At 70.4% G+C, this 56,684-nt stretch carries 49 protein-coding genes and 1 pseudogene (1 of these 50 running past the window's edge); 24 read left to right on the top strand and 26 right to left on the bottom strand.

Features of this window, described 5'->3' with window-relative positions; translation table 11 throughout:
- Together A4X16_RS18275 and A4X16_RS18270 are read left to right on the top strand one after the other, a co-directional pair.
- Positions 1–1,200 (top strand): annotated as a pseudogene (locus tag A4X16_RS18275) (HPr family phosphocarrier protein); its annotated part reaches 291 nt to the left of the window's first position; the annotation flags it as partial.
- Positions 1,113–2,246, top strand: a complete 1,134-nt coding sequence (locus A4X16_RS18270) for a putative PEP-binding protein (protein ID WP_331709749.1) — start codon at positions 1,113–1,115, stop codon at positions 2,244–2,246. The pseudogene A4X16_RS18275 and the gene A4X16_RS18270, both read left to right, overlap by 88 nt.
- Before the next feature lie 252 nt (positions 2,247–2,498).
- On the opposite strand, the gene A4X16_RS08850 is transcribed toward A4X16_RS18270, so the two are convergent.
- The 3 genes from A4X16_RS08850 to A4X16_RS08840 are packed head-to-tail and all read right to left on the bottom strand — an operon-like array spanning position 2,499 to position 6,060.
- Positions 2,499–3,911: a dihydrolipoamide acetyltransferase family protein gene (locus tag A4X16_RS08850; RefSeq protein ID WP_331709748.1), complete on the bottom strand. Its 1,413-nt coding sequence runs from the start codon at positions 3,909–3,911 to the stop codon at positions 2,499–2,501.
- Positions 3,908–4,936: an alpha-ketoacid dehydrogenase subunit beta gene (locus A4X16_RS08845; RefSeq protein ID WP_067119503.1), complete on the bottom strand. Its 1,029-nt coding sequence runs from the start codon at positions 4,934–4,936 to the stop codon at positions 3,908–3,910. Before A4X16_RS08845 ends, A4X16_RS08850 begins: the two co-directional genes overlap by 4 nt.
- Positions 4,933–6,060 (bottom strand): thiamine pyrophosphate-dependent enzyme, encoded by a 1,128-nt coding sequence (locus A4X16_RS08840; RefSeq protein ID WP_067119500.1) that lies wholly within the window; start codon positions 6,058–6,060, stop codon positions 4,933–4,935. The genes A4X16_RS08845 and A4X16_RS08840 overlap by 4 nt, the downstream gene beginning before the upstream one ends.
- Positions 6,061–6,212: 152 nt before the next feature.
- On the opposite strand from A4X16_RS08840, the gene A4X16_RS08835 reads away from it, so the two are divergent.
- The 3 genes from A4X16_RS08835 (at position 6,213) to A4X16_RS08825 (ending at position 9,675) form a co-directional block, all read left to right on the top strand.
- Positions 6,213–6,650: an Lrp/AsnC family transcriptional regulator gene (locus A4X16_RS08835; protein WP_197491804.1), complete on the top strand. Its 438-nt coding sequence runs from the start codon at positions 6,213–6,215 to the stop codon at positions 6,648–6,650.
- 131 nt (positions 6,651–6,781) lie between these two features.
- A complete protein-coding gene (locus tag A4X16_RS08830) occupies positions 6,782–8,224 on the top strand; it encodes an aldehyde dehydrogenase family protein (RefSeq protein ID WP_067119497.1) in 1,443 nt (480 codons plus the stop codon).
- Positions 8,221–9,675, top strand: a complete 1,455-nt coding sequence (locus tag A4X16_RS08825; RefSeq protein WP_067119494.1) for a GMC family oxidoreductase — start codon at positions 8,221–8,223, stop codon at positions 9,673–9,675. The genes A4X16_RS08830 and A4X16_RS08825 overlap by 4 nt, the downstream gene beginning before the upstream one ends.
- Before the next feature lie 150 nt (positions 9,676–9,825).
- Here the strand turns inward: A4X16_RS08825 and A4X16_RS08820 are convergent, their stop codons facing one another.
- The 3 genes from A4X16_RS08820 to A4X16_RS08810 are packed head-to-tail and all read right to left on the bottom strand — an operon-like array spanning position 9,826 to position 13,795.
- Positions 9,826–11,466 (bottom strand): amidohydrolase, encoded by a 1,641-nt coding sequence (locus tag A4X16_RS08820; RefSeq protein ID WP_067119489.1) that lies wholly within the window; start codon positions 11,464–11,466, stop codon positions 9,826–9,828.
- Positions 11,466–12,305 (bottom strand): molybdenum cofactor biosynthesis F family protein, encoded by an 840-nt coding sequence (locus tag A4X16_RS08815; protein ID WP_067119486.1) that lies wholly within the window; start codon positions 12,303–12,305, stop codon positions 11,466–11,468. The genes A4X16_RS08820 and A4X16_RS08815 overlap by 1 nt, the downstream gene beginning before the upstream one ends.
- 35 nt (positions 12,306–12,340) lie before the next feature.
- On the bottom strand, positions 12,341–13,795 hold the full coding sequence (locus tag A4X16_RS08810; RefSeq protein WP_067119482.1) for an APC family permease: 1,455 nt from the start codon (positions 13,793–13,795) through the stop codon (positions 12,341–12,343).
- A 245-nt stretch (positions 13,796–14,040) separates the two neighbouring features.
- Here A4X16_RS08810 and A4X16_RS08805 point away from each other — a divergent pair, with 245 nt between their 5' ends.
- From A4X16_RS08805 to A4X16_RS08795, 3 genes are all read left to right on the top strand, one after another.
- Positions 14,041–14,859, top strand: coding sequence for an SDR family NAD(P)-dependent oxidoreductase (locus A4X16_RS08805; protein WP_067119479.1), 819 nt, complete (start codon positions 14,041–14,043; stop codon positions 14,857–14,859).
- Between the two features lie 32 nt (positions 14,860–14,891).
- Positions 14,892–15,707 (top strand): SDR family NAD(P)-dependent oxidoreductase, encoded by an 816-nt coding sequence (locus A4X16_RS08800; RefSeq protein WP_067119475.1) that lies wholly within the window; start codon positions 14,892–14,894, stop codon positions 15,705–15,707.
- 216 nt (positions 15,708–15,923) lie between these two features.
- A complete protein-coding gene (locus tag A4X16_RS08795) occupies positions 15,924–17,582 on the top strand; it encodes an HNH endonuclease signature motif containing protein (RefSeq protein WP_067119473.1) in 1,659 nt (552 codons plus the stop codon).
- 176 nt (positions 17,583–17,758) lie between these two features.
- Here A4X16_RS08795 and A4X16_RS08790 read toward each other — a convergent pair whose 3' ends face one another.
- The 7 genes from A4X16_RS08790 to A4X16_RS08760 form a co-directional block, all read right to left on the bottom strand.
- Positions 17,759–18,409 (bottom strand): HAD-IA family hydrolase, encoded by a 651-nt coding sequence (locus A4X16_RS08790; RefSeq protein ID WP_082914372.1) that lies wholly within the window; start codon positions 18,407–18,409, stop codon positions 17,759–17,761.
- 27 nt (positions 18,410–18,436) lie between these two features.
- Positions 18,437–19,129 carry an ABC transporter ATP-binding protein gene (locus tag A4X16_RS08785; protein WP_067119470.1) on the bottom strand — a complete coding sequence of 231 codons (693 nt, stop codon included), beginning with the start codon at positions 19,127–19,129 and terminating at the stop codon, positions 18,437–18,439.
- Positions 19,126–20,898 carry a branched-chain amino acid ABC transporter ATP-binding protein/permease gene (locus A4X16_RS08780; RefSeq protein ID WP_067119468.1) on the bottom strand — a complete coding sequence of 591 codons (1,773 nt, stop codon included), beginning with the start codon at positions 20,896–20,898 and terminating at the stop codon, positions 19,126–19,128. Before A4X16_RS08780 ends, A4X16_RS08785 begins: the two co-directional genes overlap by 4 nt.
- Positions 20,885–21,745 (bottom strand): branched-chain amino acid ABC transporter permease, encoded by an 861-nt coding sequence (locus A4X16_RS08775; protein ID WP_067119466.1) that lies wholly within the window; start codon positions 21,743–21,745, stop codon positions 20,885–20,887. The genes A4X16_RS08780 and A4X16_RS08775 overlap by 14 nt, the downstream gene beginning before the upstream one ends.
- Before the next feature lie 96 nt (positions 21,746–21,841).
- Positions 21,842–23,005, bottom strand: a complete 1,164-nt coding sequence (locus tag A4X16_RS08770; protein ID WP_067119464.1) for an ABC transporter substrate-binding protein — start codon at positions 23,003–23,005, stop codon at positions 21,842–21,844.
- A 137-nt stretch (positions 23,006–23,142) separates the two neighbouring features.
- Positions 23,143–23,532, bottom strand: coding sequence for a nuclear transport factor 2 family protein (locus A4X16_RS08765; protein ID WP_067119461.1), 390 nt, complete (start codon positions 23,530–23,532; stop codon positions 23,143–23,145).
- Positions 23,533–23,549: 17 nt separating this feature from the next.
- Positions 23,550–24,341 carry a MoaF C-terminal domain-containing protein gene (locus A4X16_RS08760; protein ID WP_067119459.1) on the bottom strand — a complete coding sequence of 264 codons (792 nt, stop codon included), beginning with the start codon at positions 24,339–24,341 and terminating at the stop codon, positions 23,550–23,552.
- Positions 24,342–24,580: 239 nt separating this feature from the next.
- On the opposite strand from A4X16_RS08760, the gene A4X16_RS08755 reads away from it, so the two are divergent.
- Entirely contained in the window at positions 24,581–24,973 is a 393-nt protein-coding gene (locus A4X16_RS08755; protein ID WP_067119458.1) for a hypothetical protein, read from the top strand.
- Between the two features lie 28 nt (positions 24,974–25,001).
- Here A4X16_RS08755 and A4X16_RS08750 read toward each other — a convergent pair whose 3' ends face one another.
- Positions 25,002–25,958: a helix-turn-helix domain-containing protein gene (locus A4X16_RS08750; RefSeq protein ID WP_067119455.1), complete on the bottom strand. Its 957-nt coding sequence runs from the start codon at positions 25,956–25,958 to the stop codon at positions 25,002–25,004.
- Positions 25,959–26,092: 134 nt separating this feature from the next.
- On the opposite strand from A4X16_RS08750, the gene A4X16_RS08745 reads away from it, so the two are divergent.
- Complete coding sequence (locus A4X16_RS08745; RefSeq protein WP_231880314.1) at positions 26,093–27,205, top strand: DUF998 domain-containing protein; 1,113 nt, start codon at positions 26,093–26,095, stop codon at positions 27,203–27,205.
- A 19-nt stretch (positions 27,206–27,224) separates the two neighbouring features.
- Here the strand turns inward: A4X16_RS08745 and A4X16_RS08740 are convergent, their stop codons facing one another.
- On the bottom strand, positions 27,225–28,079 hold the full coding sequence (locus A4X16_RS08740) for a MurR/RpiR family transcriptional regulator (protein WP_067119453.1): 855 nt from the start codon (positions 28,077–28,079) through the stop codon (positions 27,225–27,227).
- A gap of 81 nt (positions 28,080–28,160) precedes the next feature.
- Here A4X16_RS08740 and A4X16_RS08735 point away from each other — a divergent pair, with 81 nt between their 5' ends.
- Positions 28,161–29,249 (top strand): BadF/BadG/BcrA/BcrD ATPase family protein, encoded by a 1,089-nt coding sequence (locus tag A4X16_RS08735; protein ID WP_082914371.1) that lies wholly within the window; start codon positions 28,161–28,163, stop codon positions 29,247–29,249.
- Entirely contained in the window at positions 29,239–30,177 is a 939-nt protein-coding gene (murQ, locus tag A4X16_RS08730; RefSeq protein WP_067119444.1) for an N-acetylmuramic acid 6-phosphate etherase, read from the top strand. The genes A4X16_RS08735 and murQ overlap by 11 nt, the downstream gene beginning before the upstream one ends.
- 61 nt (positions 30,178–30,238) lie before the next feature.
- On the opposite strand, the gene A4X16_RS08725 is transcribed toward murQ, so the two are convergent.
- Positions 30,239–32,218 carry a primary-amine oxidase gene (locus A4X16_RS08725; protein WP_067119442.1) on the bottom strand — a complete coding sequence of 660 codons (1,980 nt, stop codon included), beginning with the start codon at positions 32,216–32,218 and terminating at the stop codon, positions 30,239–30,241.
- 134 nt (positions 32,219–32,352) lie between these two features.
- Positions 32,353–32,937 carry a TetR/AcrR family transcriptional regulator gene (locus A4X16_RS08720; RefSeq protein ID WP_067119439.1) on the bottom strand — a complete coding sequence of 195 codons (585 nt, stop codon included), beginning with the start codon at positions 32,935–32,937 and terminating at the stop codon, positions 32,353–32,355.
- A 66-nt stretch (positions 32,938–33,003) separates the two neighbouring features.
- On the opposite strand from A4X16_RS08720, the gene A4X16_RS08715 reads away from it, so the two are divergent.
- The 3 genes from A4X16_RS08715 (at position 33,004) to A4X16_RS08705 (ending at position 36,170) form a co-directional block, all read left to right on the top strand.
- Positions 33,004–33,537 carry a hypothetical protein gene (locus tag A4X16_RS08715; protein ID WP_067119436.1) on the top strand — a complete coding sequence of 178 codons (534 nt, stop codon included), beginning with the start codon at positions 33,004–33,006 and terminating at the stop codon, positions 33,535–33,537.
- 100 nt (positions 33,538–33,637) lie between these two features.
- Positions 33,638–35,086 carry a glyceraldehyde-3-phosphate dehydrogenase gene (locus tag A4X16_RS08710; RefSeq protein ID WP_067119433.1) on the top strand — a complete coding sequence of 483 codons (1,449 nt, stop codon included), beginning with the start codon at positions 33,638–33,640 and terminating at the stop codon, positions 35,084–35,086.
- A gap of 37 nt (positions 35,087–35,123) precedes the next feature.
- A complete protein-coding gene (locus A4X16_RS08705) occupies positions 35,124–36,170 on the top strand; it encodes a winged helix DNA-binding domain-containing protein (protein WP_067119430.1) in 1,047 nt (348 codons plus the stop codon).
- Positions 36,171–36,179: 9 nt separating this feature from the next.
- Here A4X16_RS08705 and A4X16_RS08700 read toward each other — a convergent pair whose 3' ends face one another.
- Positions 36,180–37,622: an XRE family transcriptional regulator gene (locus tag A4X16_RS08700; protein ID WP_067119428.1), complete on the bottom strand. Its 1,443-nt coding sequence runs from the start codon at positions 37,620–37,622 to the stop codon at positions 36,180–36,182.
- 112 nt (positions 37,623–37,734) lie between these two features.
- On the opposite strand from A4X16_RS08700, the gene A4X16_RS08695 reads away from it, so the two are divergent.
- The gene (locus A4X16_RS08695) at positions 37,735–39,597 is read left to right on the top strand and encodes a phosphoenolpyruvate carboxykinase (GTP) (RefSeq protein WP_067119425.1); all 1,863 of its coding nucleotides are present in this window, start codon (positions 37,735–37,737) and stop codon (positions 39,595–39,597) included.
- A gap of 143 nt (positions 39,598–39,740) precedes the next feature.
- On the opposite strand, the gene A4X16_RS08690 is transcribed toward A4X16_RS08695, so the two are convergent.
- Entirely contained in the window at positions 39,741–41,639 is a 1,899-nt protein-coding gene (locus A4X16_RS08690; protein ID WP_067119424.1) for an ABC transporter ATP-binding protein, read from the bottom strand.
- Between the two features lie 75 nt (positions 41,640–41,714).
- A complete protein-coding gene (locus A4X16_RS08685) occupies positions 41,715–41,921 on the bottom strand; it encodes a transcriptional regulator (RefSeq protein ID WP_067119422.1) in 207 nt (68 codons plus the stop codon).
- A gap of 169 nt (positions 41,922–42,090) precedes the next feature.
- On the opposite strand from A4X16_RS08685, the gene A4X16_RS08680 reads away from it, so the two are divergent.
- On the top strand, positions 42,091–43,122 hold the full coding sequence (locus A4X16_RS08680) for an LD-carboxypeptidase (RefSeq protein WP_067119419.1): 1,032 nt from the start codon (positions 42,091–42,093) through the stop codon (positions 43,120–43,122).
- Between the two features lie 166 nt (positions 43,123–43,288).
- Here the strand turns inward: A4X16_RS08680 and A4X16_RS08675 are convergent, their stop codons facing one another.
- Positions 43,289–44,749: an MFS transporter gene (locus A4X16_RS08675; protein WP_067119417.1), complete on the bottom strand. Its 1,461-nt coding sequence runs from the start codon at positions 44,747–44,749 to the stop codon at positions 43,289–43,291.
- Between the two features lie 139 nt (positions 44,750–44,888).
- On the opposite strand from A4X16_RS08675, the gene A4X16_RS08670 reads away from it, so the two are divergent.
- Positions 44,889–45,386, top strand: a complete 498-nt coding sequence (locus tag A4X16_RS08670) for a metallophosphoesterase family protein (RefSeq protein WP_067119414.1) — start codon at positions 44,889–44,891, stop codon at positions 45,384–45,386.
- Positions 45,387–45,438: 52 nt separating this feature from the next.
- Here the strand turns inward: A4X16_RS08670 and A4X16_RS08665 are convergent, their stop codons facing one another.
- From A4X16_RS08665 to A4X16_RS08650, 4 genes are all read right to left on the bottom strand, one after another.
- The gene (locus A4X16_RS08665) at positions 45,439–47,211 is read right to left on the bottom strand and encodes a glycoside hydrolase family 35 protein (protein WP_067119411.1); all 1,773 of its coding nucleotides are present in this window, start codon (positions 47,209–47,211) and stop codon (positions 45,439–45,441) included.
- A 61-nt stretch (positions 47,212–47,272) separates the two neighbouring features.
- Positions 47,273–48,631, bottom strand: a complete 1,359-nt coding sequence (locus tag A4X16_RS08660; RefSeq protein WP_067119408.1) for an ABC transporter substrate-binding protein — start codon at positions 48,629–48,631, stop codon at positions 47,273–47,275.
- A 73-nt stretch (positions 48,632–48,704) separates the two neighbouring features.
- A complete protein-coding gene (locus A4X16_RS08655) occupies positions 48,705–49,550 on the bottom strand; it encodes a carbohydrate ABC transporter permease (RefSeq protein ID WP_067119537.1) in 846 nt (281 codons plus the stop codon).
- A 46-nt stretch (positions 49,551–49,596) separates the two neighbouring features.
- Positions 49,597–50,514, bottom strand: coding sequence for a carbohydrate ABC transporter permease (locus A4X16_RS08650; protein ID WP_067119403.1), 918 nt, complete (start codon positions 50,512–50,514; stop codon positions 49,597–49,599).
- A 111-nt stretch (positions 50,515–50,625) separates the two neighbouring features.
- Here A4X16_RS08650 and A4X16_RS08645 point away from each other — a divergent pair, with 111 nt between their 5' ends.
- On the top strand, positions 50,626–51,657 hold the full coding sequence (locus A4X16_RS08645) for a LacI family DNA-binding transcriptional regulator (RefSeq protein WP_067119534.1): 1,032 nt from the start codon (positions 50,626–50,628) through the stop codon (positions 51,655–51,657).
- Between the two features lie 20 nt (positions 51,658–51,677).
- Here A4X16_RS08645 and A4X16_RS08640 read toward each other — a convergent pair whose 3' ends face one another.
- Positions 51,678–52,529: an IclR family transcriptional regulator gene (locus A4X16_RS08640; RefSeq protein WP_067119400.1), complete on the bottom strand. Its 852-nt coding sequence runs from the start codon at positions 52,527–52,529 to the stop codon at positions 51,678–51,680.
- Positions 52,530–52,645: 116 nt separating this feature from the next.
- Between A4X16_RS08640 and A4X16_RS08635 the strand changes: the two genes are divergently transcribed.
- From A4X16_RS08635 to fae, 5 genes are all read left to right on the top strand, one after another.
- Positions 52,646–53,311 carry an ABC transporter permease gene (locus A4X16_RS08635; protein WP_067119397.1) on the top strand — a complete coding sequence of 222 codons (666 nt, stop codon included), beginning with the start codon at positions 52,646–52,648 and terminating at the stop codon, positions 53,309–53,311.
- Complete coding sequence (locus tag A4X16_RS08630) at positions 53,304–54,341, top strand: ABC transporter ATP-binding protein (RefSeq protein ID WP_197491803.1); 1,038 nt, start codon at positions 53,304–53,306, stop codon at positions 54,339–54,341. The genes A4X16_RS08635 and A4X16_RS08630 overlap by 8 nt, the downstream gene beginning before the upstream one ends.
- A complete protein-coding gene (locus A4X16_RS08625; protein WP_082914370.1) occupies positions 54,338–55,135 on the top strand; it encodes an ABC transporter permease in 798 nt (265 codons plus the stop codon). The genes A4X16_RS08630 and A4X16_RS08625 overlap by 4 nt, the downstream gene beginning before the upstream one ends.
- 79 nt (positions 55,136–55,214) lie before the next feature.
- Positions 55,215–56,147, top strand: coding sequence for a glycine betaine ABC transporter substrate-binding protein (locus A4X16_RS08620; protein WP_067119391.1), 933 nt, complete (start codon positions 55,215–55,217; stop codon positions 56,145–56,147).
- A partial coding sequence (gene fae / locus A4X16_RS08615; protein WP_067119384.1) for a formaldehyde-activating enzyme occupies positions 56,147–56,684 on the top strand: 538 nt, incomplete at its 3' end. The genes A4X16_RS08620 and fae, both read left to right, overlap by 1 nt.

Below are 56,684 nucleotides of genomic sequence, written 5' to 3'. Positions count from 1 at the left end.
GCGCCCGCACCGTTCGTGGAGGGACTGCTCGCGGCGGTCGTGTCGGCGGCGGCGGGCGGATCGCTCGAGGTCGTCGCGCAGGAGGCCTCGGCCGCGCTCGGCGCGAAGACCGAGCAGCTCGGCGACGCGGGCGCCCACGATCCGGGTACCGACGCGGATGCCGTGCACGACGGCGACGGCGCCGGCGCGCCCCCGGCCCAGGACAGCCCCGTGATGGCCCCGGATGCCGTCGTCCGCGTGACGACCGTGCGCAATCCGCTCGGCATCCACGCGCGTCCCGCGGCCCTCATCGCCGAGGCATCGGCGGGAGCCGACGTGCGCGTGCGGAAACTGCCCGACGGGCCGGATGCCGCGGCTGCCAGCCTGTCCCGGATGCTGGTCCTCGGCGCGCGGCAGGGCGACGAGGTCGAGCTGTCGGCGAGCGGACCCGACGCGGAGGGCGTCCTCGAGCGTCTCGTCGGTCTCTTCGACGACGGGTTCGGCGAGGAGACCGGAGACGGGGCGAGCCCGGATCCCGTCCCGTCGCCGCCGTCCGCGGCGACGCGGCCGACCGACGGCGAGGTGCGCGGGGAGCTGCCCGGCCCGGTGGCCTCGGGGACGGTGCTGCGAGGGCGAGGCGTGAGCGGCGGCCGGGTCGCCGCATCGGTGGTGACGCTCGCCGCGCCGCTCGCGGAGCCCGACGCGGAGACGGTGGTGGCAGCGGCAGATCGCGAGAGCGCTGTCTCCGCGATCGAGAGAGCCGCTGCAGTGGTCTCGGAAGACCTCCGCATCCGCAGCTCGACGGCGACGGGCGAGGCCCGCGCGATCCTCGACGCCTCGCGTCTGCTCGCCTCGGATCCGGAGCTCATCGCCGAGGCGTCCGCGCGCGTGCGCACGCACGGGCGCACGGCCGCTCGTGCGGTGTGGGAGGCCGCGCTCTCGCAGGAGAAGGGTCTGACGGCGCTCGGCGGTCGGATGGCCGAGCGCGCCGCAGACCTCAGAGACGTCCGTGATCGCCTCATCGCGGAGATCCTCGAGGTCGACGTCCCCGGTGTCCCGGAGCGCGACGAGCCCTTCGTGCTGGTCGCCGTCGACCTCGCGCCGGCCGACACCGCCGCCCTCGGGGGCAGCCGCTGCGTCGGTCTCGTGACCGAGCAGGGGGGTCCCACATCGCACACCGCGATCATCGCTCGGTCGCTCGGCATCCCCGCCGTCGTCGGGGTGGCCGGAGCGGCGGGAATCGCGTCCGACACGGTCGTGCTGCTCGACGGCGACCGCGGCACGGTCGAGGTCGAGCCCGACGTGTCGCGCGTCGAGGCCGCGACGCCGGGAGGGACCGTGGTGCCCTTCCGCGGAGAGGGCGTGCTCGCCGATGGTCGTCGCGTCCGTCTGCTCGCCAACGTCGGGGCCCTGCCGAAGCGGAGGTCGCTGCGGCCGCCGGTGCCGAAGGCGTCGGGCTCTTCCGCACCGAGTTCTGCTTCCTCGACCGGGTCGACGCTCCGTCGGTCGACGAGCAGGTCGCGGCTTATCGCGGTGTCCTCGCGGCCTTCCCCGGTCGGCGGGTCGTCGTACGCACGCTGGATGCGGGCAGCGACAAGCCTCTGCCCTTCGCCAACGCGGATGCTGAGCAGAACCCGGCGCTCGGCGTCCGCGGACTGCGCATCGCCCGGCGGTCGCCCGCACTGCTCGACGGCCAGCTGCGTGCACTGGCGATCGCCGCAGAGGCGGAGTCGGCGCTCGTCGACGTCATGGCGCCCATGGTCGCCACGGTCGACGAGGCGCGCGACTTCGCCGCGAGCGCGCGCTCGGTGGGGCTCACGAGCGTCGGCGTCATGATCGAGACGCCGTCGGCGGCCCTGCTCGCGTCGGAGATGCTCGAGGTCGTCGACTTCGTCAGTCTCGGCACCAACGACCTCGCCCAGTACACGCTGGCCGCAGATCGCCAGCTCGCCGAGCTCGGCGAGCTGAACGATCCGTGGCAGCCCGCCGTCCTCCGCCTCATCGGTGCGGTCGGCGACGCCGGACGCGCGAGGGACCTTCCGGTGGGCGTGTGCGGCGAGGCCGCTGCCGACCCCGCACTCGCGCCGGTGCTCGTGGGACTCGGGGTGACCTCGCTCTCCATGACCCCGCGGGCGCTGGGTCGGGTCGCGGCGGCGCTCGAGGCGGTCACGGAGGCGCAGTGCCGTGCGGCAGCCGAGGCCGTGCGGAAGGCTGCGACCGCGGCGGATGCCCGTGCGGCGGCCGCCGCCGTTCTCGCGCCCCGCTGAGGCATCCCCTCTCCGGCAGACCCTCTCCGGCAGACCCTCTCCGGCATCCCTCTCCGGCATCCCTCTCCGGCAGACCCTCTCCGGCATCCGCTCTCCGGCATCCGCTCTCCGTGTGCATGCCGAGGGAGCGTCTGCATGCTCGATCCGGTCATCCGGGCATGCAGACGAGATCCGGGCATGCACACGGTCGCTTCTCGACGGACCCGCGCGGAACGCGGGGGCGACGGCCGAGGTCGGTCGTCCGCAGCGGCCTCACACCCTGCCGAACGCGCGGAGCGGATGCTCGACGAGTTCGGTCACACGGCGCAGGAAGCTCGCGGCGTACCCGCCGTCGCACACGCGGTGATCGAACACGAGCGACAGCTGCGCGATGCGACGCGGCACGATCCGACCGTCGACCACCCACGCTCGTTCGATGATGCGCCCGACCCCGAGGATCGCGACGTCCGGGTGGTTGATGATCGCGGCCGAGCCGTCGACGCCGAGTCCGCCGTAGTTGTTCAGCGTGAAGGTCGATCCGCGCAGCCGCTCCGGCGGGACGGAGCCCGCGCGAGCGGCCGCCGTCAGCTCGCGCAGGGCGTCATCGAGCTGCTCGACGCTGCGCTCGTGCGCGCGACGGATGACCGGCACCATGAGCCCGCGCTCGGTGTCGGTGGCCACGCCCAGATTGACGCCGTCGAACGAGATCAGCTCCGACGCGTCGTCGGACAGGCGGGACGCCAGAATCGGATGCTCTTCCAGAGCGATCAGTGCGAAGCGCGCGATCAGGGCAGTGAGGGAGGGATGCCTGTCTCCCTCGGCGGCCATCTGCGACCGCAGGTTCCACAGCTCGGTCGCGTCGACATCGACCCAGACGGTCGCCTCGGGGATCTCGGAGCGGCTGCGGGAGAGCTTCGCGCCGACGGCCTTGCGCAGCGGGGACAGGCGCTCACGCGAGGTGACGCTCAGGTCGTCGACCGCCCCCGCACCGGCGCGATCCTCGGCGCCGATACGACCGTGCGCATCGATCCGACGATGCGAGGCCTCGGCGCCGTCGACGGCAGCATCGACCGCCGCAGCGAGCACATCCGCGCGGGTGACGGCTCCGTCATGCCCCGTGGCGGCGATCGTCCGCACGTCGAGTCCGAGGTCACGGGCCAGGCGTCGCACGAGAGGGGATCGGACCGCCACCGGACGCCGTGGCGATGCATCCGTCGGCATGTCCCGCTCCGGCGGCGCGATCGTCGGCGGCGGAACCGGCTCGGCATCGGCCGACCGGTGGGGAGCGGCGGTCGCCCGCGCGCGGGGTCGCCGCCGGCCGGACGCGGTCGGCGCGGACGTGCCGTAGCCGATCAGGACGTTGCCGGACCCCGCTCGCTCCTCCTCGCGGTAGGCATCGTGCTCGACGGCATCCGCCGCGGTGGACTCCGCGCCCGCGCCCTCGGCCACCTCGAGCACGGGGGCGCCGACGTCGATCGTCTCGCCGGGCTCGCCGTGCAGGGCGGTCACCACGCCCGCGAACGGCGAGGGGAGCTCGACCACGCTCTTGGCGGTCTCGACCTCGGCGATCGCCTGATCCGTGACGATGGTGTCGCCGACCGCGACGAGCCACTGCACCAGGCCCGCCTCGGTGAGCCCCTCACCGAGGTCGGGAAGCCGGAAGACGCGGCCGGTCAGGGCGGTCACGACTCGTCCTCCCAATGCAGCGAGTCGATCGCGTCGAGCACGCGGTCGACATCGGGCAGGTACCAGTGCTCGAGCTTCGGAGGAGCGAACGGGGTGTCGAATCCGGTGACCCTCCGCACGGGAGCCTCCAGGTACTCGAAACAGCGCTCGAAGACGCGGGCCTGGATCTCGGAGGCGACGCTCGCGTAGCCCGGCGCCTCCGCGATCACCACGGCTCGACCGGTCGACCGCACGGCGGCGGTCACGGTCGCGTCGTCGAACGGCGACAGCGACCGGATGTCGACGACCTGCACGCTGCGGCCCTCTGCGGCGGCGACCTCCGCCGCCTCCAGCGCGAGGGGGACGGATGCGGCGTAGGCGAGGAGGGTGACGTCGGTGCCCTCCCGCGCGATGCGGGCCGTGCCGATCTCCGCCGCGATCGACGTGTCGACCTCGCCCTTGGTCCAGTACAGCTTCTTCGGCTCGAGGAAGATCACAGGGTCGGGGAACGCGATCGCCGCGCGCAGCATCGAGTAGGCGTCCTGCGGTGTCGACGGGCTGATGACGGTGAGACCGGGGGTGTGCGCGTAGTAGGCCTCGGACGAATCGCAGTGGTGCTCGACGCCGCCGATCCCGCCTCCGAACGGGATGCGGATGACCACTGGCATCCGCACGGCTCCCCGCGTGCGGTTGCCCATCTTCGCCACGTGGCTGACGATCTGCTCGAACGCCGGCAGCGCGAACGCGTCGAACTGCAGCTCGACGACCGGGCGCATGCCGTTCATGGCCATCCCGACGGCGGTGCCGACGATGCCGGACTCCGCCAGGGGGGTGTCGAAGCAGCGATCCTCGCCGAACCGGGCGGTGAGCCCGTCGGTGATGCGGAAGACGCCGCCGAGCGCCCCCACATCCTCACCGAACACCACCACCGTCGGGTCCTCCCGGATGGCGTCGGCGAGGGCGTGGTTGAGCGCGGCCGCCATGCTGAGGGTCGCGACGGGGGCCGTCTCCCCGTCGACGCGGATGTCATCGTGGGCGATCGTCATCGTGGACCTCCGAGTGCATCGTGCGCCGCCGGCGCAGGGTCGTCCTGTCGTGCGCGCTCGATCTCGCCGTGCAGCATCCGCCACTGCTCCTCGAGCAGAGGCGAGCGGGTCTCGGTGACGAAACGGAACAGGTCCTCCGGGTCGACGTCGGCATCGACGCTCAGCGCGCTGCGCATCGCGGAGGCGATCTCCTCGGCGCCTGCGGCGTACTCCTCCTCGAGCGAGTCGGTGAGCGCACCGGACGCACGCAGATGCGCGCGGAGCCGGGCGAGCGGATCGCGGGCGGCCCACGCCTGCACCTCCGACCGCTCGCGGTACCGGCTGTCGTCATCCGCGTTGGTGTGCGCCTGCATCCGATAGGTGTGCGCCTCGACCAGGCTCGGTCCACCGCCCCCGCGGGCGCGCGCGACCGCCTCGCCGAGCACGGCCAGCACGGCGGCGACATCATTGCCGTCGACCCGCTGCCCCGGCATCCCGTAGCCGATCGCCTTGTGGGCGATCGAGGGCGCAGCGGTCTGACGGCTGAGGGGGACGGAGATCGCGAATCCGTTGTTCTGCACGAAGAACACCACGGGGACCCGGAAGACCGCGGCGAAGTTCAGCGCCTCGTGGAAGTCGCCCTCGCTCGTGGCGCCGTCGCCGCAGAGCGCCATGACCACCGTGTCCTCGCCGCGCTGTCGCGCCGCGTAGGCGAAGCCGACCGCGTGCAGCAGCTGGGTGGCGAGCGGGGTGGCCTGAGGGGCGACCCGGTGCTGCCGCACGTCGTATCCCGAGTGCCAGTCGCCCTGGAGGAGCACCATGGCCTCGGCGGGGGCGACGCCCCGCGCGATCACGGCCACCGAGTCGCGGTAGGTGGGGAAGAGCCAGTCCTCGGAGCCGAGCGCGAGCGCCGCGGCGACCTGACATGCCTCCTGGCCGTGGGAGGACGGGTAGACCGCGAGGCGGCCCTGCCGGACGAGAGCGCTCGCCTGATCGTTGATGCGACGCGCCTCGACGAGGCCGCGGTAGGCCGTGCGCAGCGCGTCGGCGCCCGGCAGGTCGTATCGATCGTCCTCGACGACGGCGCCGTGCGCATCGACGAGCTGGACCGCCGTGTCGCGGGGAAGCATGTCCGTGTCCTGCATTCGTTCGCCCTCCTCGCCGAACCTGATGTGACTCAGCATGGGCCTGCGGCCGCAGCCGTCCAAGGAACCGCGGAGAATACTGGACGATTGCATCCGAGTTGCGGGATAACAGAACGAACTGTCAGAATTCCGGCACCGGACGAAGGGGTGCCATGACCACGCTGGACGAGATCGACCACGCCATCCTCGACGAACTGCGTCGGGACGCGCGCGCCTCGATGACCGCGATCGCCGAGGCGGTGCACATCTCGCGCGCGGGAGCGCACGCGCGCATCAGGCGGTTGACGGATGCGGGCGTGATCACGGGCTACACGGTGCGCACCGACCCGGTGCTGCTCGGACATCATGCGAGCGCGTACGTCACCCTCGCGATCGAGCAGGCGACGTGGCAGGAGGTGTCCGCCCGGCTGCGCCTGATCCCCGAGATCGAGCACATGGCGCTGGTGGGCGGCGACTTCGACGTGCTCCTGCTCGTCCGGGCGAACGATGCGCGAGACCTCCGCCGCATCGTGCTCGAGGACATCCAGGCGATCCCGTCGATCCGATCCACCCGGACGACGCTGATCTTCGAGGACTCCACGCTGCGCTGACGGCCGCGAGCGCATCCCTTCGCACTCGGACATCTGCGGCGCACTCCTCGACAAGTGCGCGCCAGGGCGGCATCCGACAATGAGACGAGCGCCCGTCGCTCGGCCCGCGCCCCGCTCGAAGGAGAGTCCCGATGTCCGATTCCGCATCCGCAGCCGCCGCGCTGCTCGACCGCATCCAGGCCCCGCAGGGCGAGGGAAGGGACATTCCGGATGCCGCCACCCGCGAGGTGATCGGTCGTGCTCCCGTGCACTCCGTCGCCGATCTCGACGACGCGATCGCGCGGGCGAAGGCCGCTCAGCCGGCATGGGAGGCGCTCGGGCACGAGAAGCGCATCGAGCTGCTGCTGGCCGCCGCCGACGCGATCGACGCGAACGCCGAGGCGCTCGCGCACCTGCTGTCGCGCGAGCAGGGGAAGCCGCTGAACGGCCCGAACGCTCGCTTCGAGCTCGGTGCGTGCTCGGCCTGGCTGCGCACGAACGCGGCGATCCCGCTCGAGCCCCAGGTGCTGGTCGACGACGAGAACCTTCATGCCGAGCTCGTCTACAAGGCGGCCGGCGTCGTCGGGGCCATCGGCCCGTGGAACTGGCCGCTGATGATCACGATCTGGCAGATCGGTCCGTCGCTGCGGATGGGCAACACCGTGGTCGCGAAGCCGAGCGAGTACACCCCGCTGAGCGTGCTGGCCATGCTCGCGGTGATGAACGAGGTGCTGCCGGCCGACGTCCTCATCGGCGTGTCCGGCGACCGCGAGGTGGGCTCCCGACTCGCGTCGCACCCCGACGTCGACAAGATCATGTTCACGGGATCGACGGCCACAGGGCGGCGCATCATCGAGAGCTCGGCGGGGAACCTCGCCCGGCTCACGCTCGAGCTCGGCGGCAACGACGCCGGCATCGTGCTGCCCGGCACCGACGTGGCATCCGTCGCCGAGGACCTCTTCTGGGGCGCCTTCATCAACACCGGCCAGACGTGTGCGGCGATGAAGCGCCTCTACGTGCACGATTCCGTGTACGACGATGTCGTCGACGCGCTGGCCACGATCGCGGAGTCCGTGCCCATCGGCAACGGGCTCGATGAGCAGAACGTCCTCGGCCCCCTGCAGAACCGAGCGCAGTTCGACATCGTGTCGCGGCTCGTGGAGGAGGCGAGGTCCCGGGGTGCGCGGGTGGTGACCGGTGGCGAGGCCGCCACCGAACTGGGCGAGCTCTTCTACCGCCCGACGATCGTCGCCGACATCGACAACGACGCGGCGCTCGTGCAGGAGGAGCAGTTCGGCCCCGCTCTCCCGGTGGTCCGGTACAGCGACGTGGACGAGGCGTTCGCGCTCGCCAACTCCCTGGACGTCGGACTCGGTGCCTCGGTGTGGGGGAGCGACCCCGACGCGGCACGCGAGGCGGCGACCCGCATGGAGTCGGGCACCGTGTGGATCAACTCGCACGGCGGACTCCACCCGATGGTGCCGTTCGGGGGAGTGAAGAGCTCGGGCTACGGTCTGGAGTTCGGTGTGGAGGGTCTGAAGTCGGTCGCCGTGACCCAGGTCGTCTCGGGACCCGGGCGCAAGGCGCGGGCATGAGGTCGGTCATCGTCGTCGGCGCGGGCACCTCGGGTGCCATCGTCGCTCGCCGCCTGGTCGACGCCGGCATCGACGTCACACTGGTCGAGGCCGGCGGTTACGACTCGAATCCCGCGATCCACGATCCCTCCCGCGCCGGCGAGCTCTGGCATTCCGCCGACGACTGGGACTTCTTCACGGTGCCGCAGGAGCACGCATCGGGCCGACCACTGCACCTGCCCCGGGGCAAGGTCACCGGAGGATCGCACGCGCTCAACGCGATGATCTGGGTGCGCGGGGCCGGGTCGGACTACGACGGCTGGGAGCGCGCGGGTGCGACCGGATGGGGGTGGGATGCCGTCGAACCCGTGTTCGACGCGATCGAGCACGACCTCCTCCCGGTGACCGCCGACTACGACCTGTCGCCGATCCAGGCGTCGATCATCGACGCGGCGGTCGAGGAGGGGCTGACGCGCAACCCGAACTACAACGGCGGCACGCTGGACGGGGTGTCGCAGCAGCAGGTGACCATCCGCGACGGACGACGCGTGAACACCTGGATGACGTATGCGCAGCCGGTCGCGGAGCAGCTCACAGTCGTGACAGGACGCGAGGTGCATTCTGTGATCGTCGAGAGCGGCCGGGCGCGGGGCATCCGCCTCGCTGACGGGGAGGAGCTGTTCGCAGACGAGGTCGTGCTGTCGGCCGGCGCCATCGGGTCGCCGGTCATCCTGCTGCGATCCGGCATCGGTCCGGTGGAGGATCTCGAAGCGCTCGGCATCCCTGTCGTGCTCGATGCGCCGCAGGTGGGGAAGAACCTCCACGACCATCTGCTCTCGCCGGTGATCTTCACCACCGAGCGGCCGGTCGGGCCGCCGCAGCCCGGCATCTCGGTGACGCAGACGCACCTGTTCTGGCGCAGCCGTGAGGGCCTCGCCGAGCCCGACACGCAGCCGATCCACTTCTCCGTGCCCATGTGGGGCGAGCTCGAGCCGCGAGGCGACGACGGCTTCACGCTCATGGCGGGTCTCGTGACTCCGTACAGTCGAGGTGCGCTCACGCTCTCGGGTCCGGACGTGACCGATCTGCCGCTCATCGATCTCGCCGCCCTCGAGGACGACCGCGACGTCGCGGCGCTCGCCGCCTCCGTGCGGCAGTGCCGGCGGATCGGGGCGCAGCCCGCGCTCGCCGAGGAGTGGGGCGCCGTGGAGGCGTACCCCGGTCCCGAGGTGTCGGATGCCGAGGTCGAGGACTGGGTGCGGCGCACCGCGATCACGTACCACCACCAGGTCGGCACGTGCCGGATGGGGTCGGATGCCGAGGCGGTCGTCGATCCGACGCTTCGCGTGCGCGGGATCGAGGGGCTCAGCGTGATCGACGCCTCGGTCATCCCGACGGTGCCCACCGGCAACACGAACGCGCCGGCCGCGATGATCGGCGAGCGCGGGGCGGGGTTCCTGCTCGCTCGCTGACGGCGAATCGGCATCCGACCGGCGGTGCGGGGTCGAATCGGCATCCGCCCGTCGGTGCGGGGTCGAATCGGCATCCGAATCGCCCGTCTGCGATGCTTCGTCGGCCCCGCACGACCTCGACGGTCGTGCGGGGCCCACAACGCAGGGGCGTCAGCCCGCGGTGAAGACCTCGCGGCCGGCGAACCACGTCGAGCGGACAGCGGTGCGAACGATGTCCTCGGCCGGGCCGGCGATCGCGTCGCGTTCGAGCACGACGAAGTCGGCGGATTTGCTCACGGCGATCGACCCGGTCTCGTGGCCGAGTCCCATCGCCGTCGCGGCGTTGATCGTGAAGACCTCCAGCGCCTCCTCCGCGGTGATCGCCTGCTCCGCCCACAGGACGCCGGGCGCGCGGCCGAGCGGGTCGGCCCTCGTCACGAGTCCCTGCAGGCCCTCGAGCGTGTTCGGCGACTCGCTCACCGGCCAGTCCGAGCCGCCGGCGACGAGCGCTCCGGCGTCGAGCAGAGCGCGGTTCGGCTGAGAGTGCTCCGCCCGGTCGCCGAGCACCTCGGTGAGCGCCTGCGGGATCACCCCGGGGAACCAGATGAACGGAGAGATGTCGGCGGAGACGTCGAGCGCCCGCAGTCGCGGGATGTCCGACTCCGCGAGGAACTGACCGTGCGCGATCTGGATCGCCGTCGTGAGGCCCTCCGCGCGGATGCGTTCTGCGACGTCGAGCACGAGGCGGGCGGAACCGTCCCCGGTGCAGTGCACCTTGGCGCCGAGACCGCGCTCGGCGACGGAGCGCAACCAGCCGTGCAGCTCGTCGAACGTCATGGTCGCCTCGCCGTGGAAGTGCGCTCCGTGCACGGCATCCGGGAGATAGGGGTCCAGGAACGAGGCCGTCCGCGCCGGAGGGACGCCGTCGAGGAAGATCTTGACGAAGTCGGGGCGATGGTGCGGGGTGCGGAACTCCTCGCCGCGGTCGATCAGCGGCGCCCCGACGGGGTCGAAGCCGAAGATCTCGTCGTTGACGAGCAGCGACGAGACGACCCAGGCGTTCAGCTCGTCCGAGCGGTCGAGCGCGGCGAGGGCCGCGAGGATGTCGGTCGAGACGCCGGCATCCTGGAACGTCGTGATGCCGAAGGAGTTGAGGATCTCCACCCCGCGACGGGATGCCGCGACGTGCTGCTCCGACGACAGTCCTCCGCTGCGGTCGTAGGCCTCCTGCACGGGGATGCCGGCGGCTTCCAGCAGCACGCCGGTGGGCGTGCCGTCGTCGGGATCGAGCACGGTCACCCCGCCGGGAGGGATGCTGTCGCTCGAGATGCCGGCGAGCTCCAGGGCCCGGGTGCTCGCCCAGCGGTTATGCCGGGAGTCCTCGACGATCACCACCGGTCGTCCGCCCGCGGCGTCGTCCAGACGTCGTCTCGTCGCGGTGCTCGCGAGCGTGTGCAGCAGCGTGGTCGCCACGACCCCTCCGACGATCCATGCGTCCGGCGGCAGCGTGGCCGCGTGCTCGCGCACCCGGTCGAGGATCTCGTCGAGAGTGAGCGACGGCGGCAGCGAGAGCTCGAACAGCTCGGTCCGCCCGGCGAGCGCGTGATGGTTGTGCACGTCGACGAATCCGGGGTAGACCGCGGCGTCGCCGAGGTCCAGCATCCGGGTCTCGGGGCCTCGGTGCGTCGAGACCTCATCGAGGGTGCCGACGGCGGCGATGCGACCGCCCCTCACCGCGAACGCCTCGACCACGGGCCGGGTGCGCTCACAGGTCCTGATCACCGACGCGGTGACGATGAGGTCGGCCGTCATCAGGAGTCCCCGAAGTGCGCCGGCTCGAGACCGGGGGTGTGGTGGGTGGTCGAGATCAGTCGGCCGTGCGCCCCGAAGGTGAAGTGCGTCGGCACCTCGCCGGTCTCGTCGAGGCCGAACAGCACGCCGTGCGAGCGGATGGCGTTCACGTCGCGGTGATCGGCGATCGTCACCGACGCGCACGGGATGACCTTCTCGCGCCACGCGAACACGTAGATGCCCGGTCGCACCTGCCAGACGCTGTTCTCGTCGGTGTCGGCCAGGCCGCGCTCGGGCCCGGCGAGGCACTGCCACGAGTACCAGCGCTCCGAGAGGTAGACGTGCTCGTAGGCGTGCTCCTCGCTGTAGACCCACTCGACGCGACGGCCGATGAGGGTCGTGGTCGGGGCGGGCTCGACGCCCGTCACGGATGCGCCCTCGATGACGCTCGGCGCGAAGACGTGCTGGACGCGGGTGCGGCCCTGCTCAGGGGCGGGGAGGATCACCGAGATGACGGCGAGCGCGCGGCCATGGCGGAGGTCGACGATGAGCGACACCGCCTCGTCGGGCCGGTAGGTGTGGTGGAACTGCACGAAGTAGAGCTCGTCGTCGACCTCGAACGCCTCGTAGTCGTCGGTGTCGGTCGCGGCTTCGGTCTGGTCGTCTGTGCCCGGGCGGTAGTCCCAGGTGACGGTCGTGTCGGCGAAGCGGTGCGAGATGCGGGTGCCCCGAGCATCCACCACCGTGATCTCGCGCCCGCTGAGCGCTGTCGAGTGAGGAGCCTTGTTCGCGTCGAAGCCGGGAGCGAGGCCCTCGAGCGGAAGCCACGTGGATGTGTCGGCGGGGTTGAGCGTCGTCATTTCTCTCCTTGGATGGTCGGGGTGTCGTCGGCGGCTCAGCGGCTGCTGAACCGCTCGAGGTCGGAGGCGAGGCCCTCGTAGACCGCGGGCCGGGATCGCCGGAGGTAGGCGCCGTAGACGATGCCGCCGATCAGCGCGAGGACGAGCAGCAGCGGCATCAGGCGGATCGCGAGCTCTTCGGAGCCGGCGACGATGTTGAAGTTCACGATCGCGAGCACCGAGATCGCGGCGATCCCGAGGAATCCGATGCCCGGAGCGATGAACGTGCTCCACCAGCGCGGATCCCGGTTGCGGCGGAAGTGCACGACGATCGAGATCGCCGCGAGTCCCTGCAGGATCAGCACGCTCAGAGTGCCGAATCCGAGCATGGCGGGGACGAGGGTCAGGATGGGGTCGGCGCCCGCGATCGCGAAGATGATCGCGACGACGCCCGCGAACGAGGCCTGGACGATGCCGGCGAGCTGCGGTGCGCCGTTGCGGCGGGTGCGGGCGAGGGCCTGCGGCAGGATGCGGGCGCGTCCGAGCGAGTACAGGTACCGCGTCGCGGAGTTGTGGAACGCGAGCATCGCGGCGAACAGGCTCACGAGGAGCAGGATCATCATCACGGTGGTGAGCGGGCCGCCGAGGTACTGCTGGGACAGCGAGAAGATGAGGTCGCCGGTCGGGAGGTGCTCGAGCGCCGTCGCCTGCGCCTGCGCGACCCCGGTGGCGCTGACGACCGCCCACGTCGTGACGCCCAGGATGACGCCGATCGCGATGATCGAGGTGTACGTGGCCCGGGGGATCGTGCGCAGCGGCTGCTTGGCCTCCTCGCTGAACAGTGCGGTCGCCTCGAACCCCAGGAAGCCGGTCGCCGCGAGGAGCAGACCGATGGGCAGCGAGCCGGAGAACACGGCCTCCGGACTGAACGCCCCCAGGTCGTAGCCGGTCTGCACGAGCACCGAGATGTCGAACACGACGAGCATCAGCACCTCCAGCACGAGGCACACGCCGAGGACCTTGGAGCTGAAGTCGACGCCGATCCGCGCGAGGACGAAGCACACGACGATCGACAGCAGGCCCCAGGCCAGCCAGTGCACGTCGAGGCCGGTGAGGTCGCGGATGATGTTCTGCATGAAGAACCCGCTCGTGCCGATCGTGCCGACGACGAAGAAGTTGTAGCCGAGGGTCGCGATCAGGCCGGCGACGAGTCCGCCCGTGCGGCCGAGGCCCTTCACGACGAACGCGTAGAAGCCGCCGGCGTTGACGAGCTGCTTCGACATCTGCGCGTAGCCGACGGCGAACAGCAGCAGGATCGCCGCGACGAGGAAGAACGACATCGGGGTGCCGCCGCCGTTGCCCAGCGCGATCGCGAGCGACGCGACGACGACGATGCCCGTGAGCGGCGCCACGGCCGCGAGGACGAGGAAGACGATACCGGCGACGCCGAGGGCGCCGGGGCGGAGGGAGGTGTGGTCCTGCGTCGTGGACGAGGAGATCGGGTCTGCCACGGCGGCTCCTTTGCTCGGTGACGGCCGCGCTCGCGCGGCATCGACGACGAGGGGGATCGTCGATGATGCGAGTCTGCTCGGGTGGCGGATGCGCCGCTTGACCCTGAGCGAAGGACGATGGTGCCAGCGCGCACACCCCCGACGGCGGCGTTCTGCGAGCGGATGCCTGAGAGCAGGATGACCGGGACGACATCGCCGTCCTCACAGTGCACCACCGGTGCGCGGGCGGAGTCACGAGGGGCTCCATGGATCTGCAGCTGCACGGACGGACCGCGCTGGTCACGGGAGCGGCGAGCGGCATCGGACGCGCCACGGCGCTCGCGCTCGTGGCCGAGGGGATGCGGGTCGCGCTGCTGGACCGGGATGCGGAAGCGCTGTCGGCGGTGGCCGAGGAGTGCGCGGCTGGTGCCGGTGCCGGTGCCGGTGCGGGTGCGGGTGTCGGTGCTGGTGCGGGTGCGGGTGTCGGTGCTCCGAGGGCGGTGTCCGTCGTCGCCGACGTGACCTCGGAGGAGCAGGTCTCGCGAGCGGTGCAGGAGGCCGTGCGGGCGCTGGGCGGGCTCGACGCGCTCGTATGCTGCGCAGGGGTGTCGGGTCCTGTCGGGCGGGGTATCGACGCGATCTCGCTCGCCGCATGGAACACCGTGATGGCGGTCAACGTCACCGGATCCTTCCTCGTCATCCGCGCGGCGCTCCCGTCGCTGCGCGCCGCGTCTGCGGCATCCGTCGTGCTTCTCGCCAGCGACTCGGCGTCGGTCGCCTCCCCGGGGATGGTGCCGTACTGCGCCTCGAAGGCGGCCCTGGTGCAGTTCGGGAGATCGCTGGCGGTGGATCTGGCCGGCACCGGCATCCGGGTCAACGCCGTGGCGCCGTCGGTGGTCGACACTCCGATGAGCCGGAGCGACCTGGGATCGGAGGCCTTCTCGGACCCCTCGTTCCCCGTGCAGAGCGCGGAAGAGGTCGCCGCGCACGTCGCGTACCTCGTGTCGCCGCGCAGCCGGGCCGTCAATGCGATGGTCCTTCTCAGTGACTTCGGGTTCTCGGCCCGATCGGGATTTCCCGCATGATGCGCGAAGGCGCCGGACAATCAGGAGAAGACATGGGACTTGCAGTCGGATCGACCGTCTCGGGACGCGTCGTCGTCATCACGGGCGGGGGCACCGGGATCGGCGCCGCGATCGCCGAACGCTACGCCGCGGAGGGCGCGCACGTCGTGGTGGTGGGGCGGCGCGCCGAGCCGCTGCAGGCCGTGGAGGCGGCGGTGGGAGCGCATCCGATCATCGCGGATGCCGCCGACACGACCTCGGCGCAGGCAGCGGTCGCCGAGGTGCTGGCGACCTTCGGGCGGATCGATGTGCTGGTCGCCAACGCCGGCGGACACGGCTTCTCGCCGGTCGGGGACACCGACGACGACGGCTGGGAGGCTGCGATCCGCGCGAATCTGACGACCGCATTCGTCATGGCGAGGGAGGCGCTGCCGGCGCTGCTCGAAGCGAAGGGTCAGATCGTGATCGTCTCGTCGCTCGCCGGGCTGTTCGCCGGACCCTCGGTCGCGGGGTACACGGTGGGCAAGCATGCGCTCATCGGTCTCACCCGCACCCTGGCCAGGGACTACGGGCGACACGGCGTCCGCGTCAACGCGGTGTGCCCGGGATGGGTGCAGACGCCGATGGCCGACGACGAGATGGACGAGTTCGCGTCGCACGCCGGCCTCGAGACGCGGGAGGAGGCCTACGCCACCGTGACCGCCGACGTGCCGCTGCGGCGCCCGGCGCGACCGGCGGAGATCGCCTCGGTGGTGAGGTTCCTCGGATCGGGGGAGTCGTCGTACGTGACCGGTGCGGTGATCGTCGCGGACGGGGGGTCTCACGTGGTGGACGTGCCCACGATCGCGTTCGACCACGCCGGGATGTAGGAGGCGTCCTGTCCGGGGGGCTTGTCCGGGGGTCTGTCTGGGGTTCGTCTGGGGGCTGTCCGGCGTTAGGGGTCTGGTCCGTGGTGTTCGCGGTTCGGTAGGCCATTCTGTAGGGCGTTCTGTAGTGTACTGGAACGCCGGAATACGTCTCCTGACCTGGCAGAAATTCGCGGGTTTCGCGAGAGGAATGTCGGTGGTTGCCGGTTGACTTCGAGTATGGACAGCACCACAGAACTCCTCGATCGGGTCATCGCCGACCTCGATGCGGTGCTGTCCGACGACGGCCTTGCAGGACTGACCGACGCGGAGCGCGTGACGGTGCTGCAGGGCGCCGGTGCGGCGTTCCGGCGCGTGGAGGCCGTGATCGTGGAGACGGTCGCGACCGGAGATCCGGCGGAGTTCGCGCACTCGGCGGGGTGTCGCGGCATGAACGAGCTGCTGCAGCGGACGTTGCGGGTGGATGTGCACGGTGCGACGCGGATCGACAGGGTCGTCGATCTGGCGCGGCGACCGGTGAGTCTGACGGGCGAGCGCATGCCGGCGCGGTGGTCCGAGATGCGGTCGGCGCTGCTCGACGGTGTGGTCGGCGTGGCCGGGTTCCTGGCTGCGACGGGGCCGATCGAGAAGGTCTGGGACAGACTCACCGTCGATCAGCGCCTGGCGGCAGACGTCGCGCTCGCGGGGTGTACGCGCGGCCGGGGCCTCGACATCGGTGCCGATACGGACACGGAGGACGGCGCGGTGGAGGCGCCTGGCCCCGCTCCGACGGCGAACGATCTCAAGGCTCTCGCGGAGGACCTGGCCTCGATCTTCGACCCCGATGGTGAAGAACCCAAGGACGAGGATTCGCGGCGTCGTCGGGGAATCACCATCGGTCGGCTGAAAGACGGGGTGCACGCGATCCGCGGGTATCTGACGCCGGAGGCCGCCGCGCAGCTGCAGCTGATCATGGACGCCATCCTGAATCCCAGAGGCGACGGCGCACCCATGCCGGGCGTGCGCTTCACGACGGACACGGGTGATGATTTCGACGCGGATCGCGGTGCCGGTGCGGATTCGGGTTCCGATCGCGGTTCGGGTTCGGGCTCGGGTGCGGCGGCGGGTGCGGCTGCGGATGCCGAGGCTCACGCGGGTGCGGGTGCGGGTGCGGGTGCGGGTGCGGGTGCGGGTGCGGGCGCTGATGCCGACGCGGATGCGGGTGCCGGTGCCGGTACGGATACCGATCACGCGGCGGGTCCTGATCCCTTCAACTCCGATCCGCGATGCGTCTTCGATGACCGCACCGCGGCGCAGAAGCGGCACGATGCGCTGGCCATGGCTTTCGGCATCGCAGCGCGCCACAAGGACATGCCCAGTCTGGGCGGAGCATCGCCGGTGCTGGTCGTGAACGTCGACGCATCCGATCTCGTCTCGGGTGACGGATGGGCCACGATCCCGGGATCGGGCGCGCATGTGCCCGTATCCGTCGCGGCGCACGTCGGGTGCGCGGGCACGATCCAGCGGGTGCTCATGGATGAGGGCCGGATCATCGGGATCACGACCACGGATCGGGTCTTCACGGTGCATCAGCGCCGGGCGATCGTCGCCCGCGACAAGGAATGCCTCATCCCCGGATGCCATGTCCCCGCGTCATGGTGCGAGATCCACCACGTGACCGAGCATGCGAGGGGCGGTCCGACGCATACGGATAACGGAGTTCCGCTGTGCTGGTGGCATCATCGGAGCCTGGGTCGATCCGCGTGGGAGATCCGGATGGACGAGGGCCTCCCGCAGGTGCGGGGACCGGTCTGGTGGGATCCCGAACAGCGATGGCGCACACCGCGACTGAGCACGGCAGGACCGAAGCGTCTCGCGACGCCCGCGCGCGCCGGATGACGAGATCGCACCGTCCCTGCACCAGAGATCGCACTGTCCCTGCACCAGAGATCGCACTGTCCCTGCACCAGAGATCGCGCCGTCCATGCACCAGAGATCGCGCCGTCCATGCACTCAGAGGATGCTCGCCCGCCCTCCGCGGTGCGGAGTCAGGGGTTCGTCAGCGCGTCAGCGTGTCAGCCGACCGCGAGCTCGAAGCCGTCGTCGGTCGGAACCACCCTGACCTGCGTCAGGTCGTCGACGTGGAACGTGGGTTCGTGTGCGGTGGCGTGAGGGCCCACGCCGATCACGCGCATGCCGGCGGCGTGAGCGGCCTGGATGCCTGCTCCGGAATCCTCGAAGACGACGCACTCCTCCGGATCGACCCCCAGAAGCTTCGCGCCCAGGAGAAACCCCTCGGGATCGGGCTTCGACGCCGACACGCTCTCCGCGGTCACGGTGAGAGTCGGCACCGTGAGCCCCGCCTGTGCCATCCGCGCATTCATGAGCGTGACGTCGGCCGACGTGACGATCGCGTGCGGATAAGGGAGCAGACCGGCGAGCAGCGCCTCTGCGCCGTCGATCGCGATCACACCGTCGACATCCGCGCTCTCGTTCGCCAGCATCTGGGCGTTCTCGCGCAGGTTGATCTCGTGGTCGCGGTCCGGAAGCATGATCGCCATGCTCTGGTGGCCCTGACGCCCGTGCACAGTGCTCAACACGGTCGCGGGGTCGATGCCGTGCGGCTCCGCCCACGCGAGCCAGAGCCGTTCCACGACGGCGGTCGAGTCGACGAGAGTGCCGTCCATGTCGAGCAGGACGGCGCGGGCGCGGATCGTGTCGGTCACCCCTTCAGGCTACTGCCGGCGACTTCCTCACCCTCCCAGGTACGCCCTGTGCAGCAACCCGGCGTCGGCCTTGAGGTCTTCCGACGTCCCCTGGAACGAGACCCGGCCGCCAGCCACGACCACGGCCTCCCGCGCGAGATCCAGGGCCAGCTGGGTGAACTGCTCGACCAGCAGAACGCCGACGCCGGATTCCGCGATCGACTTCACGATCGGCATGAGCCGCATGAAGACGACCGGCGCGAGTCCGAGCGACATCTCATCGATCAACAGGATGCGCGGCTTCGCGGCGAAGGCGCGGGCGAGCACCACCATCTGCTGCTCGCCGCCGGACAGCAGCGCGGTCGGCGAGTCGATGCGCTTCTCGAGCTCGGGGAACTGCGCGAGCGCGGCCTCGACCTCCTCCGCGGTGCGGGCGGTGAGCGCGATGTTCTCCCGGACGGTCAGCGACGGGAACACCGCACGCCCCTGCTCGATGTGCACGATCCCCCGCCGTGCCCGCGCGACCCTCGACAGCCGATCGATCGGCTCACCGTCGAGGATGAGCGAGCCGGACGAATGCGGAGTCACCCCCGACACCGACTCGATGAGGCTCGTCTTGCCCGCACCGTTCGGTCCGACCAGCGCGAGCACCTCACCGCCTCGAACAGTCAGCGAGACGTCGGAGATCACGGGTCCGGCCCCGCGGCTCACCGTCACCGCATCCAGCACCAGCTCGCTCATGACAGCAGCTCCGTCTCTCCCATGTACGCCTTGACGACCTCGGGATTCGCCAGCACCTCGGCCTGTGGTCCCGTCGCGAGCACCCGCCCGAAGTCGAGCACGGTGAGCGTCGGGCACACCGAGCGCACGAGGTCCAGATCGTGCTCGATGATGATCAGCGCCACCCCGTACCGGCCGGGCAGCTCGCGCAGACGCGCGGCGAGAGCGAGGTGCTCGTCGTGCGACAGCCCGGCGGCGGGCTCGTCGAGGATCAGCAGTCTCGGCGCCGCGAGCACGTTCGCGGCGACCTCGACGAGCCGACGGGTGCCGACGTCGACGCTCGACAGTCGAGAGCGCGCGGGCGGGCAGCCGAAGAACTCCAGCGCCTCGTCGATGTCGGATGCCGCCAGCCGCCGCCGCGCCACGAAGCGCACGTATCCGCCGACCGTCAGCGCGGGCGGCACCCGGTCCTGCTGGAATGTGCGTCGCAGTCCGAGCCGTGCGCGGCGTGTGGGGGACAGGCCCGCGAGGTCGCGATCCCCGAGCAGCACACGGCCGCCGTGGTGGGGGAGGAATCCGCTGATCGCATCCACGAAGGTCGACTTCCCGGCGCCGTTCGGCCCGATGAGGCCCATGATCGACGCCGCCGGCACCTGGAACGAGACGTCGTCGAGAGCCTTCAACGCGCCGAACTCGACGGTCAGCCCCTCGACCGACAGCACCGGAGCCCCGTCGAGGGCCCGTTCGTCGACGGTCGCGGTGGTCCTGGTCGTGATCGCAGCGGCATCCGCGGGGGCATCCGGCGGCAGTGCCGTCAGCGCCGCGTTCGCCGTCTTCCGATCCGCCCTCCGCCACAGCAGATCGCGCAGGCCCTGGCCGAGATTCGTGCCGCTCGTGAGAGCCTGCACGCCGAGGACGCCGAACACGACGAACGCCCAGTCCTGCGGGACGCCCCAGCGCTTGAGCAGCTCCGGCACGAGAACCCAGAGGATGCCGCCCAGGATCGCCATGTCGATCAGATGCGCCCCCGACATGATCGCCAGCACGTACAGCGCCAGCGACTGGAGCGGCGTGAAGCTCGAGGCGAACGGCAGCTGCACCTGGCCGGCGAGGAGTCCGCCGGCGATCCCGCCGAGAGCGGCGGATACGGCGAACGCCGTGAGCTTCGCCGTCTGCACGCTCTGCCCCGCTGCCGCGGTGCCGCGTTCGGAGAACGCCACCGCCTTCCAGCTGGAGCCCCAGCGTCCGCGCTGCAGGAAGAAGACCGCGACCCCGCACACCGCGAGAACCACGATCGACAGGAAGAAGAACTCGCGGTCGTTGGAGAACAGCTCCGGCCGCTCGATCGCCGTCCCGTCCGCCGACCCGGGGAACTGGATCTGCACGAGGGTCACGTCCGCCGCGGCGGCGAACCCGAGCGTCACGACCGCGAGGTTGACGCCTCGCAGGCGCAGAGCGGGCAGTCCCACCAGGATGCCGACGAGTCCGGCGGCGATGCCGCCCAGCACCAGCCACACCACGAATCCGCCCGGCGCCTGCATGACGTTGAGCAGCGACACGATCCACGCGCCGACGGCCGCGAAGGTGAGCTGGCAGAGCGCGATCATGCCCGCCGAGCCGGTCACGATGCCCAGTCCGAGGATGGCGATCGCAGCGATCACGGCGCTGATGGCGAGGAAGACGAAGTAGCCGGGCAGGGCGACGCTGAGCACGGCGCCGACGCCGATCCCGGCGGCTCCGACGGCGAACGGCCAGGCGACGGCGAACCAGGGGCGGTCAGCGAGCGGCATCCCACACCTCCTTGCGTTGGGTCCAGAGCAGCAGGACGACGATGAACAGGAAAGGCAGGAAGTTGCGCACCAGGGCCACCTCATCGATCTGGGCGACGAGACCGCCGAGCACGCCGAGCACCACGCCGCCCACGACGGCGAGATCCAGGCGACGGAAGCCGCCCAGCAGGGCTGCGGCGGCGGCGGGGACGATGAGCATGGAGAGGCTCGTCGCGTCGTTCGACTGCGACGGCGCCACGATGATGATCGCGATCGCGCTGATCACGCCGGTGACGAACCACACGGCGATCGACAGCGGGCGAGAGCGGATGCCGAGCAGCTCCGCCGTCGTGGGTCGCTCCGAGAGCGCCCGCAGCTGCGTGCCGGCCCGCGTGCGACGCAGCACGATGCGCACGGCGACGGCCGTGACGATCGCCATCGCGACGGTCGCGACGGTCACCTGACTGATGACCACGCCGCCCAGAGAGAAGGCGGGACCGGCGATGATCGACGTGAACGGCTGCGGCTTGTTGCCGAACAGGATGAACGACATCGAGATGAGCAGCAGCAGAGGACCGACCGTCATCGCGGAGCGCGTCGTCGTGGACGCCTCTGAGAGCCATGTCGCGGCGATGAACCCGATCGCTGCCGCGAGCAGACCCGAGACGACGACTCCGAGGACCGACCCGAGCCAGATCGGCAGTCCGATCTCGCGCACGAGCCAGACGGCGGTGAACGCGCCGAACATGCCCGTCGCGGCCTGCGCGAAGTTGACCACCCGCACGAGGCGGGACATCAGAGTGAGGCAGACGCCGAGGACGGCGTAGAGGCCGCCGGCGGCGAGTCCGGCGATGGCGCCTTGCAGCATGCGGCGACCTTTCTGGAAGGAGGGGGAGGGGCCTGCCGCCGAGAATGCGCTCGGCGGCAGGCGGTCTGGAGGATGCAGCGGTGGGGGAGGCGTCGGCTACTCGCCGATGCGGAGCCAGTCGTCCGCGACCTTCTCCCACGCGTTGGTGCCGGACTCGAGGATGATGGGCCATCCCGCGGTGTTCTGGGTTCCGAAGGCGTACGGTGTGCCGACCATCGGGTTCTCGATCGGATCCATGCTGCGCAGGGCCTCCGTCACCGACTCCCGCGTGATGTCGCCGTCGATGCCCTCGAGCACTTCGATGAAGTAGGTCGCCGCGAGATAACCGCCCTGGCTGAAGGAGGTGAGCGGAATGTCGTTCTCCTCCATGAGGTCGCGCCAGTCCTGGTTGATCTCGTCGTCGTCGGTGAACGGGTAGAACTCCGCGGGCACGTAGATGCCGGCACCGGCGTCGTCGATCGCCTCGGCGAAGTTCTCGCTGTAGACGCTGGTCAGGTACAGCCAGGTCACGTCGTTCCAGCCCTGGGCGTTCGCCGCCTTGACCTGCCCGATCGCGTCGGGCTCGACCGGGTTGATCGCGAGCGCCTTGCAACCCTGGTCGCGCGCCTTGACGATGTACGGCGTGTAATCGGATGCTCCGTAAGGGACCGTGTCGTCGACGTACTTCGGCTCCTTGCCGGTGATCTCGGTCCACTTGTCGATGGCCGCCTGATAGGTGGGCCTGGTCGATCCCGCGATCTCGAGCAGGATGCAGATGTCGTCGAGCCCGAGGACCTCGGACCCGTACTGCAGCGTCAGCGTCATGTCGTTGAAAGGGCCGACGTTCGCCGGCGAGATGTTGTCGCTCGCGAAGCACCCGGTGTCGACGCCGATTCCCGGCAGCGACAGGATCTCCTCCTGCTCGTAGTACTTGGCGTTGATCTCGCATTCGATGAGGCTGGCGGAGCCCACGAGCGCGACGGCCTCGTCGCTGCCGACCAGCTCCCGGGCGGATGCGGTCGCCGTCGCGGGGTCGCCCTTGTCGTCGAGCATCTTGTACTCGATCGTCCGGCCGTCGAGGCCGCCGGCCTCGTTGAACGCGTCGAACACCGCGGCAGCCGCCTGCGATGCCTCCGGGAAGGTCGCGGGGCCGCTGATCGTGTTCACGGAGCCGACGACGATGGGGGCGCCTTCGCCGCCACCGCCTCCGCCCGCGCAGCCGGCCAGGGCGAGGGCCGCCACGGCGATGAGCGCCGCGCTGCCGGATACTCGCTTGTTCATGTGATCCTGCCTCTCGATGTCGGGTGCTGCTGTGTTCGTGTCGGGTGCTGCTGTGTTCGTGTCGGATGGTGCTGTGTTCGTGTCGGATGGTGCGGTGTTCGGGTGGTGCGGCGTTCGGAGGGTGCGCCGAGTCCCGGTCAGCCCCGCACCGCGCGGTTGACGAGCTCGGTGTCGGTGAACTGCTCGAAGGCGACGACCCGTCCGCCCGCGAGTCGCCACACGTGCGCGACGCGGGCCGCGAAGAAGCGGCCGGTCTCGCGGTGCGTGCCGGAGTAGGTGCCGATGCCCACGACCACGTCGCCGCCGTCGACGAGCTCGTCGATCGCGACCGTGTAGTCGTCCCAGTCGTCCTGGATGCGCTGGAAGACGTGTGCCGTGACGGCCTCAGGGCCGACGTACGTCCCGGCATAGGGGAAGCCTGCGGCCTCGGTCCAGGAGATGTCCTCGGCGAACGACTCCAGCATGCCGTCGAGGTCGCCTCGATCGTTCGCCGCGTAGTGCGCCGCGATGATGTCCGTGTTGCCCATGAGTGCGTCCTCCGTGCTCAGACCGGCTGCGCGTCGGGGTAGGCGACGGCGCCGAGCGGATAGATGTGGCCTCCGGCGCGCGAGTGCTCGGCCTGCCCCTCGCCGTTCAGCCCGAGGAAGATGCCGGTCGTCATCAGCTGGTAGCCGAGATCGTGCAGCCACACGCTCGCGACGGCGATCCGGAACTCGCGGAAGCAGAAGAGGTATAGGCCGTCGGCGAACTTCCAGACGGTCGACAGGTCCATGTCGCCGTGTCCGCGCTGCACCCCTTCGAGGCACTGCCACGCGTACCGCTGGCTCGACACGTACACGTGCTCGTAGAGATGCTGCGGGCTGTACCGGTACACGTTGCGCTTGCCGATGAGGTCGCGGCTGGGGCCGGGCGCTTCGCCCGTCGCCGGTCCGCCGTCGGTCGTGGCCGCCCAGAACCGCTGCGACACCTGCGGGGTGCCCTCGACCGCCTCGCCCGCGATGCGCGACAGCACGACGATCGCGCGGTGCGTCGACGTCGAGTACACGACCGTGATGGCTTCGCGTTCGCGGCTCTCGAGCGGGATGTTGACGAACACGACGTCGTCGCGCACCGCGACGGCGTCGTAGGGATCCGTGCCGGACTCGCCGAGGCCCGCCCACGTCACGGCCACCGAGTCGAAGCTCAGCGCGAGCGTCGACTCGTCGTCGAGGGTCAGCGCGAGCGCCAGGCCCGACAGCGACGCGTTCGGGAGGCGGAACGTGTCGATGCCCGCGGCGAACTCGTCGTAGGTGCGCCATTCGTCCAGCGCGGCATCGGTGGGAGCGGGGGCGGTCATGAAGGTCCTGACGTCGCATGCGACGGAGCGTCCTCGCTCCGGGCACCGCCTCCTCGCGGTGCGCTTGCCTCATGCTCCGGCGGCGCTCGGCATCCGCTCAAGGTCTGCGCCGCCATCGCGCGCCGACAGTCAATCGGCGTGCCCTCCCGGGCAAGCGGGCGGTCGCTCCCGGGCAAGCGGGCGGTCGCTCCCCGACGCATGGGCGGGGCGGTCCCGGGGAACGGATGCCATGATGAGGCATGCGCACGGACCCTCTCCCGCCTCTGTCGACCGGCGTGAAGGCGGTGGCCTGGACGGCATCCGTGTTCTTCGGCGTGATCTTCTTCGCATTCGCGTGGGTCTGGTGCGGCATGTCCTACGAGGAGCAGTTCAGCGAGCAGGGCAGGTCGGTCGCCGCGGAGTCGTCGATGGAGGGCTGGGGCTTCGCCACCGGCCTGGTGCCTGTGCTCGTGTTCCACGCGCTGGTCGCGATCGCCCTGCTGTTCGCCCTCCGCGACGGCGGCCGTCGCGGGTGGTCGGCGAGTCTCGCGCTGACCCCGCTGGTGCTGGCCGCCCTGTCGCTGCCGGGATTCATCACCGTGCAGCTGCTCTACGGCGGCTCGATGTTCGATCCGCCGGTGTACGTGCCCTGACGGCCGAGACTGCCGACGAGGGCCGCGCTCAGTGCGCGGCGCGGTATTCGCTGGGGGAGATGCCGAACGCCGACTTGAAGGCCCGGCTGAAGTGCGCGGCGTCGACGAATCCCCAGCGCGCGGCGATCGCCGCGACCGGCCGGTCGGCGAGCATGGGGTCGAGCAGATCGCGGCGACACTGCTCGAGGCGGCGCGTGCGGATCCACGTCGACACCGTGACGCCCTGCTCCTGGAACAGGCCGTGCAGGTGCCGCGTCGAGATGAAGTGCGCCGAGGCGATCGTCGCGGGTCCGAGGTCGGTCGAGGCGAGATGGCGATCGATGTACGAGCGGATGCGCTGGACGAGCGCCCTGTGCGGATCGGCGGACACCTCGTCGAGGCCGAGCTCGCGCGTGAACACCGTCGTGACGAGATCCAGGGCGCTGTGCGCGAGGCGCGCCCCGGTCGTCCCCGCGAGCTGGTCCAGGTTGCCGGCGAGCTGTGTGAGGTAGGGGACGACCATGCCTCCGAGTCCGCCCTGCCCCGAGATGCGCACCGCTGTGAGCTGGCCCACCATGTCGGCGGGCAGGCTGATGAGGTGCTTCGGGAACATGACGACCATCGTCCGGAAATCGTCGTCGAACACGAGCGAGTACGGGCGGTCGGTGTCGTAGACCGCCAGGTCGCCCGCCTGGAGGACCGCCTCTCGGTCGTCCTGGATCAGCATGCCCGTGCCGGCGAGCATGAGGCTGAGCTTGAAGTAGGAGCGGTCGCCGCGGGCGATGAGCTCGGGGGTGCGCTCCACGACGTGCGACGTCGCCCGCACCTCCGTCACGTGCACCTCGTCGACCGAGGCGCCGCGGATCACGCCGCGGAAGTGGTCGGGTCCGTCGGTCGACACCTGGAGGGGGACGAAGGACTCCGACACGGCCGCGCGGAAGTCGCTGATGTTGCGCGCGACGAGCGTGGACACCGATTCGGCGGGAGCAGCGGGTGCACCGTTCATGACTGATCACCTCGGGTGGTGGGTGGAACGACGACGTTGTATACGATCCGTTCCGCGATGCTACCACTCGGGACGTGCGCGTGGTGCTGCTCCTAGGATGTGGCGGGAGAGAGCGACTTCTGTCTCGGAGAGGGATGGCGATGAGAGCTGTCGGCGAGAACATCCTGCGAGTCCTGCGGCAGCTGCGCGGGCCCGACACCTCCGACGCCGTGCTCGAGGCCACCGCGCTCATCGTCGGCGCGCTGTTCCTCATCCTCGGGTTCGCCATCGGCCTGCCGGTCTTCTGGGGGAAGGAGCTGGCGATCAGCGGTGCGGGGTCGATCGGATCCTTCGCCGCGTACGGCGGCGCGGTGACCGGGGTGCTCGCGTTCGCCCTGGGGCGGGTGGCGGCACGCCCTCAGGTCCCGGCGCCGGACGGGACCCGCGACGGGTTCAGCGTCCCCGGCGATCGGCTGCGCTGGTACGACCTGGCTGCGATCGCGTTCGCGCATGCGGCCATCGCGTACCTGGGCTGGCTCGGGATCGCCGAGCTCCTGGAGCGCAGCTTCACCGATGCTCCGGTGTTCCCCTTCCCCGGGGCGGTGCTCATCGGCGTGGCCCTCGCGGTGACCGCCTACGTGACCTTCCTGAGCGCGGTCGCCCTCACGCCGATGGTGCTGTCGCTGGTGCTCGCCGTCTTCCTCGTCGTCGGCGCCTTCGCGGCGATGCTCGCATCGAGCGACATCCACTGGTGGCGGGACAACCTCTCGGCCCTCGGCATGAGCACCAACAGCGCGTCGCTCGCCTTCGCGGTCACGCTGATCATCGCGGGGGTGATGGTCACGACCATCGCCCGCTACGCGACGGCGGGGCTTCCGGTGGACGACCCGGTCGACCGGCGCGGGCGTCTCATCGTTCGAGGCGGGCTGATCCTGATGGGGATCTTCCTCGCGTGCGTCGGCATCTTCCCCGTGGACGAGTTCTTCCTGCTGCACAACACCGTGGCGACCGGGATGGTCGTGGTCTTCGCGGTCATCGTCGTGGGACTTCCGTGGCTGCTGCGCGGCATCCCCCGCGTGTTCGTCGTGTTCGGGTGGGTGTACGTGCTGGTGATCATCCTGCTGGCCGCGTTCTTCGCGGTCGGGTATTACAACCTCACCGCTGTCGAGCTGATCGCCGCGGTGCTGATCTTCAGCTGGATCATCGTGTTCCTCCGCACGGCGGGGTCCGTAGGGCCGGAGCGCCGCCGCGCGTCCGCCACCGCCTGAGGGCGGAAGGGCGCCCGGGTCAGCCCAGCGCCCGGGCGGCGTCGGAGGTGCGCTGCAGCGCGTGCACGGTCTGGGCGTACCGCCGCTGGGCGACGCCGACGAACATGACGTCCACGACCGCGAGCTGCGCGATCCTGCTGACCATCGCCCCGGCCCGGAGCCGGGGCTCCCTGGCGTGCGTGACGAGCACGTGATCGGAGTCCTCGGCGAGCGGCGAGGTCGCCTGGCCGGTGATGCCGATCGTGGTGCTCGCCGCCGATCGCGCGGTGCGCAGGAAGTGCCGCGTCTCGCGGGTCGCTCCGGAGTGCGAGAAGCCGATCGCGACGGTCCGGGTGGCACCGAGCGCCGCGGCGGCGCTCGCCTCATGGGCATCCGACAGCACGATCGCGGAGCGACCGATCCGAAGGAGCTTGTGCCCGAGATCCTCGGCGGCGAGACCGCTCGCCCCGACCCCGAACAGGAGGATGCGGTCGGCGGCGTCGATCGCCTCGACGATGGCGGCGAGAGTCGCGTCGTCGATTCCGCCGATGGTCTCCTCGATCGCGAGGACCTCGAGTGCCGCCACCTTCGCGGCCGCCTCACGGAGCGTGTCCGCTGCCGAGATCTCGGAGCCGAAGCCCGGCGACGCGGTGAATTGCGCCGACTCCCGCCCGAGTTCGGTCGCGAGCGCCATGCGCAGGGCTGCGTATCCTTCGACCCCGACGGCGCGGCAGAAGCGCACCACCGACGCGACCGAGGTCTCGCAGCGGGCCGCCATCTCGGTGATGGTGCTGTCCACCACGAGGGAGGGCGCATCGGCGACCGTCCGCGCGATGCGGGCGAGCGACGGCGGCAGCGACCCGGCCGCCGCGGCGATCGTCGTCTGGATGCTCATGGCTCTCCCTACCCCTTCGGCGGTCGACTGCAGTCGTGAACAATTGTTTCACGTGCTTATAGACACGCGTAGAGTATTTCCATGATGTCTGCGCGTATGGTCCTCGCCATCGATCTCGGCAAGTCGCGCTGCCGGGCCGTGGTCGAGGATCCGCGCCGTCGCGTCGTCCACGATGGCGTCGGCGCGCCGGGACTGGCCGCATCCGGGGGCGTCGATGCGGCTCTCGCCGCTCTCCGCCCCGCGCTCGCCTCGTTGCGCGCATCATCGGGACCCGGCCCCACGGGGTCCGAGGACGGCGCGGCGCCCGTCGACGCGGTCGCCGTCGACGCGGTCGCCGTCGGTGCGGTCGGCGTCGGCGCGGTCGCCGTCGGTGCGGCCGGAGCCTGGGCGGCACCCGCCGCCGCCTCCGAGCTCGCGAGACGACTCGCGACCGAGGCCGACGTGCCCGCCGTCGTCATGTCGGACGTCGTGTCCGCGCACGCCGGGGCGCTCGACGGAGGAGAGGGCGTCCTGCTCATCGCCGGCACCGGCGCCGCCGCACTGGGGATGAACCGCGACGGCGCGACGCTGATCGACGGATGGGGCCCCGAGCTCGGCGACTTCGGCAGCGGATCCTGGCTCGGACGTGAAGCGCTGCGCGCCGTCCTCCGCGCATCGGCGCGGCTCGGACCGGCGACATCGCTCACGGACGCCGTGCGCCCCTCCGTCGGAGACGTGTCGGCCGTGCAGGCGTGGCTCGCGCAGGGCGGCGCTCTGGCCCGACACCTCGCGACGCTGGCTCCGACTCTGCTCGACGCCGCCGCGGCGGGGGACGAGGTCGCCGCGCGCATCGCGGAGGAGGCGGTGCGCCTGCTCGCCGCCTCCGCGACCGCCGCCGCCTCCGCGACCGCCGCCGCCTCCGCGACCGCCGCCGCCTCGGCGTCCGCATCCGCCGCCGCCTCCGCATCGACGTCCGCATCCGCGAGCCGACCGCCGACGGGTTCCGCCTCCGCGGTCGCCCTGCACGGCGGACTCACCGACCATGACTGGTTCCGAGGACGTCTCGTCGCGTCGCTCCGCGAGGGCGGCCTGACCGTCGTCCCGAGCGCCGGCGACGCCCTGGACGGCGCGCGTCTGCTCGCCGAACGCTCCGATCTCCCTCACGAAAGGTTCGTGCACCGTGCCGAATGACGACCCCGCCCGATTGGCCTCCCTCCTCGACGTGCTCTCGTCACTCGGAACCGAGGCATCGACCACGGATCGCGGGGATCTCGACCTGCTCGACACGGCGGACCTCGTGCGACGGATGAACGAGGAGGACCAGCGGGTGCCCGGAGCGGTCGCCGAGCGCGCCGCCGAGATCGCCGAGGCCGTCGACGGCATCACCGAGCGGTTCCGCCGCGGCGGCCGCCTGATCTACCTCGGCGCCGGCACGGCCGGCCGGGTGGGAGTCCTCGACGCGAGCGAGTGCCCGCCCACGTTCGGCACCGATCCGTCCATGGTGGTGGGACTCATCGCCGGGGGCGAGACGGCGATCAGATCGGCGGTCGAGAACGCCGAGGACGACCTGGACGCCGCGGCCGCGTCACTGAGCGAGCTCGGTCTCTCCGCACAGGACACCGTGGTCGGGATCTCCGCCTCCGGCCGCACGCCGTACGTCGTCGGAGGACTCCGGCACGCGCGCGGCGCGGGCGCGCTCACCGTGGCGATCGCCTCGAACGCGCACTCCGAGATCGGGGCGCTGGCCGACATCGCGATCGAGGTCGTGACCGGTCCCGAGTTCATCTCCGGGTCGACCCGCCTGAAGTCCGGCACGGCGCAGAAGCTCGTCGTGAACATGCTCACGACGCTGTCGATGATCAAGCTCGGCAAGACCTACCAGGGCGTCATGGTCGACCTGCTCGCGACGAACGAGAAGCTCCACGCGAGGTCGATCCGCACGGTCACGCAGCTCGCCGGCGTCGGCGTCGACGAGGCCGCGACAGCGCTCGCCGCCGCGGACGGCTCGGTCAAGCTCGCGCTCCTGATCCTCGCGACGGGAGCGCCGGCGGATGCCGCGGCGACAGCGCTCGTCGACGCCGACGGCATCCTGCGGAACGCGATCGCGAGCCTGTCATGAGGGGGTCCCTCGCGGCCTGCTTCCCCGATCGCGCCGTCACGGCCTCGGCCGAGAACGTCGATCAGTGCGCGCAGGTGCAGGCGTCGCCGCCCCCGCAGCATCCGGATCCCGCCGCGCTGTGAGCCTGTGACGACTCCGGGATGTCCATCGCGGGATTCTGGTCGAGGAAGCCGTACGGCTTGAACCAGAATCCGGCGTAGTCGACCGGCATGATGGGCCAGTCCTCCGGCCGGGGGAAGTGGGTGAGGCCGAACGTGTGCCACAGCACGATGTCCTCGCCGTCGAGCGAGCGGTCGTCCGCGGTGTACTCGGGGAGCCCCGATCCGCCCTGGTGCGCGTTCGGATACCGCCCGGCGGGCCACAGCTGTCCCGGCTCGTTCCGCGTCGCCCACAGGTGATGGGTCGCGAAGGCCGCTCTGGCGGCGACCGAGGAGGCCGGATCCGCCATGAGGAGCGCAGTGGGCTCGGGGATCAGGTGGTACGCGGTCGGTCGCCCCACGTGGTTGGTGCGGGACGCGCTCTGCACCTCCCAGACGCGGGCGACCGACGAATCGGCGTCGCGCTGGGCGGCGCCCTCGCTCACGAGCGGCGTCTCGGACCACGTGAAGGCGTTGCCGAAGGGATTGTCCGGTCCCATCGGGATGCGCTGCGCGTCGATCTCGACGAGCCGGTTGTCGGCACCGTCGATCGCGACGTCGAGCCGTGCGCAGAACAGGTGCTGGTGCACGGGCGCGAAGACGCCGGGAGCGAGCTCGGTCGCGTGCGGCTGGCGGACTCCGGGCTCTCCCGCCCCCGCGAAGACGATGCCGGTGGCCTTGGCGACGACCTCGATCGACCCGTCCAGATAGAAGTGCCAGTAGAAGCCGTAGTCGTAGTTGCCGATGGTCGAGAAGTACGAGATCACGAACCGCCGCGACCGGCGCACGTCGGAGCGTCCGGCGAGATCGGTGTGCTTCCAGAGGATCCCGTAGTCCTCCTCGTGCATGCAGATGACGTTCGGGATGCGCACGGGGTGGCCGTGGTCATCGGCCACGTATCCGTCGAGGTACCGGATCACGCCGAGGCAGTCGCAGCCGAGCTCGAGGTGATTGGCGTTCTTGCCGAGCAGATACTCGCCCGCGTCGAAGTAGCTGATCCAGAAGCGTCCGGGGGCGGTGTCGCCGTACGGCACGACCATCTCGGGCACGCTGGCCCGGCTCAGGACGGAACGGCCGTCGAAGGACACGTCGTGCAGCACGAGGCCCTCGCGGGCGTTGAAGCTCACCCGCATCGCCCACTTCTCCCACTCCACGAGCGAGCCGGTCACCGCGAAGCTCGGGCCCTCGGGCTGGGTGATCTCGATCGGCCGGAGGGTCGTGCGGGGGGCGCCCTGCGTCTCGGGGTAGTAGTTGCCGTGCCCCTCGGGGACCGGCACGTCGCCGTCGTCGTCGATGCGGATGACGCTGTTCGCCGTGAGGTCGATGTGCACGACGAGACCCTCCACGGGGTGCGCCCAGGGGGAGTCGTGCTCGTCGTACTTGAGGAACGTCAGGGAGCGGATCACCCGGCGTCCGACCTCGTCGGCGCGGCCGGTGTAGCCCGGCGCGAGCGGACCGCAGAAGGCGAGCGCCATGTGGTCCTCGAGACCCCGCCGTCTCATCGCCGCCTGCCACTCGGGGGAGGCCTTGACGATCGCCTCCGCGCGCTCGTACTCCTCGAACAGGTACTGGGGCTGGCCGTAGGGCGGCGCGTCGTTGGGCACACGCGCGCTGCGCAGCACCTCGCCGCGGGTGATCGAGACGACCACCTCCGTCGCGACCCCCGTGGTGACGTCGAGCAGGGTCGCGTCGACCCGTCGGTCGATGGCGGCGCCCGGCGACCAGGCGGCGAGCTCCTGCGTGGTCGGCTCGTCGGGCAGCAGCATGGGCACCCGCACGGAGTCGCCGAGCAGGCCCGCCGTGACGAGCACCGCGCGCGCGGCGGCGATCTCCTCGCCGGTGAGCGGGTCGAGGGGATGCGGCGTCGCGATGCGGTCGATCGACACGGGCTGAAGGTGGGACATCGTCGTACCTCACTGTTTTCGAGCAAGTGCTCAATATAAGGGTCGGCACGATGGTACGACGGACCGGCGGGCGCGCACAAGAGCCGACGGTGCCGCGCGTGGACGTGCCCGAGCGCCGCCGAGCCGCGCGCGACTCAGGTGCGCCAGGGGGTGAGGATGCTCTCGAGCACCGCGAGGTGCGCGGCGGGCTCCTGCGGCTCGGTGACCTCGACCACCTGCTGTCCGTACGTGATGGCGCGGAGCAGGGCGATCAGCGTGTCGACCGGGGTGTCGGCGCGGAGGGTGCCGTCGGCGATCGCCTCCTGCAGCGCGTCGCGCGTGCTGTCCTGCCACGTCGCGAGCGTCGGCGCCCCGGCATCCGGAGCGGGGGCGACCGTCGCCAGGCGCCCCCAGAAGCCCACCACGACGTGCGCCTCGGTGCGGGTGCCCTCGTCGATCGGCAGGACCTCGCGCATGAGGGCGTCGAGGCGTGCGAGTCCGCGGAGATCGGCTGTCGCCGTCGCGATCCTGTGATCGGTGCGCCGGGTGACCTCCGCGGCGGCGGCGCGGACGACCTCGTCGAAGCCGTCGAAGTAGTGCCACAGCGACCCGGTCGCCACGCCGAGCTCTCGGGCGACCGCGCGGGACGATACGTTCTCGTGGCCGTCGCGGGCGGCGACGACGAGCAGCGCGTCGGCGATCTGCCGGCGACGCTCATCATGGTCGACGACGCGGGGCACGCGCCCATCCTGCCGCATCCGGCGGGGGTCTCGCTATTTTGAGCGCTCGATCAATATGATGCGAGGGTGGATCATCTGCTCCCCGCAGCACCGTGGCTGATGGCGGCGGCCGCCGTCGTCTCCGCCGCGGCGTGCGTGGCGGCGTGGCGCGCCGTGCCGTGGCAGGGGAGGCAGTCCGCGCTCGTGATGGCGACCGCCATGCTGCTGATCGCGGTGAGCGGCGGCGATCCGACGGTGGGCCTGATCCTCGGTGCGGCGCTGCTCGTGTCGGCGATGCTCGGAACCCTCGGCGTGCGCGGAACGGCGGCGGCCGCGACGTGCTGTCACCGCGCGCTGGTGTCGCTCGTGATGGCGATCTGCTCGTTCGAGAGCCTGGCGTCGGGGCGGCCGGTGGCGGTGACCGGCGGGCACGATCACGGCGTCGGTCTCTCCGGAGTCCTGTCGGTGCTGGTGATCGTCGGCGTCATCGGCGTCATTCTGTGGACCGTCGTCGCCGAGTGGATCGTGGAGCCCGTGCATCGCGGCCGCGTCGGACGACTGCTCACGGTCGAGTCATGGGCCATGGCGGGCGGAGTCGCGGTCATGTGCCTCGGTTTCTGAGTTCGCCGCGCTCCGCGTACCCTGGGACGCATCCCCCGAAGCTCACCCGGCAACCTCGCGCGCCGGCGACCTCGGCGCGCTCACACATGCAAGGACGCAGATGAACGTAACCGCCGCACCCCACGACGACTGGACGGCGAGAGAAGAGCTGGCCGAGCGGATGATCCCGCTCATCGGCGCGCTGAAACGCGATCGCGACGTGGTGACGTCGCTGCACGGGCATCGGCTGCTCGGGCTGTCCGCCACGGGGATCGTCGAGGTGCACGACCGCGTCGCGCAGCTCGGACACCGGGAGCCCGCGCTCGAGGACACCCTCGCGGTGCTCGAGGCGATCCACGACCTCGCGCCCGGCGCCGCGTCGATCGACGTCGCCCGCCTCGTCGAGGACCGCGCCGAGAGCGGACGCGAACTCGCCGCGCACGTGGCCGACGCCCTCGCTCCCGCCGTGGGGGCGACCCCGGCCGACCCGACCGACGTCGTGCTCTACGGCTTCGGCCGCATCGGACGGCTGCTCGCGCGCATCCTCATCGCGCACACCGGCGGCGGCAGCGGTCTCCGTCTGCGCGCGATCGTGGTGCGACGCGGCGCCGACAACGACCTCGTCAAGCGCGCCTCGCTGCTGCTGCACGACTCGGTGCACGGCCGATTCGCCGGGTCCGTCACGGTCGACGATGAGGCGGAGCAGATCATCGCGAACGGCACGCGCATCCAGGTCATCTACTCCGACGACCCGTCGACCGTCGACTACACCGCCTTCGGGATCCGCGATGCGATCGTCGTCGACAACACCGGGCGCTGGCGGGACGAGGCCGGCCTCAGCCGCCACCTCGAGTCGAACGGCGTCGCGCGCGTGCTGCTGACCGCTCCCGGCAAGGGGGCGCTCAAGAACGTCGTCCACGGCATCAACGACGCCGCCATCACGCCCGACGACCGCATCATCACGGCGGCCTCGTGCACCACCAACGCGATCACGCCGGTCCTCAAGGCGGTCGACGAGGCCTACGGCATCCGGCGTGGACACGTCGAGACCGTGCACTCGTTCACGAACGACCAGAACCTCATCGACAACTTCCACAGCGGCGACCGTCGCGGGCGCTCGGCCGTGCTCAACATGGTCATCACCGAGACGGGGGCGGCGAAGGCCGTCGCGCGGGCGCTGCCCGAGCTCGAGGGCAAGCTCACCGGCTCCGCCATCCGTGTGCCCACGCCCGATGTGTCGCTCGCGGTGCTGCACCTGTCGCTCGAGCGGCCCGCGGACAGGGACGAGCTCAACGACTATCTGCGACGGGTCTCCCTGCACTCGAAGCTCCGCCAGCAGATCGACTACGTCGAGAGCCCCGAGGTCGTGTCCACGGACTTCGTCGGCTCGCACCGCGCCGGCATCGTCGACGGGCTCGCCACCATCGCGAACGACCAGGACGTCGTACTGTACGTCTGGTACGACAACGAGTACGGGTACTCGTGCCAGGTCATCCGAGTGCTCGAGGTGATGGCGGGATCGCACCCGGTGGTCCTGCCCGCACGACGCGAGGTGACCCTGCACGGCTGATCGGGCGCATGTCGGCGGCACCCGGCATGATGGGGCCATGACGACCTCGACGCTGCTGTCGGAACGGCTGCGGTCGCATCGGCTGACCGCGCCTGCGGCCTCGCCGGGGGCGGCCGCGTCGCACATGCTCGCGGTGCAGAGTCAGGACTTCACCGCGGGACGCTGGGCGCTCGCGACGCGCACGCGTGGCGAGCCCGGTCTGCGGGACGTGGATCGCGCCTTCGAGCGCGGCGAGATCGTGCGCGCGTGGACGATGCGCGGGACGCTGCACACCATCTCGGCGCGGGATCTGCGGTGGGTGCTCTCGATCACCGCGGCGCGGCAGCGACAGCAGGCGGCGGGGCGACGACGCCAGCTCGGCATCGACGACGCGATGGTCGACGCGATCGGACGAGCCGTCACGCCGCGGCTGCGAGACGGCGGCCTCGCGCGGGCCGAGATGTTCGCGGTGTTCACCGCGGCCGGGGTCGACCCGAGCGGTCAGCGCGGCATCCACCTGCTCAGCGAGCTGACCCTCGCCGGTCTGATCTGCCAGGGGCCGGTCGTCGCTCGCGACGGCGTCACGCGGGAGCAGCGTTTCGTGCTCGTCGAGGAGCACATCCGCGAGCATGCGCGACCCGACGATCCGCTGGCCGAGCTGTTCGTCCGCTACATCGACGGGCACGGGCCCGCGTCGATCGGCGACTTCGCCTGGTGGTCGGGGCTGACCCTCGGTCAGTCGCGGGAGGCGCGGGACCGCGCCGTCGACAGGGTCTCCGAGATCGAGGACGGCGTGTTCATCGCGGCCCGGCGACCCCGACGATCGGCGGATGCGGCATCCGTCCTCGCCCTCGGCGCCTTCGACGAGTACTACATCTCGTACGCCGATCGCACGGCGGTCTGCGCACCCGAACATCTCGCGGCGGTGGGGCCGGGCAAGAACGGCATGGTGCGGGCCACGCTCGTGGAGGAGGGGCGGGTGATCGGATGCTGGACGCACGCCGCCGCCTCGTCGGGAACGCCGCCCGAGCTGTTCAGTGCCCCGACCGACGAGGACGCGGTCGCACGGGCGCTCGCGCGATTCGCGCGGTTCGTCGAGGGCTGACCGCCGCGCTCACCCGTCAGCGTGTCGACCGAGGAAGCTGTACACCTCGCTGTCGTCCACGCCGGGGAACGCGCCGCGGGGGAGCGGCGAGAACATGTGGGTGTGCACGCGGGCGCTCGGCCAGGCCTTGCCGCTCCACCGCTGGGCGAGATCGGTCGACGGTCGCCGGCAGCAGGACTCGTCGGGGCAGGTCGAGACGGCGCGGTCCGCCGTCTCGCGGCCGCGCCACCAGCGGGCGTCGTCGAACGGCACGCCGACCGTGATCGAGAACTCCCCGTCGCTCGAGGAGCCGGTCTGCGTCGCGCACCAGAAGGTTCCCGACGGCGTGTCCGTGTACTGGTGGTGCTCCGTGGTGCGGTTCTGCTGGGTGAACGCGCTCCGTGCCTGGAACTCGCGGCACACCCGCTGTCCCTCGACGGCGCCGGTGACGTCCATCGGCAGGGGCAGGCCGTCGTTCTCGTAGACCCGGGTGATCGCGCCGGTCTCGTCCACGCGCAGGAAGTGCAGGGACATGCCGAGGTGCTGCGTGAGCAGGTTCGTCATGCGCATGCCCGCCGCCTCGTGCGTCACGCCGAACGCGTCGCGGAAGTCCTCGACGGCGAGGTTGCGATCCTTCTTCGCCTGCTGGAGGAAGGCGACCGAGGCGGTCTCCGGCATGAGGCAGGACGCGGCGAAGTAGTTGATCTCGAGTCGCTGCTGCAGGAAGTCCGCATAGTCGGTCGGGGGAGTGTGTCCGAGCAGGCGATGCGCCATGGCCTGCAGGGCCATCGACCGCAGACCGTGCCCGCCGGGGATCGATGCCGGCGGCAGGTAGATCCGCCCGTTCTCCAGATCGGTCACCGAGCGCGTCGAGTGCGGGAGGTCGTTGACGTAGATCAGCTCGAACCCGAGCTTCTCGGCCATGATGCTCACGGTCCGGTGGGTCACCGCGCCCTGGACGTGCCCGGCGGATCGGAGCTGCTTCTCGGCGAGCTTCTCGATGTCGGCCAGGTAGTTGTGCTGCGCGCGCATCCGCAGGCGCAGCTCCGTGTTCGCCCGCCGAGCCTCCTCCGGCGTCGCGATGGCCTCGCGCTCACGGCGCTGCAGCTCGCGATGCAGGCCGAGCACCGATTCGATCGTGTCGTCGCTCATGCCCTTGGTGACTCGCACGGGAGAGATGCCGAGCTGGCGGAAGACCGGGCTCTCCTGCGCGCGCTCGAGCTCGATCTCGAGCGCCGCCCGCCGGTTCGGCGGCTCTCCGGAGATGAGGTCGGCGACCTCGGTGCCGGTCGCCTGCGCGATCGCCTGCAGCAGGGAGAGCTTCGGCTCGCGCTTGCCGTTCTCGATCAGGCTGAGCTGCGATCCCGCGACCCCGACCACGGCCCCGAGCTCGTCGAGCGTGAAGCCGCTCGCGAGCCGGTGGTGGCGGATGCGATGGCCGAGCGTGGTCAGGTGGATGCCGGAGGGTGCCATTCCTTGATGCTATCGAAAGAATCCAGATTCTTACCGCCCGATATGTCGGAAAGTCGACGTCGCATCAGAAGAAGATGGGTGCAACGGCCCTCACTTCAAAGGAGCAGCAGCCATGGCGATCGCCGAAGTCTTCACCCCCCGGACAGCATCCGTCGCACCCGTGCGCACCTTCGGCACGGCGCCGACCTACGACACCCCCGCGATGTCCGAGCTGTCCGCGTGGGTCGACGAGATCGCCGCTCTCACCCAGCCGGCTCGCGTCCACTGGGTCGACGGCTCGCGTGCCGAGAACGACTGGCTGCTGCGCGGCCTCGTCGACGAGGGCAAGCTCATCAAGCTCAACCCCGAATGGCGCCCCGGCTCGTACCTGGCCCGCTCGCATCCCAGCGACGTCGCCCGCACCGAGGGGCGCACCTACATCGCGTCCGAGCGCGAAGAGGATGCCGGCCCGACGAACAACTGGGCCGACCCCGCGCAGATGCGGGAGAAGATGACGGAGATCTTCGAGGGGTCGATGCGCGGCCGCACGATGTTCGTCGTGCCGTTCTCGATGGGACCGGTGGGCGGACCGCTCTCGCACATCGGCGTCCAGGTCACCGACAGCGCGTACGCCGTCGCGTCCATCGGCATCATGACGCGCGTCGGCGACGCGGTCACGCGCCGGATCGCGGAGGGCGCTCCCTGGGTCAGGACGGTCCACTCCGTCGGCGCTCCTCTCGCCGAGGGCGAGCCGGATGTCGAATGGCCGTGCAACGACGACAAGTACATCGTGCACTTCCCCGAGACGCTCGAGGTGTACTCCTTCGGCTCCGGATACGGGGGCAATGCGATCCTCGCCAAGAAGTGCTTCGCCCTCCGCATCGCCTCGGTGATCGCCCGCGACGAGGGCTGGCTCGCGGAGCACATGCTGCTCATCCGCGTGATCGACCCCCAGGGCAAGGCCTACCACGTCGCGGCGGCGTTCCCCTCGGCGTGCGGCAAGACCAACCTGGCCATGCTGCGGCCCACGATCCCGGGGTGGCGCGTCGAGACCCTCGGCGACGACATCGCGTGGATCCGCCCCGGCGAGGACGGACGCCTGTGGGCCATCAACCCCGAGGCGGGCTTCTTCGGCGTGGCCCCCGGCACCGGCGAGTCGACCAACGTCATCGCGGTCGAGACCCTGTGGGGCAACACGATCTTCACGAACGTGGCGCTCCGCCCCGACGGAGACGTCTGGTGGGAGGGACTGACCGATAAGGCTCCCGCGAACCTCATCGACTGGGAGGGCAACGCCTGGACGCCGGACTCCGACCGCCCGGCCGCCCACCCGAACTCGCGCTTCACGGTGTCCGCCGCGCAGTGCCCGCAGATCTCGGAGGACTGGGAGGAGGCGGTGCCGCTCGACGTCATCCTGTTCGGCGGTCGCCGCGCCACCAATGTGCCTCTCGTGGTCGAGGCCACGGACTGGACGCACGGTGTGTTCCTGGGGTCGAACATCTCGTCCGAGCGCACGGCTGCCGCGGAGGGGACCGTGGGGGAGCTGCGTCGCGACCCGTTCGCGATGCTGCCGTTCTGTGGATACAACATGGCCGACTACTTCGGGCACTGGCTGAAGGTCGGCCGCGGCCTGCGATTCGACCGGGCTCCGCGCATCTTCCAAGTGAACTGGTTCCGTCGCGGCTCCGACGGACGCTTCCTCTGGCCGGGATTCGGCGACAACTCCCGTGTCGTCGACTGGATCATCCGCCGCATCTCGGGCGAGGTCTCGACGGTCGAGAGCCCGATCGGACGTCTTCCGATCGTGTCGGACCTCAACCTCGACGGCATCGACGTGCCCGAGGCGGACCTCGAGGAGCTGTTCTCCGTCGACCCCACCGCGTGGCGGACCGAGGCCGACCTCACCGAGGAGTTCTACGACTCGTTCGGAGACAGGGTGCCGGCCGCGCTGCGCGCCGAGCTCTCCTCGCTGCGCTACCGGCTCGACAAGGCCTGACAGACGGGGCGCCGGTTCGGGGGAGCCGGCGTCTCAGGGCCCGTCGATCGGAGCCCCCACAGACCCGCGAAGGCGGGATGTCTGAGACGAACCCATGGCTGAGTGGTCTCCGACATCCCGCCTTCGCGTCCTTCTCTCGTCGGTCAGGCGAGCAGCTGGTGCCGCGCGAGGTCCCGGTACAGCGGTGTCGACTGCACGAGCTCCTCGTGCGTCCCGCGGCCGACGACGACGCCGTCCTGCAGCACGACGATCGCGTCGCTGTCGACGACCGTCGACAGGCGGTGCGCGATGACGATCAGAGTGCGGTCGGCCGATACGGCGTCGATGGCGTCCCGCATCCGCTGCTCGTTCACACCGTCGAGCGACGACGTCGACTCGTCCAGCAGCAGGATGGGAGCGTCGGTCAGCAGGGCCCGCGCGATGGCGAGGCGCTGACGCTCTCCGCCCGACAGCATCACGCCGTCCTCGCCCACGGGAGCGTGCAGGCCCAGCGGGCTCCGCTCGAGCACGTCGCCCAGGTTGACGGCGCGCAGGACCCGCTCGCACTCCGCGTCCGAGGCGTTCGGGGCCGCGAGGCGCAGATTGTCGGCGAGCGTCCCCGCGAGCGTCGGCGCATCCTGCTCCACGTACCCGAACTGCGCGCGCAGCTCGTCGCGGGCGTAGGTGCGGGAATCGTGCCCCCACAGGCGGATCGAGCCGCCCGTCGGGTCGTAGAAGCGCTCGATGAGCGAGAGGATCGTGCTCTTGCCCGCGCCGCTCGGTCCGACCAGGGCCACGCGCGAGCCCCGGGGGACCGCGAACGAGACGCCGCGCAGGACCTCGCGCTCGACATCGGCGGCCGGTACGTCCTCGGAGGCCTCGAGGTGGGCGTCGGCGAGCAGCGTCCGCGCCTCCTTCGCCGCGGCCTCACGGGCGGCGACGACGTTCTCGGGATAGCGGAACCGCACGTCGCGGAACTCGATGGCCATCGCGTGGGCGTCGTCGTCCTGCGCCCGCAGCTCGGCGGAGAGGGAGGCCGCGATGTCGGCGTCCCGCTCGGTCTCCGTCGGGAGGTCGAGCACCTCCTGGATGCGTCCCAGCGCTCCGAGCGCCTGGTTCACCGAGGTGATCGCGCCGAACGTGGTCGCCAGCGGCATGATGAGCATGAACAGGAACAGGATGAAGGTGATGAGGGCCGCGATCGTGATCGTGCCGTCCGCGACGCGGAAACCGCCGACACCCAGGACCACGAGGAGCGACAGCTGCAGGGCGACGTTCGCGATCGGCACGACGAGCGAGGAGATCTTCGCGATGCGCACGCCGATCCCGTAGGCGTCCGACGCCAGCGCGGAGACGGTCTCGGTCTCGCGCTCGGTCGCACCCGACGCGCGCACCGTGCGGATCGATCCGACCGCCCGCTCGACGCCGGAGGCGAGCTCGCCGACCTTCACCTGCTGCGCGGTCGACGCCGTGCGGATGCGACCGCTCAGCGCCGTGACCACCGCCACGGAGGCGCCGAGCACGACGACGATGAGCAGCAGCAGCACCGGGTCGATGAGGAGCATCGCGATGAGGGCGCCCACGAACAGGAGAGCGCTGCCGGCGGCATCCGCGAGCCCCTGGGTGAGGACCGCGTAGAGCAGCGTCGTGTCCGTGCCGACGCGTGAGACGAGGTCGCCGGTGCGCCGGGCGTCGAACTCGCTCACGGGCAGGTGCAGGATGCGGGCGATGAGCTTGCGCCTGCTGGAGTAGACGACCGCCGTGCCGGTGCGCTGCAGCAGGTAGTGCCCGTACCCGGTGATGAGCGACGAGATCACGACGAAGCCGATGAGCAGCCAGACGAGGATGCCGAGTCCGCGGTCGGACTGCACGGCCTCGATCACCTGCCCGACGAGGAGTGGCTGGACGAGCGACGTCGCGGCGCCGAAGACGCTGAGCACGGCCACGACGATGAGTGTGCGCTTGTGCTCGAACAGGAAGGGGAGGAGCTGGCGGAAGGTGGCGCGCGGACCGTCCTGCTGCGCGCCCCGTCCGCGTCGGCGTGACATCGCCGTGCTGGACATGCGGGACCTCGTTCTGAAAGGGGTACTTCGACCGTACTTCGTGCTCGGCCGATTCCTGTGGGTGGGCTGTGGGCGTCAGCGTGAGCCGAAGCGCCGGTGCGCGGCCTGCTTCGAGACGCCGAGCGCGCCCGCGATCGCCTGCCACGAGTAGCCGAGGTTGCGCGCGCGTCGCACCTGGGTCTCCTCCGCGCGGGCGATCTCCGAGCGCAGGGCGGCAAGGCGGTGCAGTTCCGCTATCGGCTCACCGCGGTCTTCCGACGCGATCGCTGTCTTCATGGTCATCCGGACCTCCTTCGTCAATCTTTGTTGACGAGTGGCGCCATGTCAACCCATGTTGACGAGCGATGGAGGAGACATCGCGGAATGCAGGAGAGGATCCGGCGGATGCTCCTGCGGTGCGCGAGTCCTCCTGTGCCGCGGGCTCCGGCCGACCGCCTGACAGACTGGGCGGATGCTGTCGACACCGAAGCCCGTGGCCGGCGACAAGGTCGCCGTGCTCTCGCCCGCCTTCGCCGCTCCTGCGGTCGCCCCGGAGCTGCACGCCCAGGCGCTGCGCCGTCTCGAGGATCTGACCGGCCTGATCCCGGTCGAGTACCCGACGACGCGGCAGCTCGACGCGAGTGCGGAGGCGCGGGCCGCGGACGTCAACGCCGCGTTCGCCGACCCGGACATCCGGGCGATCCTGGCGACCATCGGCGGAGACGATCAGGTGCTCGTGGTCCCGCACCTCGACCCCACGCTCGCCCTCGCCGACCCGAAGCCCTTCCTGGGGTACAGCGACAACACGAACATCCTGAACTGGCTGTGGAGTCTGAGCATCCGCGGCTACTACGGCGGATCGACCGCGGTGCACCTGGGCCCCGGGCCCGCGGTGGACGACGTCCACCGGCGATCGCTGCGCGCGGCGCTGCTCGAGGGCGGCACGATCGAGCTCACCGAGCCGGGGGAGTCGGAGGATGTCGGTCGGCGCTGGGCCGACCCGCGCGCGCTCTCGGAGTACGGCGATCGCACGCCGACCGGGGCATGGGCCTGGGCGGGACCCGAGACGGCGGTCGAGGGCCGCACCTGGGGAGGCTGCCTCGAGGTGATCGACCAGCTCGCGCTCGCGGATCGGCTGCCCCCGGTCGAGGACCTCCGCGGCGGCATCCTGCTCATCGAGACCAGCGAGGAGCGGCCGTCGGCGAGCTGGGTCGCCCGCTGGCTGCGCGGTCTGGGCGAGCGCGGCGTCCTCGGGGCGGTCGCCGGCGTCGTCGTCGCGCGGCCGCCGGTGAGCGACTTCGAGGTGCGGCCGTCGCCCGACGAGGCGGAGGCGCTGCGTGCGGACCAGCGCGACGCCGTCCTCGCCGCGGTCGCGCGCTACAACCCCGACGCGGTCGTCTGCGTCGGCGTGCCGTTCGGGCACACGCGGCCCCAGTGGATCGTGCCGTACGGCGGGACCATGGCCCTCGACGGCGCGACGCGCACGGTGACTGCGACGTACTGAGGCCGTCGGCATCCGCGGAATCCTGCACAGGGAGAATGCCGCGACGATCGCTGCGATCGAACGGTTCCTGCGAGAGCGGGCCTGAACGACGGAACGGCCGCACCTCTGGGAGGTGCGGCCGTTCCGTGTCAGGACGCGGCGGTCGGAGCGCGACGGATCGGGTGCGTCAGAGCTCGACGGCGGCGGCGATCCCGAGGTCGGTCTCGTAGTCGTTGTCCTTGGTCTCCTTCGAGATCCACAGCGCGATGAACGTCAGCACGCCCATGACCGAGAGGTAGATGCCGACGAGCCACGGCGCCCCGTCGCCGAGCTCCCACAGCCAGACGGCGATCAGCGGGGCCACGGCCGCGCCGAGGATCGACGACACGTTGTACGAGATCGCCGAGCCGGTGTACCGCACGTTGGTCGGGAAGAGCTCGGGCAGCAGAGCGCCCATCGGCCCGAACGTCGCACCCATCAGCATGAAGCCGAACACGAGGAACGCCTGGGCGAGAGCCCCGGTGAACTTCGGGTCGACGGCGGGCAGCAGGAATGCGTTGAACGTGAGGCCGAACACGATGATGAGGCCGGTGACCCAGAGCAGGAGCGTGCGACGACCGATCTTGTCGGCGATCGGGCCCGAGAGCAGCGTGAAGATGCCGAAGAACACCACGCCGATGATCTGCATGAGCACGAAGTCCGTGTAGCCGAAGCCGAGCCCGGGGTAGAACTGCGCGGCGAATGCCGAGGCGTCGAAGTCGTTGCCCGCGGCCTCGGCGGCGGCCTGGGCGGCGGCCGACGCGGTCTCGACGGATGCCGGCTTCGTGCCGTACGCGAGAGTGAAGTTCGTCATCAGGTAGAACAGCACGTACGTCGCCAGCATGAAGAACGTGCCGAGGATGAGCTGCTTCCAGTGGTGGCGGAAGACCGTGGCGAGGGGCAGCTTGCGGATCGCACCCTTCTCCTCCGCCTTCTTGAAGGTGTCGGACTCGACGAGCTTGAGCCGAACCCACAAGCCGATGATGACCATGACCGCCGAGAACAGGAACGGGATCCGCCACCCCCACGACAGGAACGCCTCGGACTTCAGCGCCGGGTTCTCGGAGTGCGGCAGCAGCCAGTTGATGGCGAGGAACAGGAAGTTCGCGATGATGAAGCCGAGCGGGGCGCCCAGCTGCGGGAACGTGCCGTACCAGGCGCGCTTGCCCGCGGGGGCGTTCTCGGTGGCGACGAGTGCCGCACCCGACCACTCTCCGCCGAGCGCGAAGCCCTGGAACAGGCGGAGGATGAGCAGCAGCAGCGCCGCCCACCAGCCGATCTGCTGGAAGGTCGGCAGCAGGCCGATCACGAACGTCGCGATGCCCATCGTGAGCAGGGAGGCGACGAGCGTCGCCTTGCGGCCGAACTTGTCGCCGAAGTGTCCGAAGACGACTGCGCCGATCGGACGGGCGACCATGGCGGCGCCGAACACCGCGAACGACGACAGGAGCGACGTCGTGTCGTTGCCGGTCGGGAAGAACAGCACCGGGAAGACGAGCACGGCCGCCGTGGCGTAGGCGTAGAAGTCGTAGAACTCGATCGTGGTGCCGACCAGGCTCGCGGTGATGACGCGCGACCGCGGATTGGCTGGCGCTGTGGACGTACTCATGCTGCTCCCTCGTATCCGTGCCTGGTATACCAGGGCACTCGGGCGATCTTACGCCTACCTGGGAGTCTGCTGGGTACGTGTGACGTCGGCTCGCGACCCGGGGGTGCGTAGAGTCGGAGGGGAGAGCGAGGCGGATGCCGTGACCACGAGACTGCTGCTGCTGGCCGACACCCACGTGCCCAGGCGCGCGCGTCGGCTGCCGGACGCGGTGCTGCGCGCCGTCGACGACGCGGACGTCGTGATACACGCCGGCGACTGGGTCGACGTCGCCACTCTCGACCTCCTCGAGTCCCGTGCCGCCGTGCTGCACGGGGTGTACGGCAACAACGACGGGTCGGAGCTGCGTGCGCGTCTGCCCGAGGTCGCGCGTCTCACGGTCGAGAGCGTGGACATCGCGGTCGTCCACGAGACCGGACCGGCGACGCGCCGGGAGCAGCGGATGGACGCGGCCTTCCCCCGGACGGATCTGCTCGTGTTCGGCCACTCGCACATCCCGTGGGACACGGTCGCACCGTCGGGCATGCGCCTGCTCAATCCCGGATCGCCGACCGACCGACGCCGTCAGCCCGTGTGCACGATGATGACGGTGACGATCGACGGCCGCGACGTCGTCGCCGCGCTGGAACCCGTCGTGTGACGGCACCCGTCTTCCGCGCGCCGATGCGGTCGCGCGACGACTCGGAGAGGGGCTACTCCTCGGTGTCGCCGAGATCGAGGCGAGGACCGAACCCCGCCTCGTGCGCGAGCAGCTGCTCCAGCTCGAGGATCACGAGCCGGTTCTCGCCGAAGCGCGTCGCGGGGGCGGGGACGTAGAGCGTGCGGGTCGGACCGTTGCGCCAGTATCGGCCGAGGAAGAACCCGTTCACGAACGCGAAGCCCTTGGTCCCGAACCGGGTCTCGAGGAACAGGTCGGCGGGAGCGTCTCGCGCGAAGTCGCCGATCCACGCCGAGGGACCGACATCGGCGGCGTCGTCGGCGAGGGGGCCGACCAACTCGCCGTCGGCAGCGCCGGATTCGCTCGCCGCGAGCTGTGCGGCGATCGCCGCCACATCGAGGGGCGTCGACTGCCACCCGGTGAGGGGCGCGCCGTCGACCGTCGCCGCGCCGATGATCCCCTTCTCCTCGCCGAGGCGGTGGTCGTAGTTCACGCGACCCTGGTCCTCGACGAGGATGCTGAGCACCCGGCCGGCGGGGATCCGCAGCGCGCGGTCGTGACGAGTGCGGGAGAGGGTGCCGACCGGCTGTCCGTCGACGCTCACCCATGCGAGGTCGCGCACCTCCGCGATGTCGAGCACGCCGCCGCGCCCCTCGGGGAGCAGGACGTCGTAGCGCACGAGGGCGCTGAGGTGGCCGAGCGCGTCGAAGGTCGTGGGCTGGGCGGTGAGAGCACCGGTCGCGGGGGTGCGCGTCCACGGGCCCGCGGGACGGAGCGGAACGGTGAGCACGGGAGCCGTGCTCGGATGCGAGGGCAGCTCCTCGGGGACCGGGGCATGCTTCGCGATGACGTCGCGGAAGGCGAAGAACTTCTCGGTCGGGTTCCCGGCCTCGTCGAGAGGGGCGTCGTAGTCGTAGGAGGTGACGATGGGCAGATAGCGCCCCTTGTCGTTCGCGCCGTTCGTGAGCCCGAAGTTCGTGCCTCCGTGGAACATGTAGATGTTGACCGATGCGCCGGCCGTGAGCAGGGCGTCGAGATCGGCCGCGGCGGCGGACACGTCCGTCGTGTGATGCACGCCGCCCCACCAGTCGAACCAGCCGTCCCAGAACTCGGAGCACATCAGAGGACCGGTGGGCTGGTGGGCGCGCAGTGTCGCCAGACGCTCGGCGCTGCGGGATCCGAACGACCCCGTCTTGTGCAGCGACGGGAGGCTCCCGGCCGCCAGCATCCGATCGGTCGGCTGGTCGACCGTCGTGAGCGGAACCGTGATGCCGGCGTCGCGCGTGAGGTCGACGAGCGCCTCGAGATACGCGGTGTCCGCGCCGTAGGCGCCGTACTCGTTCTCGATCTGCACGAGCACGACCGAGCCGCCCCGATCGATCTGCCGGGGAGCGACGATCGTGTAGACGCGGCGCAGGTAGTCGCCGACGTCCGCGAGGTAGCCGGGGTCAGATGAGCGCAGCACCCCGTCACCGCCGGTGAGCCAGGTCGGCAGACCCCCGTTGTGCCACTCGGCGCAGATATAGGGGCCGGGGCGCACGATCGCATCCATCCCCTCGGCCTGGATCAGATCGAGGAAGCGTCCGAGGTCGTTGCCGCCCGTCTCATCCCATTCGCCGCGCCGGGGCTCGTGCGCGTTCCACGCGACGTAGGTCTCGATCGTGTTGAGGCCCATCAGGCGGGCCTTGCGGATGCGGTCCTGCCACTGATCCGGATGCACGCGGAAGTAGTGGATGGCGCCCGAGATCACCTGGTGCGGGCGCCCCGCGCGGAGGAAGTCGGTCTCGCCGATGGAGAAGGAGGTCACGATGGGGAGTGCTTTCGATGGGGTGGGCCGGACGGGTCGCCCCGTCCGGCCCGGAGTGCGATTACTTGTTGACGGCGAAGCCCTGCTCGTCGCCGTACTGCTCGAGGGCGTCCTGCCAGGACACGAGGCCCTCGTTCAGGTCCGTCCCGTTCTGGTACGACTGGCCCACGGTGTCGCCGAAGATGCTGTTCGCGTAGACCTGGTACGGCAGGTAGCTCCAGCCCTCGACGACCTCGTCGGCCGCGGCGGCGAGCACCTCGTTGATCTTCTGGCCGCCGAAGTACTCGGGGGCGTCGGCGAGGAACTCCTCGCTGGAGAGCTCCGCCGTGGTGGACGGGAATCCGCCGGACTCGAGGAACGTCGAGATGCTCTCCTCCGAGTTGTTCAGCCACCACAGGAAGCCGGCCGCCAGGGCGGGGTTCTCGCTCTGCGTCGTCACGGCCTGGCCGCCGCCGCCGTTCTCCGCGGTCGCGGGCGTGCCGTCGTAGGTCGGCATGGGCGCCACGCGCCAGTCGCCGGCCCCGTCGGGAGCACCGGAGATCAGGTTGCCCGGCATCCAGGCGCCGATCACCAGGGTGGCGAGGCTGCCGTCGCCGAGGGCGCGGAACCACTCGTCGCTCCAGCTGCTGTAGGGCGCGAGCAGGTCCTCCTCGACGAGGCGGTTCCAGTTCTGGGTCCACTTCTCCGTGCCCGCGTCCTCGAGATCGATCGTGACGTCGGTGCCCGAGGTCGAGAACGGCGCGCCGCCCGCCTGCCAGATCATCGACGTCGCGAAGCCCGCGTCGCCGGTGTCGTTGGTGATGTAGGCGTCGGGGTTCGCGGCGTGGATCGCCTTCGCGGCCTCGTAGTACTCGTCCCACGTCGTCGGCACGGCGACGCCCGCGGCGTCGAACACGGCCTTGTTGTAGAACAGCGCCATGGGACCGGAGTCCTGCGGCAGCCCGTAGATCGCGTCACCGTCGGTGACGGAGTTCCAGGTGGAGGCCGTGTAGTCGTCCTCGAAGTCGGCGAAGCCGTACTGCGAGAGGTCGACGAACGCGTCGGTCAGCGCGAACTGGGGGAAGGCGTAGTACTCGACCTGCACGACGTCGGGGGCGCCCGAGCCGGCCTTGATGGCGTTCTGCAGCTTGGTGTACTCCTCGTTGTTGGTGCCCGCGTTGACCACGTTCACCTTCACGTTCGGGTACTCCTTCTCGAAGGCCTCGACCTGCGCCTCGGCCGACGGGGTCCACGACCAGTACGTGATCTCGCCGCCCTTCTCGAGAGCGGCCTCGACGGAGTCGAACGAGCCGTCGCCGTCCGCCGAGCCACCGGAGCCGGAGCCGCCGGTGCTGCAGCCGGCCAGCGCGAGGGCGGCCACGGTGCCGGCTGCGAGCACCGTCAGGGTGCGCCGCGCGGCGGGGGAGGGAAGGTGCTTCATTGCTGTGTCCTTTCGGGGGTGCGGTCCAGCGTCGGACCGACGTATCGGGGAGGTGAGGGGCGGATGCCGCGAGCTATTGCTTGACGCTGCCCGCGGTGAGACCTGACTGCCAGAAGCGCTGCAGCAGGAGGAACGCGATGACGATGGGGATGATCGTGAGCAGCGACCCCATGATCACGAGGTTGTAGATCGGCTGCGATCCCGCCCCGATGGCCTGCGCGCTCCACTGGTTGAGGCCGACGGTGAGCGGGTACCAGGCGGGGTCGGAGAGCATGATGAGCGGCAGGAAGTAGTTGTTCCACGTCGCGACCACGGTGAAGAGCGCGACCGTCACGATGCCGGGGGCCAGCAGCCGCATCGAGATCGTGAAGAACGTGCGGAACTCGCCGGCGCCGTCGATGCGCGCCGCCTCGAGCAGCTCGGTCGGCACCGACTCGGTCGCGAACACCCAGATCAGGTACAGGCCGAACGGGCTGATGAGCGAGGGGATGATGACGGCCCACGGCGTATTGGTGAGCCCGAGCTCGCTGAACAGCAGGAAGGTCGGGACCGCGAGCGCGGTGCCGGGGACGGCGACCGCGCCGAGCACGATCGCGAACACCGCGCGGCGGCCGGGGAAGCGGAACTTGGCGAGCCCGTATCCGGCCATCGTGGCGAGCAGGGTCGCGCCGCCGGCGCCGACGACGACGTACAGCATGGTGTTGCCGAGCCAGCGAAGGAAGATGCCGTCGCGATAGGCGAACGTCGCGGTGAGGTTGTCGAAGAACGCGAAGTCGTCGGCGAACCAGAGCCCGAACGAGCTGAACAGCCCGGACTGCGTCTTGGTCGCGCTGAACAGCAGCCACACGAGCGGGATGAGTGTGTACAGGGCGTACCCGATCATCACGATCAGGAGGATCTTCGACTTCCTCGGGTTCATCGGGTCGTTGCGCCTCTGCGCAGGGCGGGCGAGGGGGAGTGCCATGTCAGCGCACCTCCGACTTCGAGCCGCGCAGCTGCACGACATAGGCGATGACCGCGGTGATGACGCCCATGATGATGGCGATGGTCGCGGCGTAGTTGAACTGCTGCCCGGCGAACGACAGGTTGTAGGCGTACATGTTGGGCGTGAAGAAGGTCGTGATGACGTTCGGGGCGAGCGGACGCAGGATGTTCGGCTCGTTGAACAGCTGGAAGCTGCCGATGATCGAGAAGATGGTCGCGATCACGAGGGCGCCGCGCACCGAAGGGATCTTGATCGAGAAGATCGTGCGCCACACGCCGGCACCGTCGAGCGACGCCGCCTCGTACATGTCGGTGGGGATGGTCTTCAGCGAGGAGTAGAAGATCAGCATGTTGTAGCCCACGAACTGCCACGTCACGATGTTGCCGATCGACACGAGGATCCACTCTCGTGCGAAGGGCGTGAAGACGTCGCTGCCGAGGAAGTCGTTGAGGTTCGAGGTCAGACCGAACTGGTCGCCGTAGATGTATCCCCACATGAGCACCGCCACGACGGCGGGCACCGCATACGGCAGGAAGATGAGGATGCGGAAGAACGACGCTCCGCGCAGACGCGCGCTGTCGAGAGCCAGGGCGGCCGCGAGCGCGAGGGCGAGCATGATCGGCACCTGCACGACGAGGAACAGCAGCACCCGGAGGAAGGCCTCCCAGAACTGCGAGTCGGTCAGTGCGCGGACGTAGTTGTCGACGCCGACGAACGCGGTGCCGCCGATGAGCCTCTCCTGGAAGAAGCTGAGATAGACCGAGTACGCGAGAGGCGTGAGGAAGACCAGCGCGAAGACGACCATGAAGGGACCGACGAAGGCCCATCCCTTCCAGTCGCGCTTCTCGCGCCGGCGGATGCCGCTGTCCGCGAGCACCGCGGAGTTGTGAGTCGTCATCGACGAGACCTTCTTAGAAATCGGGCGCTCACGGCGCCGTGTGTCAACGTCAACATATGTGATCCGCTGCTAATGTGTCAACGTCAACACACGAACGGATGAGTGACCGTGATGTCGGAACAGTCGGCAGAGGCGCCGCAGCGGCGCAGGGACCCCTCGATGGAGGACGTCGCCCGCGAGGCGGGCGTCTCCGGCCAGACGGTCTCGCGCGTCGTCAACGCCCGGGGGTACGTCGGAGCGGCGACGCGCGAACGGGTGGAGGACGCCATGCAGCGTCTCGGATACCGCCCCAACAGCGCCGCGCGGGCACTCCGCTCCGGACGCTTCCGCGCGATCGGCGTGATCATGTTCTCGTTCAGCTCCTACGGCAACCAGCGCACGCTCGACGCGATCGCCGTGCGCGCCTCGCAGAGGGGATACGCGCTGACGCTCATCCCGGTCGAGTCCAGCGCCCGCGACACCGTCGCCGGAGCCTTCCGACGGCTCGAGGAGCACGCGGTCGACGGCATCATCATCGTGATCGAGGCGCATCAGCTCGACGAGGCCGAGGTCGAGATCCCCGACGGACTGCCGGTCGTGCTGGTGGACTCGAACCGCGGCTCGACGCATCTCTTCGTCGACACGGACCAAGCGCAGGGAGCGCGGCTCGCGACGGAGCACCTTCTCGACCTGGGGCACGCGACCGTGTGGCACGTCGCCGGCCCCGCGAAGTCCTACTCGGCAGAGCGGCGGCGCGAGTCGTGGCGCGAGACCCTGGTCGGCCGCGGACTGTCGGCGCCGGAGCCGCTGCAGGGCGACTGGACCGCGGAGTCCGGCTACACCGCGGGGGTCCGTCTGCGCGAGCTGCCCGAGGTCACCGCGGTCTTCGCGGCGAACGACCAGATGGCGATCGGGGTCGTGAGGGCCTTCCGCGAGGCGGGGCGCGACATCCCCGGCCATGTCAGCGTCGTGGGTTTCGACGGTCTGCCGGACGCCGCGCAGCTGTGGCCGCCGCTCACGACCGTGCAGCAGCATCCTGAGAAGGTCGGCGCGCTGGCGGTCGACGCCCTGCTGGCCGAGCTCGACGGCGGCGAGCGGCTGCAGACGCCCCTCGTCGGAACCGAGCTCGTGGTGCGCGCGAGCACGGCGCCGCCCTCGCGCTGAGCGGCTGCCTTTCCTGCGCCCTAGCCGGCGCCGAGACGCGACGACAGCTCGCGGGCCGCGCGCGAGACGAGGCCGCCCAAGGCCTCGAGGCGCGGACCGATCCGTGCTTTCGGAGCGCTCACGTTGACGGCGGCGACGATCCGTCCCGTGAAGTCGATGATCGGGGCGGATGCCGCGACGACCCCGAACTCGAGCTCCTCATCGGACAGCGCGTAGCCCTGTTCACGGATGCGGGCGAGCTCGGCGAGCAGGCTCGCGAGATCGGTGACCGGCGAGTTGCCGGGTGGGGGAGCGTCGAGCACCGGGAAGCCCGACGGGTCCGCCTGATCGAAGCGCCCGACGAGCGGCTGATCCTGGCCGTGGTCGTCGTACCACCGGGACAGCGACTCCTCGTCCCAATCGCTGAGGAGCGCGCGCCCCGACGGCGTCCGCCACGCGGCGGTGGTCGTTCCCGCCCAGCCGGTCGTGCGCACGTCGTGGGGGCTGAGTTCGCTGAGCAGGGTCAGGACGTTGCCTCCGCGCAGGACGCACAGGTGGCTCGTCTCGCGGGTGGACTGGACCAGTCGGCGCAGGATGCTGCGCGAGGCGTGGACGAGGGTGGAGCTGGCCGTGTGCGCGGCCAGCGCGTAGAGGCGCGGGCCGAGCAGATACCGGAGCGTCTCCTCGTCGCGCTCCACGAGCCCCGTCTCGGCGAGCGTCGCGAGTGTGCGCGACACCACTGCCTTGTCGCGCCCCGTCAGCTGCGCGACCTGTGACACCCCCAGCCCGCCGGAGCGCAGCGCGTCGTCGGCCCCGAGGAGCTCAAGGATCTCGATGTCGCGGCCGAGGCCGGAGGAGTTGCGGCGGGGTCCTGATGCCGGTGAGGGAGTCATCCCTCGAGTGTACGTCGCATCGTTGCCATATAAGCAACACTATTTGACGAAATGGCCACAGGGGTTACCTTGATCTCAGCCCGGTACCGGCCTCAACGACGAGACAGGAGCCCCTCTTGACCGGATTCAACTGGGAAGACCTCATGGCCTTCCTCGAGCGTCGCGCCGACGACGTGCTCGAACTCACCCGAGACCATCTCGTCGTGGTCGTCGTCTCGGTGCTGCTCGCGGCCGTCATCGGCATCGGTCTCGGCATCCTCGTCCGCGACCACCGGATCGCCCGGACCTCGGTGCTCACCGCGGCGGCCGTCGCGATCACGATCCCCTCGCTCGCGCTGCTGGCGCTCCTCAGCCCGGTCCTCGGTCTCGGCTGGCTTCCCACGGTCGTCGCGCTGGTGTTCTACTCCCTGCTGCCGGTCGTCCGGAACACGGTCGTCGGACTCCGCGAGGTGCCGCTCTCCGTGCTCGAATCGGCGCGGGGCATGGGGCTCGGCCCCGCCCGCATCCTCTTCACCGTGCAGCTCCCGATCGCCTGGCCGGTGATCATGACCGGCATTCGCGTCGCCGCGCAGCTCACGGTCGGGATCGCGGCGATCGCCGCCTACGTCGCCGGCCCCGGCCTCGGCGAGTACATCTTCAAGGGGCTGAGCTCGCTCGGCTCGAAGAACGCACTCAACTACGCGCTCACCGGCACGGTCGCCGTGATCATCCTCGCGCTCGTCCTCGACGGCATCCTCGTGCTCGTCTCCCGTCTCACCACCTCAAGGGGTCTCCGTGCCTGACATCACCACGAACACCGGCGTTCTCACCTCGCTCGCAGCCCAGCAGGGCGGCGTCGACATCGTGCTCGATCACATCACGAAGCAGTACCAGGGGCAGCAGGCTCCCGCCGTCGAGGACTTCTCGATGCGCATCGAGCCCGGCGAGCTGGTCATGTTCGTCGGACCCAGCGGCTGCGGCAAGACGACGACGATGAAGATGATCAACCGGATCATCGAGCCGACGTCGGGCTCCATCCGCATCAACGGCGACGACGTGCTGTCGCTCGACGGCAACGAGCTGCGCCGGCACATCGGATACGTGATCCAGCAGATCGGCCTATTCCCCCACTTCACCATCGCCGAGAACATCGCCATCGTCCCGAAGCTGCTCGGCTGGTCGAAGTCCCGCACGGCCGAGCGCGTCGACGAGCTCCTGCGCACCGTGCAGCTCGACCCCGGTGTGTTCGCGCAGCGCTACCCCCGACAGCTCTCGGGCGGCCAGCAGCAGCGTGTGGGCGTCGCCCGTGCGCTCGCCGCCGACCCTCCCGTCATGCTGATGGACGAGCCGTTCGGCGCCACCGACCCGATCACGCGCGAGAAGCTGCAGGCGGAGTTCCTGCGCCTGCAGGCCGACATCGGCAAGACCATCATCTTCGTCACCCACGACTTCGAAGAGGCCATCCGCATGGGCGACCGCATCGCGGTGCTCAGCGATCGCAGCCAGATCGAGCAGTTCGACACCCCGGCCAGGATCCTCGCGAACCCCGCCAACGACTACGTCCGCTCCTTCATCGGCGAGGGGGCCGCGCTCAAGAGGCTCGCGCTCATCCTCGTCTCCGAGGCGCGCATCGGATCGCCGGATGCCGCGGCGCCCGGCGCAACCGTCGACGAACAGGCGTCCCTGCGCGAAGCGCTCGACACGCTCGTGCTCACCGGAGCACCGCGCGTGAACGTGACGCGGGCGGGCGTCGTGGTCGGCTCCATCGACCAGGCCGCGATCTCCGCCGCGCTCGGGGCCGAGGGGCCGGCGCGTCGCACCGGGGAGGTCTGAGCGTGTCCGCGCCCCAGGTGGTCCCGTCGGCGACGACGGTGCTGCAGACGCAACCGGCGACTCGCCGCGGGATGCCGGTGCTGCTGCGCCGCACGATGCCGCTGATCGTGGTCGCGGTCGTGCTGCTCCTGACCTACGTGTGGATCTCCGGCCTCGAGCTCGACTCGATCGAGCAGCGCACGCTCAACGCCGACTACATCACGGCCCGCATCGGCGAGCACCTCGTGCTGTCGATCATCGCGTCGGTGCTCGTCGCCGTTCTCGCGATCCCCGCGGGCATCGCCGTGAGTCGCTCCAGGTCGCGGGTGTTCCGCGGCATCGTCATCGGCATCGCCAACGTCGGTCAGGCCACACCGGCGATCGGCGTCGTGATCCTGCTCGCGATCGTGTGGCAGACCGGCTTCACCACGGCTCTCGTCGCCCTCGTGGTCTACTCCTTCCTCCCGGTGCTGCAGAACACGATCACGGGGCTCGCCCAGGTCGACCCGAGCATCAAGGAGTCCGCGCGAGGGATGGGCATGCGGCCTGCCCAGGTGCTGCGCCGGGTGGAGCTGCCGCTCGCGTCGCCGGTGATCCTCGCCGGGCTGCGCACCGCCCTCGTCTTCGCGGTCGGTGTCGCGACCGTCGCGACCTTCATCAACGCCGGCGGTCTCGGCGACATGATCATCAACGGCCTCAAGCTCCAGCGCTACCCGGTGCTCGTCGTCGGGGCCGTCCTCGTCGCCTCGATCGCCGTGCTCATCGACTGGGCGGCCGGCGTCGTGGAGGACATCGTCCGACCCAAGGGCCTCTGAGCCCTCCCGCTCACCTCAGCATCACCCGCACCTCGCACCACCGCACGTCACACCGCTCCCTTCCCGAAAGGAAACCGCAATGAAAACGCGTACCCTCGCCTCCGCCTCGCTCGCGGCGCTCGCCGCCGGCGCTCTGCTGCTCACCGGCTGCTCGTCCGGGGGAGGGGGCGGCGCCGGAGCACAGGGCGACGAGCTCGACGGTCTCACCGGCGAGATCGGCTCGAAGGACTTCTCGGAGCAGTACATCCTCGCGTACATGACCGCCGAGCTGCTCAACGCCCACGGTGCCGACGTCGAGGCGAACACCAAGCTCGTCGGCTCCGCCAACGTGCGCCAGGCGCTCGAGAACGACCAGTTCCTCGGCTACTGGGAGTACACCGGCACATCGTGGATCACCTACAACGGCAACACCACCCCGGTGCAGGGCGCCGAGGAGCAGTTCGACGCCGTCAAGGAGGCGGACGCCGAGAACGGCATCGCCTGGCTCGATCCCGCACCCTTCAACAACACCTACGCGTTCGCGATCCGCCAGAGCGAGGCCGACGAGCTCGGCGTGAAGACTCTGAGCGACGTGGCCGCTCTCCCGGCCACCGACCAGACCTTCTGCATCGAGAGCGAGTTCTCGACCCGCGATGACGGCATGCCGGGCCTCACAGAGGCGTACGGCTTCGACGCCTCGATCACGATGCTCGACACGGGCGTCATCTACACGGCCACCCAGAAGGGCGACGACTGCAACTTCGGCGAGGTGTTCCAGACCGACGGCCGCATCCCGGCGCTCGACCTCGTGGTCATGGAGGACGACAAGGAGTTCTTCCCGAGCTACCAGGGCGGCTTCACGCTCAAGCAGAGCACCCTCGACGACTACCCCGAGGTCGCCGACGTGCTGGCCGAGCTGAGCCCGCTGCTGACGACCGAGGTCATGCAGGAGCTCAACGCCAAGGTCGACGTCGACGGCGAGGACCCCGAGGACGTCGCGATCGACTGGCTCGAGGAGCAGGGACTCATCTGATGACCTCGACCCTCCAGCTCGGAGAGAGCTTCGTCGGTGACGGCGCGAACGCCGCGCACATCAACACGGTGCTCGGTCATCGCGAGGGTCCGGCGGGGACGGCGTGGGCCACGGCCCTCGCCGGCCCCAGCCAGGGGCACGTCCCGTTCGTCGCCGTCCTCCGTCCTTCGCTCCCCGTCAAGCCGCTGACGCTGTTCGTCACCAAGGCGGCGCCGGCGAGCGATGAGCACGGCCTCCTGATCTGGGGTCCGGCGCAGGCCGGGGTCGCCGCGGGCGTGGCGGATGCGATGGCCGACGGAGTGATCCCGCGCGACGCCGCGGACACGCACGCGCTCATCGCCGCCGTCTGGGTCAACCCCGCGGCCGACGACGCCGACACCGTCTACCGGAACAACCGCGAGGCGACCAGGACGGCCCTCGCGAACGGCGCGGCATCGCTGCCCGACCTCGACGAGGTGCTCGAGGCCCGGCACGCACCCCGCAATCCCTTCTTCACCGCCCCCGACGCATCCGATTCCCTCCCCGCCGACTCCCTCC

It is taken from the genome of Microbacterium sp. H83, assembly GCF_001650405.1.
GTDB lineage: Bacteria > Actinomycetota > Actinomycetes > Actinomycetales > Microbacteriaceae > Microbacterium.
Note: the sequence above shows the minus strand (reverse complement) of the source record. Positions and strands in the feature narration are given on the sequence as shown.

Coding starts and splice junctions, on each gene's coding strand:
- A4X16_RS08820 (WP_067119489.1), bottom strand. CDS start 11,466: ATGACGGCCGACCTCATCGTCACCGCGTCGGTGATCAGGACCTGTGAG.
- A4X16_RS08710 (WP_067119433.1), top strand. CDS start 33,638: ATGAACGTAACCGCCGCACCCCACGACGACTGGACGGCGAGAGAAGAG.
- A4X16_RS08645 (WP_067119534.1), top strand. CDS start 50,626: ATGTCGGAACAGTCGGCAGAGGCGCCGCAGCGGCGCAGGGACCCCTCG.
- A4X16_RS08735 (WP_082914371.1), top strand. CDS start 28,161: ATGATGTCTGCGCGTATGGTCCTCGCCATCGATCTCGGCAAGTCGCGC.
- A4X16_RS08835 (WP_197491804.1), top strand. CDS start 6,213: ATGACCACGCTGGACGAGATCGACCACGCCATCCTCGACGAACTGCGT.
- A4X16_RS08840 (WP_067119500.1), bottom strand. CDS start 6,060: ATGCAGGACACGGACATGCTTCCCCGCGACACGGCGGTCCAGCTCGTC.
- A4X16_RS08775 (WP_067119466.1), bottom strand. CDS start 21,745: ATGCTGCAAGGCGCCATCGCCGGACTCGCCGCCGGCGGCCTCTACGCC.
- A4X16_RS08655 (WP_067119537.1), bottom strand. CDS start 49,550: ATGAACCCGAGGAAGTCGAAGATCCTCCTGATCGTGATGATCGGGTAC.
- A4X16_RS08795 (WP_067119473.1), top strand. CDS start 15,924: ATGGACAGCACCACAGAACTCCTCGATCGGGTCATCGCCGACCTCGAT.
- A4X16_RS08785 (WP_067119470.1), bottom strand. CDS start 19,129: ATGAGCGAGCTGGTGCTGGATGCGGTGACGGTGAGCCGCGGGGCCGGA.
- A4X16_RS08640 (WP_067119400.1), bottom strand. CDS start 52,529: ATGACTCCCTCACCGGCATCAGGACCCCGCCGCAACTCCTCCGGCCTC.
- A4X16_RS08825 (WP_067119494.1), top strand. CDS start 8,221: ATGAGGTCGGTCATCGTCGTCGGCGCGGGCACCTCGGGTGCCATCGTC.
- A4X16_RS08680 (WP_067119419.1), top strand. CDS start 42,091: ATGCTGTCGACACCGAAGCCCGTGGCCGGCGACAAGGTCGCCGTGCTC.
- A4X16_RS08845 (WP_067119503.1), bottom strand. CDS start 4,936: ATGACGATCGCCCACGATGACATCCGCGTCGACGGGGAGACGGCCCCC.
- A4X16_RS08685 (WP_067119422.1), bottom strand. CDS start 41,921: ATGACCATGAAGACAGCGATCGCGTCGGAAGACCGCGGTGAGCCGATA.
- A4X16_RS08745 (WP_231880314.1), top strand. CDS start 26,093: ATGGCGATGAGAGCTGTCGGCGAGAACATCCTGCGAGTCCTGCGGCAG.
- A4X16_RS08760 (WP_067119459.1), bottom strand. CDS start 24,341: ATGACCGCCCCCGCTCCCACCGATGCCGCGCTGGACGAATGGCGCACC.
- A4X16_RS08620 (WP_067119391.1), top strand. CDS start 55,215: ATGAAAACGCGTACCCTCGCCTCCGCCTCGCTCGCGGCGCTCGCCGCC.
- A4X16_RS08770 (WP_067119464.1), bottom strand. CDS start 23,005: ATGAACAAGCGAGTATCCGGCAGCGCGGCGCTCATCGCCGTGGCGGCC.
- A4X16_RS08805 (WP_067119479.1), top strand. CDS start 14,041: ATGGATCTGCAGCTGCACGGACGGACCGCGCTGGTCACGGGAGCGGCG.
- A4X16_RS08780 (WP_067119468.1), bottom strand. CDS start 20,898: ATGCCGCTCGCTGACCGCCCCTGGTTCGCCGTCGCCTGGCCGTTCGCC.
- A4X16_RS08830 (WP_067119497.1), top strand. CDS start 6,782: ATGTCCGATTCCGCATCCGCAGCCGCCGCGCTGCTCGACCGCATCCAG.
- A4X16_RS08815 (WP_067119486.1), bottom strand. CDS start 12,305: ATGACGACGCTCAACCCCGCCGACACATCCACGTGGCTTCCGCTCGAG.
- A4X16_RS08765 (WP_067119461.1), bottom strand. CDS start 23,532: ATGGGCAACACGGACATCATCGCGGCGCACTACGCGGCGAACGATCGA.
- A4X16_RS08700 (WP_067119428.1), bottom strand. CDS start 37,622: ATGGCACCCTCCGGCATCCACCTGACCACGCTCGGCCATCGCATCCGC.
- A4X16_RS08690 (WP_067119424.1), bottom strand. CDS start 41,639: ATGTCCAGCACGGCGATGTCACGCCGACGCGGACGGGGCGCGCAGCAG.
- A4X16_RS08660 (WP_067119408.1), bottom strand. CDS start 48,631: ATGAAGCACCTTCCCTCCCCCGCCGCGCGGCGCACCCTGACGGTGCTC.
- A4X16_RS08650 (WP_067119403.1), bottom strand. CDS start 50,514: ATGACGACTCACAACTCCGCGGTGCTCGCGGACAGCGGCATCCGCCGG.
- A4X16_RS08755 (WP_067119458.1), top strand. CDS start 24,581: ATGCGCACGGACCCTCTCCCGCCTCTGTCGACCGGCGTGAAGGCGGTG.
- A4X16_RS08800 (WP_067119475.1), top strand. CDS start 14,892: ATGGGACTTGCAGTCGGATCGACCGTCTCGGGACGCGTCGTCGTCATC.
- A4X16_RS08705 (WP_067119430.1), top strand. CDS start 35,124: ATGACGACCTCGACGCTGCTGTCGGAACGGCTGCGGTCGCATCGGCTG.
- A4X16_RS08675 (WP_067119417.1), bottom strand. CDS start 44,749: ATGAGTACGTCCACAGCGCCAGCCAATCCGCGGTCGCGCGTCATCACC.
- A4X16_RS08750 (WP_067119455.1), bottom strand. CDS start 25,958: ATGAACGGTGCACCCGCTGCTCCCGCCGAATCGGTGTCCACGCTCGTC.
- A4X16_RS08695 (WP_067119425.1), top strand. CDS start 37,735: ATGGCGATCGCCGAAGTCTTCACCCCCCGGACAGCATCCGTCGCACCC.
- A4X16_RS08725 (WP_067119442.1), bottom strand. CDS start 32,218: ATGTCCCACCTTCAGCCCGTGTCGATCGACCGCATCGCGACGCCGCAT.
- A4X16_RS08740 (WP_067119453.1), bottom strand. CDS start 28,079: ATGAGCATCCAGACGACGATCGCCGCGGCGGCCGGGTCGCTGCCGCCG.